This window comes from Kitasatospora sp. NPDC056651 (genome assembly GCF_042792155.1).
GTDB lineage: Bacteria > Actinomycetota > Actinomycetes > Streptomycetales > Streptomycetaceae > Kitasatospora.
Genome location: NZ_JBHTWX010000032.1, coordinates 1 through 57329, shown reverse-complemented (window position 1 = coordinate 57329; position 57329 = coordinate 1). Strand labels below are relative to the sequence as shown.

Sequence of the window (57329 nt, the reverse complement as noted above, 5' to 3'; positions counted from 1 at the left end):
CTGGCCGAGCACACCCGCCGCGAGGAGGGCGCGCTGCGCTTCGACGCCTTCCGCTCGCAGGCCGAGGAGCACACCGTCGTCCTGGTCGAGGACTGGGCCGACCAGGACGCCATCGACCTGCACATGAAGGAGGAGTACACCGCGGCGTTCCTCGCCGAGGTCGACGGCGCCTTCCGCGCCCCGGCCCGGGTGCACCGACTGGCCGAGATCGGCGGCTGAGCCGTGGCCGAGGAGCACGGACAGCCGCGGGTGCTCGTGGTGGGCGCCGGGCCGGTCGGCATGGTGCTCGCCTGTGAGCTGCTGCGCCACGGCGTCCAGGTCGAGGTGATCTCCAACGCCCGCCGGGAGAGCCCGCATTCGCGCGCCACCATCCTCTGGCCCCGGATCCTGGAGCTGCTCGACCGGGTGGGCGTGGGGGAGAAGCTGGTGGCCGCGGGCCACTACTTCGACCAGATGAACTACTACTCCAACAAGAAGATGATCGGCCTGGTCCGCTTCGACCGGCTGCGCGGCGTCGGCTACCCCTTCGCCATCACCATCCCGCAGTGGCGCACCGAGGCCGTGCTGGAGGAGCACCTGGAGTCGCTCGGCGGCACGATCCGCTACGACCACGCCTTCGTCGAGGGCACCCAGTCCGAGGACGCCGTCCACTGCGTCCTGCGCGCACCGGACGGCGCGTCGACCACCCGCTCCTACGACTACGTGGTCGGTGCCGACGGCTACAACAGCACCGTCCGCCCCGCCTTCGGCTTCGAGTTCGCCGGCCGCACGATGCGCACCCGGCTGGCGATCACCGACGCGGAGCTGGTCGGCGAGACCACCAGCAGCGAGGCGGCCTACTACCTGACCCGCACCGGCAACATGGTGCTCGCCCCGCTGGGCGGCGGCGTCTTCCGGGTGGGCGCCAGCGTGCCGGACGGCTACCAGGGCGAGCCGGACCGGGCGTTCTTCGAACGGCTGCTGTCCGAGCGCGTCCCCGGCGAGCGGCGGCTCGGGGAGATGAAGTTCAGCGGGGTGTTCACCGCCCACGTCAGGTCGGCGAGCACCTACCGGCGCGGCCGGGTGTTCCTGGTCGGCGACGCCGCCCACGCCATGAGCCCCTCCGGCGCGCAGGGCGTCAACACCGGCATCCAGGACGCCGTCAACCTCGGCTGGAAGCTCGCCGGCGTGCTGCGCGGCGACTACCGGCCCGGCCTGCTGGCCAGTTACGACCGCGAGCGCCGGCCCGCGGTCGAGACCGTGGCCGGGCTCTCCACCCGGCTGGCCCGGATCGGCCTGTACAGCAAGCCGCACCAGGTCATCGGCCGGGACATCGCCTACCGCTTCGGCTCCGCCACCCAGCTCCTGGAACGCGTGCTGGCGCCCAGGCTCGCCCAGGTCGACACCCACTACGGGCCGCGGCCCAGGCGCCGCGGCCTCGTCCCGGGTGAACGGCTGCCGCTCGGCTGGCGCGCCTCCGCCGCCGCGCCGGTCCTCGCCGTCGACCGCTACACCGTGCTGCTCTGGCCCGGCCTGGAGTACCAGTACGAGCGGTGGGTCCACCTGGTCGAGCGGCTCGGCGAGGCCGTCGACCGCGCCGAGGTCACCGACCTCGGCGGCCGGCCCCCCGGCCCGCTCCTGGCCAAGCTGGGCCCGACGCCCTGCGCGCTCGTGGTCCGCCCGGACGGCCACCTGGACACCGTCGTCGACCTCGACGACCGTGAGCCCGGGGCCGCCGTCCGCGCCGTCGACCGGGCGCTGGACCAGTGCCACCTGCCGAGCCCGTCCAGGGTCCTCGTCACCGCCTGACGCCCCCATCCGAACCACCGTCCACAGCCTCACGGCAACCCACAGAGAAGAGAACCGAGATGACCGAGCGCGTGACCCTGACCGAGGTCGCCGACATGACGCCCGAGCAGCACGAGGTGTACGAGAAGTTCCAGTCCAACCTGACCCGGGCCCTGCTGCTCACCAAGGGCTCCGCCGGTCCGCACCTCGCCCTGGGCGGTTCGTTCACCGTCGGCCTGCTCAGCCTGCTCGACCGCGAGGTCATCGTGCTGCGGGTCGCGAAGCTGCGCGACAGCGAGTTCGAGCGGGTGCTGCACTACCCGCTGGCCGTCAAGGCCGGACTCACCGACGCCGAGATCGAGGCCATCGAGGAGGGCCGCTTCGACGAGATGCCGGCGTCCCGCGCCGCCCTGGTCCGCTACGTCGACGACTGCATCCTGCTCCACAAGGCCGGCCACGACGCGTTCTGGGGCCTGCGCGAGCACTACTCGCAGAACGAGATCGCCGAGGTGACCCACCTGGCCGGCCACAGCGCGATGACCGCGATGTTCCTGGCCAGCCTGGACATCCCGATCGACGAGGGCATCGCCTCCTGGGGCCGGCTGACCGAGGTCAAGTGACCGGCCGCCACAACCGAGGGGAAACGACGTGAAGTACGCACGGCTGGGCTCGTCCGGCCTCAAGGTGTCCCGGCTGGCGCTCGGGTGCATGAGCTACGGCGAGCCCGGCCGGGGCACCCACCCCTGGTCGTTGCCGGAGGAGGAGAGCCTGCCGTTCATCGCCCAGGCCCTCGACCTCGGCGTCAACTTCTTCGACACGGCCAACATCTACTCGCTGGGCACCAGCGAGGAGTACCTGGGCCGGGCCCTGAAGAAGCTGACCCGGCGCGAGGACGTCGTCATCGCCACCAAGGTGTACGAGGCGATGGGGCCGGGGCCGCTGTCCGGGGGCCTGTCCCGCGGCGCCGTCATGCGCGAACTGGACGCGAGCCTGCGCCGGCTCGGCACCGACTACATCGACCTGTACATCGTGCACCGCTGGGACTACGAGACACCCGTCGAGGAGACCATGGCGGCCCTGCACGACGCCGTCACCGCCGGCAAGGTCCGCTACCTCGGCGCGTCGTCCATGCACACCTGGCAGTTCGTCAAGGCCCAGTACACCGCCGACCTGCACGGTTGGACGCGGTTCGTCAGCATGCAGAACCACTACAACCTGATCAACCGCGAGGAGGAGCGGGAGATGATCCCGTACTGCCTCGCGGAGGGGGTCGGCGTCACCCCGTGGTCCCCGCTGGCCCGCGGCCGGCTGACCCGTGACTGGGACGAACAGTCCGCCCGGACCGCCGGCGACCCGATCCAGGAGCGGTTCTACGGGCCGACCGAGGCGGCCGACCGGCGGGTCGCCCGGGCGGTCGCGGAGATCGCCGCCGAACGCGGTGTCCCGCGGGCCCGGATCGCCCTGGCCTGGCTGCTCCACCAGCCCGCCGTCACCGCCCCGGTCATCGGTGCCACCGCGCGGCACCACCTGCCGGACGCGGTGGCCGCGCTCGACATGGAACTCGACGAGTCCGAACTCGCCCGCCTGGAAGCCCCCTACGTTCCGCACGCGGTCGTCGAGTACGTCTGACCAGCACCCCCTCCCGGACCCCGGGGCTCGGCCCTACCCCCACGGGGCCGAGCCCCGGGGCACCGCTCTGTCCGCACGGGGCCGAGCCCCGGGGCACCGCTCCGCCCGCACCCGCCGCCCAGCACAGCACGGCACGACACCGAATCGGAGACCACCATGGGCATCACAGACTTCGCCATCACCACCGGCAGCGGCAAGGTCACCGCCGCGCAGCTCGCCCACGAGTCCGGCTGCGACCCGGACAAGGTCGACGAGATCCTTCCCGCGGGCCGGCTCTCGGCACTCGGCCCGGGGGAGAGCTCGTGGAGCCTCGGCCGGGACGCCGGCGCCAAGGTCCTCGCCCGCAACGGCGTGTCCCCCGACGACATCGGCCTGGTCATCTACGCGGGATCCAGCGAGTGGGGAACGCCGTTCTGGTCGCCGGCCGCGAAGATCGCCCAGGAGCTCGGCATCCGCCACGCGCACTGCTACGAGGTGTCCAACTTCTGCAACGCCGCCCCCACCGCGATCCGGATCGCCGACGACCAGGTCAGGAGCGGCGCCTGCCGCTACGCGCTGGTCGTCGTCGCCGACCGGCTCAGCGAGCTGGTCGACCGCCCGGGCGGCCTGGTCGAGCTCTTCAACTTCGCCGACGGCGCCGCGGCCGTCCTGGTGTCCGCCGAGAACCCGCGCTACGAGGTGCTGGGCTCGGCCAACCGCACCGACCCGGACTTCGTCGACCTCTACTACGGCGAGATCCGGGAGGACCAGGTCAAGGTCTTCCGCCGGGAGGGCGGCGAGGGCCTCGGCGAGGCGTTCATCGCCAACTTCACCGCGCTCACCGCGCAGGTGCTCACCGTGGTCGGCCGGAGCCTGGAGGACGTGGCCTACCTCCTGGTCACCCACGGCAACCGGAACACCCAGGCCAAGCTCCTGGACACCCTCGGCCTGCCGTACGAGCGCAGCGTCTTCAACTACGAGGTCGAGGGCCACCTCGGCGGCGTCGACCCGCTGCTCGCCCTGGAGGACCTGGAGCGGGCCGGCCGCCTGGCCCCGGGAGACCTCGTCCTGCTCGCCACCGCCGGCTCCGGGTTCACCTGGGGCGTCACCGCCCTCCAGGTCGTCTGAGCCGCACCGCGACGAAGCCGCCCGGCAGCGAACTCCTCGCTGCCGGGCGGCTTCCACGTGTCCCGTCAGAACCGGTGGGCCGGGTTCAGGTCCACCGCGAGCAGGCGCAGCGCCGCGTCGTGCGGGCTGTTCGGCTCGGCGTGGTAGAACTTCAGGATGTTCCCGTCGCCCAGGTCGGCGGACTGGTACATCAGCTCGAACTCCCCGACGCTCGGGTGGTCGAAGGTCTTCGTCCCGACCGTGCAGTTCGCCACCCGGTGGCTGACCCAGAGTTGCGCGAACTCCTCGCTCCCGATGCTCAGTTCACCGATCAGCTCGGCCAGCTGCGGGTCGTGCCGGTGGTTCGCGGCGATGAACCGGAGGTACGAGACGTTCGACCGGGCCTCCAGCGGCCAGTCCACGTACAGCCCGCGGACGTTGTCGTCCAGGAAGTTCAGCCGGATGACGTTCGGCCGCACCGCCGCGTTCTGCGGTGCGTCGTACTCCAGGTGCGGCGCGAACAGCCGGTGGTAGAGCGAGTTCCAGCCGAGGATGTCGCAGCGGTAGTTGAGCACCGCCACGGCCGCGTTCCCGAGGGAGTCGACCAGCATCCGGGTGTACGGGCTGATCTGGTCGACCCGCCGGGCCGGCGTCTCCCGCTCGGTGACCGGAGTGCCCACCTTCAGCAGGTACTCCTCCTCGTCCGGGCTGAGGTCCAGGGCGCGCGCGATCGCGACCAGGATGGCGGGCGAGGCGTGCGCGGTCTGCGACTGCTCCAGCCGCGTGTAGTACGTGGGGCTCACCCCGGCGAGCGCCGCCACCTCCTCGCGCCGCAGGCCGGGCACCCGGCGCGCACCGCGTACCGCGAGCCCGATCTCCTCCGGCTGGACCCGCTCGCGCATCCGCTTGAGGTAGCTACCCAGGTCGGTGTTCACTGGTATTTCCACGCTCCTAGTGTCACACGGGGGCCGAACGGGGGTCAGACGGCCGTCGAGCCAGACCAGATGGCCACCGGGCGGCAGCAGATGGTCATCGGGCCACATCGGACGGCCGCATCAGAGGGTCGCATCGAAGGGCCGCAACGGACGGCCGCATCAGAGGGCGGTCGACGAGGAGCGACGGCCCAGTGCCGCCCACAGCAGCAGACCGGCCACGATGAGCAGCCCGGTGTCGACGGACATCGCGAGGTGGAGGCCCGACAGCTCGTCGGCCGCACCGCCCCCGTCGCCGATGCTCGCGGCGAACACCGCGCTCAGCAGCGGGATGCCGGCGGCGATGCCGACCTGCTGCGCCTGGGTGGCCATGCCGGTGGCCATGCCCTGCATCGAGGAGTCGACGGCCGAGGTGGCGATCACCATGAAGGAGAGCATCGCCAGCATCGAGAAGACGCCGTTGACGAACTGCGCGACGACCACGGGGACCAGCCAGACCGGGTCGTTCGTCATCCACACCATGGGCAGCATGAACAGGCCCTGACCCGCGAGCGCGGTGCCCAGCAGGACGCGCGGCGAGACCTTGGCGACGATCTTCGGGCCGATGGTGCCGCCGAGGATCTGGCCGGCGCCGACACCGAGCAGGACCAGGCCGGCGATGAGCGAGGAGTAGTCCAGCACGTTCTGCACGTACAGGCCGGTGAAGAAGATCATCGCGGTCTCGCCGCCGAAGATGAACAGCGCGCCGAGGTTGCTCAGGGCGATGTCCGGCAGACGCAGGATGCGCACCGGCACCAGGGCGCCCTCGGTGCGGCCCTCCACGACCCAGAACACGGCGAGCAGGGCGGCGCCGGCCACCAGGGTGCCGATGGCCAGGGCGTCCAGGCCGTCCTCGGCGGCCCGGGTGATGCCGTAGATGCCGGAGAACAGACCGGCGGTGATCAGCAGGGCGCCCGGCAGGTCGATCCGGTCACGGCTCTCGGCGCGGCTCTCCTGGACCACGATCGGCACCACGATGACGGCGGCCACGGCGACCGGGATGTTGATGAAGAACGCCCAGCGCCAGGAGAGCAGTTCGGTGAGGACGCCGCCGAGGATCGAGCCGACGGTGAAGCCCGAGCTCATCATCACGCCGTTGAGCCCGAGCGCCTTGGTGCGCATCGCGGGCTCGGTGAAGGCGGTGGTGAGCAGCGCCATCGCGGCCGGGGTGATCGCCGCGGTGGCCAGGCCCTGGAGGGTCCGGGCCACCAGCAGCAGCGCCGGGGAGGTGGCGATGCCGCCGATCAGCGAGGCGACCGTCAGCACCACCATGCCGGCGATGAAGATCCGCCGCCGGCCCAGGTAGTCGCCGACCCGCCCGAAGACCAGGGTGCAGCCGGCCGCGCAGAGCGCGAACATCGTGGTGATCCACTGCAGGTTGCCGGCCGTGAACCCCAGGTCCACACCGACCCGGGGCAGCGTCACGTTCAGGATCGAGAAGTCCGCCGCCATCATGAACTGGGAGGCGAGCAGGACCACCAGGACGGTGAGCTGGCGGCCGGTCATGCGGACGGAAGCGGTCGGGGCCGGGACGACGGCCGTATCGGTTGTCATGGTCCCAGCCTGGTGCGACCGCTGTCGATCAGCCAGAACCCGGCTGTGCCTACCCCCGGCCTGCCTACCACTGGCAGTGACAGGCTCGGCGCACCGCTCTGGCGTTCCGGCGTCGTGTCACTACCATGAGTTCTCCTCACGTCTCGCGTCAGGAGGCCGTCATGCCCGACCGCTTCGACCTGCCGGCGGACTTCCGCTGGGGTGCCGCCACCGCCGCCTACCAGATCGAGGGAGCGGTCGGCGAGGACGGCCGCGGCCCCTCCGTCTGGGACACCTTCGCCGCCCGCCCCGGCGCCGTACGGGACGGGCACACCGGCGCGGTGGCCTGCGACCACTACCACCGGTACCCCGAGGACATCGAGCTGATGCAGGGCCTCGGGCTGGACGGCTACCGCTTCTCCATCGCCTGGTCCCGCGTCCTGCCCACGGGTGCGGGAACCGTGAACCCCGCCGGACTCGCCTTCTACGACCGGCTGGTGGACGCGCTGCTGGAGGCGGGCATCGCCCCGCTGCCCACCCTCTTCCACTGGGACCTCCCGCAGGGCCTGGAGGACCACGGCGGCTGGCTGAACCGTGACACCGCGTACCGCTTCGCCGAGTACGCGGGGATCGTCGCCGACCGCCTCGGCGACCGCGTCCCCGCCTGGATCACCCTCAACGAGCCCTTCGTCCACACCGTCTTCGGCTACGCCCTGGGCACCCACGCCCCCGGCCGCACCCTGATGTTCGAAGCCCTCCCCGCCGCCCACCACCAGCTCCTCGGCCACGGCCTGGCCGCGTCGGTGCTCCACGACCGCGGCCTGGAGGCGATGCTCTCCAACAACCTGACCCCGGTCGAACCGGCCTCGCCCGATCCCGCCGACCTCGCCGCGGCCGCGGCCTACGACACCCTCCACAACCGCCTGTTCACCGACCCCGTCCTCCTCGGCCGCTACCCCGACCTCTCCGCCCTCGGCGTCCCCGACGACATCCACGGCGCCGTGCGCGACGGCGACCTCGACCTCATCCACACCCCCGGCCTCGACGGCCTCGGCCTCAACTTCTACAACCCCACCCGCGTCGCCGCCCCCACCGAACCCGGCCTCCCCTTCGACCTCGTCGACATCCCCGGCGTCCCCCACACCGCCTTCGGCTGGCCCGTCGTCCCCGACGCCCTCACCCGACTCCTGCTCAACCTCCGCGAGTTGTACGGCAAGGCCCTCCCGCCCGTCACCATCACCGAGAACGGCTGCTCCGTCGAGGAGTCCACCGACCCCGACCAGCCCCGCATCGACTTCATGGCCACCCACCTCGACGCCCTCGCCCGCGCCGCCGCCGAGGGCATCGACATCCGCGGCTACTACACCTGGTCGCTGCTGGACAACTTCGAATGGGCGGAGGGCCTGTTCAGCCAGCGCTTCGGCCTCGTCCACGTCGACTTCGCGACGCAGCGGCGCACCCCGAAGGCCTCCTACGGCTGGTACCGCGACCTGATCGCCGCCCACCGGGCGCGGCGCCGAAGGTAGTCGGTCGCCAGGGCGGGAAGAGGCGGTCCGGGCCGGCGGGTCCGTGGGGTCGGGGCGCTCGTTCGCCCTTGACCCCACGGCCTACGGCGGCTCGGGTGTGGTCAGCGGGCTGCGGCCGATGAGTGCGTTCATCGCGTTGAGAGCCGCTCGCCTGCGCTGGGGCTTCCTCGACCATACGGCCGGGCAGACCACCCCGAAGAAGAACAGCAGGCCGACTGCCAGGCCCGGCGCGGCGGAGATGACGGCGATGGTCGTGTTGCCCTGGAGGCCCGCCACCGTCGGGCCCGCGGTCGTGGCGGTCATGGCCGCCGTCGGCGCCAGCCAACGGGACGGGCGCCCGGGCGCGCCGCCGCCCGGCGGGTTCGCCGATGCGGTGGACGCGGGGCCACCGGTACCCCGTCCCTGCGTGCCTTTGACCATGCTTCTCCTTCTGGCGGCGGTGGCACCACGCCTCGCCGCCATGGAGCGACCGGTGCCTGGCGACGATGATAGCGCACAGCTTTGGAAAAGCTTGGGTGAGTTCCTTGGGTGACCTTGGTTGTTCTTGGAAAATGATGGACCATGCACTAGTCTGGGAGCATGGCCGCATCAGTGGAGGAACTCGAACAGCGCCTCACGGCTCTGCGCGCCCGACTGAGGGAGTCGCGACGTGCCGGCGATTCGACCGCCGGCGCGCGGATCCGCAAGGAACTGCGTGAGGTCGAAGCGGAGTGGGAAGCCGCACTGGACGCGGAGGAGCCCCTCCAGGGGCCGCCTGCCGTGACGCCGCCGGTGCGGGGCGAGCAACGGCCGCCCAGCCTGCCCGGTCGTGGAGCCGTCCCGGTGCGCGAGCAGGTCTACCAGTCGCTGACGATCCTCGGCGCGCCCGCCTCGCCGAAGCTCATCTCCTCGGTGTACGAGGCCTTCTTCTCCGAGTCGCTGGTCGCCACCAAGCTTGCCTCCCTGCGGCGTGACGAGGAGCGTTCCTTCACCGCGCAGGGCTACTCCCGCCCCTACTACATCTGCGCCGCGATCAACCACGACCGCCTCACCGCGGCCCGTGGCCTGCTCGCGGTCTCGGTCTGGTCGCTGGAGCAGCGCCTGATCACTCCGCTCAGCCCGCGGGCCGACTTCCTTCGGCACGCGATCGGGACGGCCGAGCAGATCCAGCGCCTCGACAACGCGGGCAATCCGCCGTCCGAGGCGGCATGGCGGCTGCTGCGCCGCTTCGCGCTCACGATTCCGGGCGCCCACGGCGAGGCCCCGCGGCCCGACCCGGAGCGGGTGCTCTCCGCCGCGCGAGCCGAGGCGGAGGTCCACCAGGGCGAGGGGAACCGGGAGCGGATCGACGCCGCTCGCCGCGCACGCGAACAACTCAGCGACGTACAGCAGCTCTTCGGTGCGAGGGAACTCCATGACGCCCTCCGCAGCGGGGGAGGGGTCCTGTAGTCGCGGGGTCCCGCATTCGCATCGGAACCTCAGGAGATCGGCGCCACCCCGGAACGAAGAGAGGCCATGCCTTCCCACTCATCCGAGCCGCCCGACCGGTTGGCTCAACTCCGCGGCGCGCGGCCGCCGTTGGCGTACACCGCCCGTAAGATCACCGCGCTCACGGCGAATCCGGCCTGTGCCCGGCGGTCCGTCCTGGACGCCTCAGGGGTCGACAAGACCGCTCTGGCCCGGCGGCTGGGCCATGAACCGCGCTTCGGCCAGTCGCCGTTCGCCATCGCACGGGAGGAAGCGTTCAAGGCCACCGTGCGCTGGGGCTCGTACGCCGAACTGATCCGGCTGCTGCGGGAGGACCTCGGCGTACCGGTCGACGAGGCCAAGCTCCAGGACCTCGGCGAGGTCGGGGGGATCACCTCGCTCGAAGTCCGGGAACGGGAGACCCGCGGTGTCATCGAGCGGATCGCCGCCGGTGACGAGGAGCGGCTGATCCTGCAGAGCCCGGTGCTCACCGTGGAGGTGGCCGGCCGACTCGCCTACCTGGAACCCGATGCCCTGACCCACCGGATCGACGGCAGGTTCCACGTCGTGGCGATCAGGTCGTTCCCCGTGATCGACGGTCAGGCCGATCCGAGCGCCGTCGCCCAGACCGCGAAGCAGGCCTCCGTGCACGTGCTGGCGCTGCGGCACGCGTTCGCGGCCGCGGGGCTGGATCCGGAGCAGATCGCCGACACCTTCCTGCTGGTCTGCCCCAAGGACTTCTCCAGCCGGCCGTGCCTCAGCCGGATCGACCTGCGCCAGGAACTCGCCGCCCTCGACTTCCAGTTGAACCGGCTGCGGCGCGCCGAGGACCTGGCGCGCGGCCTGCCGGCGACGGCGACCCTCGACATCGACCGGGACCCGGCCGTGCTCCACGAGTCGGTGGAGCAGCTGCCCGCCTCCTACGTCCCCGACTGCCTCTCCTTCTGCGAGATGGCCCACCACTGCCGCGACGAGGCGGACGCCCACGGATACCCCGCCCGGCTGGGCAGCACCGTACGGAACGCCCTGGCGGGAATCGACTCCACCGGCACGGCCCTCGCCTACCTCGACAGCGGTCTGCCGCCCGGCGAGGAGAACGCCGAGACCGTCGAACTGCTCATCGCCGCCGACCGGCTCTTCCGGCTGCGCACCGAGGAGACCGCATGAGCATGCTTGCCACGGTCGCGACGCTCCGCGCGACCCAGACCGGCAGGGCCCAGCCCCTGGCCACGGTCCGCCACCACCACCTGGACGACCGCCCGTTCGTCCTGGTGCCGCTGACCCTCGCCGGAGAGGCCTGCGCACCGCTGGCCGCACTGGCGGGTACTGACCCGGGCCACCCGACCCTGCTGACCGTCCGCCGGCCCAGGGACCGGGTCCAGCGGTTCCGGTTCGCGGAGGAGCTGGCGGCCCTGCTGCTTCCCTACTTCGAGGAGTGCCTGGCGGAGGCCGAGACCTACACCGTCGGCAAGGGCGAGAAGGCGGAGGAGCGCCAACAGGCCTGCCGCGCACCGCAACTGCTCGTCCCCAACGGTGAAGGCATCGCCTACCTCCGCCGGCTCGGCCGGCTCACCCGGCTGCGCAGCACCGACGGACCGCACGCCGTCCATCCCGACGTGCCGAAGCTCGGCAAGTGGCTGACGTGGTTCGAGGGCCGGGCGGAGTTCCCGGGGTCGAGTGCCATGCTCGCCGTCAGCCGGGTGCTCACCGCGCACTGGGCGACCGGCCAGAGTTCCGCCGAGGACTCCCACCTGGCGTCCGTCGTCGCCTGGATCGATCCGCCCGACGGCCGTACGGGGGCGGAAGCCGCCCGGGAGACCGAGAACCCGCTGCTCTGGCCGCCTGCCGGACCTGCCACGGACGCCGGGTTCGACGCGCTCCTCGACGACCTCCTCACCCGCCACGCGGAAGCCGAGGGACGGGTGCGGGAGCGGTTCGGCGAGCGCATCGACCGCGCCCTGTGCGAGCAGTTGCGGCCCACCTGGGACCTGGTCTGGCGGGGTGTCGGCCTGGCGCGCGCCCTGCCCGAAGGGGGACACGTCGAGGAACGGTGGACCAGCGACCGTCGGCGGTTCTCCGACTACGCGGCCTACCTGGAGGAGCACGGCCACCCGCAGGGCAAGCGCGACCGCGCGGTGGGCGCGGCCCGGCGGCTGGGTTTGCTGGAGGACGACACGTCCCGCTACCAGACCCAGCGGGCCTACGACGACCCGCTGGTGATGGCGGAGTACGAGCTGAGCGGAGAAGCGTTCAGCGGCACCGTCGTCGCCCGGGACGAGGACCGGTTCGAGCCCGGCAAGAGGACCCCGGTCTGGCGTCCGACGATCACGGTGCGCAGCGAGCGCCCGGTACGGCTCACCGTCGGAACCAAGGTGAAGTCGCCCGGCCGTCTGAAGCAGCCGGCCCAGATCATCGACCTCACCCCGCACGAGGGGGTCCACCTGGTGACCCTCGAACTCTCCGGCGGCTTCGCGAACAAGCGCAGGCCGCCCGCACCGGAAGGCGCCCTCGCCGAGACCGGCGAGACGGTGACCTACACGACGCTCGGCGTCGACTCGCGGCCGGCGAAACTGCCCGCCGAGGAGAACACCCCGTGGACCCACGGAGGCCCGCCGGTGCCCTACGAACCGACCGACGAGGACGCCGAGGAGGAGTGGGCGTGAACGACACCACGACGGTGGCGGCGGCGATCCCGGCCGCGCGCACCCCCGCCGACGAGGCGGTGGGCCCGGGGGTCCGGGCCGACCGCGCGGTGGCCGGGATCCTGGCCGACCTCGACCGGCCCACCGGGCGGGGCGTGGTGGTGGACTCCCCGCCCGGCGCCGGCAAGTCCACCCTGGTGAAGCGCGCCGCCGGGCACCTCACCGGCGCCGGCCACCAGGTGATGATCGTCGCGCAGACCAACGAGCAGGTCGACGACCTGGTGGACAACATCGCGAGGGAGCACCCGGAACTGCCGGTGGGCCGCCTGCACAAGACAGGCTTCGCCCTGCCGGAGCGCGTGACCCGGCACTCCAACGTCTCCGGCGACACCGGGATCGACGCCCTGCGTCACCTGCCGGTCGTGGTCTCGACGGCCGCCAAGTGGCGGCACGTGGACGCGGAGAAGTCCGGCACCTGGCGGTGGGCGATCATCGACGAGGCCTACCAGATGCGTTCGGACGCCCTGCTCGCGGCGGCGCCGCTGTTCGACGCGCCCGACTCCCAGGTGCTGTTCGTGGGGGACCCCGGCCAGCTCGACCCGTTCGCGACCGTGGACACCGACCGGTGGCAGGGCCTCAGCTGGGATCCGCTGCGCAACGCCGTCGACGTCACGCTCGCCCACGAACCCGACCTGCTCCGCCACCAACTGCCGATCTCCTGGCGGCTGCCCGAGATGGCCGCGCCCCTGGTGGCGGAGGCCTTCTACCCGTACTACCCCTTCGAGTCCGGCACCACGGCGAGCGACCGCGTGCTGACCTACGGGAGCCTGCCCCATCGGCCGGTGGCGCAGGACCCGGTGCTGGCCCGGGCCGCCGACTCCGGCTGGGGCTACCTCGAACTCCCGGGACGTCACACCCTCGACCACGACCCCCAGATGGCCGAGGCGCTCGCCTCGACCGCGTCCCGGCTGCTCGAACGGGGCGCGCTGGTCAACGGCGAACCGCTGGCGCAGGCCCGGATCGCGATCGGCGCGGCGCGGACCGTCCAGGTGGACGCGGTGCGGGCAAGGCTGGCGGAACGGGGCCTCACCGAGATCACCGTGGACACCGCCAACCGGCTCCAGGGCCGGGAGTTCGACGTGACCCTGGTCTGGCACCCGCTCTCCGGCCGCCCCGACGCCTCCGCCTTCCACATGGAGACCGGCCGACTGTGCGTCCTGCTCTCCCGGCACCGGTTCGCCTGCATCGTGGTGGCCCGCGCCGGCATCACCGACCTCCTCGACCGGCACCCCCGAAGCAGCCCGATCCACCTGGACGTCCCACCCAAGTTCCCGGACGGCTGGCGCGCCCACCAGGTGGTCATGACGCACCTGGAACGCGCTGAGCACCGGTCCGGGCCGCGTTGAGAAGCAGCGTGCGTCCACGTACTGTGACGCCCGACGGGGAGGAGGGGAGAGCCGTTGCGCAGGGTACCGCCGGAGATGTTCCGGTTCACGACGGGGGAGAGGGCCGAACTCTACGGTGCGATCCTCCAGGCCTTCGGAGCGGCCAACGAGCGGTTGGAGACCGCGCTCGGGCTGGACGAGGTCCGCACCCGGCTGCGGACGGTGGGCTGGCTCGACGCGATCCATGACGACGACCTCCAGGAGGCGCTGCGCAAGCTCAGGGAGTGGCAGCTGCTGGACGTCGTCCAGAACCACGCGGAGAACTACCGCACCGCCGAGGAGTACGAGCGCCGCAACCTCCAGTACTCGCTGACCCGGCGTGGTGAGGCCGCGTTCGCCGGGGTCGAGCACGCCCTGTCGGTGCTCGCCTCGACGGGGGCGCTCCAGACGGCGGTGCTGGAGGCGATCACGGACCGGCTCGACGAGCTGTACGTCCTGCTGGGCGACTCCACGTCCTCGGACCGCCGGGTCTTCACCACGCTGCAGGAGCTGGAGGGGCACCTGGAGGCGCTTCTGGCCAACACCAAGGCGTTCAACGGCGAGTTGCAGCGCCTGCTGCGCGCCGAGGGCGCGGACCTGGCGACCTTCCGCGAGGTGAAGGCCGCGACGGTGGCCTATCTCCAGGAGTTCCTCGTCAACCTCGACCAGCGGGGCCAGGCGGTCGCCACCGCCGTCGAGCGCGTCGAGCGGCGCGGAGTGAGCCTGCTGCACGCGCGGGCGCTGCGGGGTGCCGAGCTGCCGCCGGTCGCCGACGGCGATCCCGCGCCGGCCTGGCTGGAGCGGCGCCGGGCGCGCTGGGAGGGGCTCCGGTCCTGGTTCCGGCCGGCCGACGGGGCGCGGCCCCGCGTGGAGCAGCTGCACGACGTGGCGCGGCGGGCGATCGTGACGCTCCTCCAGGTCCTCGACCGGATCACCGAGTCACGGCGCCGCTCCACCAGTGCCGTCCAGGACTTCCGGGAGCTGGCCCGCTGGTTCGCCGCCGCGCCCGGCGAGGACGACCTGCACCGCCTGTGGTCGGCCGCCTTCGGCCTCGGCCCGGCCCGGCACGCCCATCTCGCGCACCCCGATCCGGAGTCGGTGCCGTCGTCGGGCAGCTGGGCCGAGACCCCGCCGGTGGAGGTCTCGGCGCTGCTGCGCACCAGCGGCCGCACCGAGCGGTTCACCCGCACCGGGAAGGTGCGCGACGTCGGAGGCATCAAGGCGGCCCGGGCCGAGCGGGCCCGGAAGGAGCGGGCCGAACTCGAAGCGGCCTGGGACGTCCTGGGAACCGACGGCCCGGTGCGGCTCTCCGACCTCCGCGTGCTGGACCACACCGTCTTCGAGCGGCTGCTCGACCTCCTCGGCCGGGCGCTGGCCGTACGACCGGACGCCGGCGGGGCACGTCGGGCGGTCACCTCGGACGGCCGCGTGGAGATCGTGCTCCGGCCGTCTCCCGAGGGCGGACGGGCCGTCCTGCGGACCTCCCACGGCCGGTTCGAAGGGCCCGACTACCTGGTGGAGATCCGGAGCCCGAGCGCACCGCGGGCGGCCATCCGGGAGGACAGCGCATGAACACCACCAGGAGCGGCACATGAGCACCCTCGCCAACCAGCTGGTCCTGGCCGAGCGGCAGGACATAGCCCGAGGCATCAGACTGCTCCTCGGCCTACCGCTGATCACCGAGCGCGGTGACCCGCCCGCCTTCGAGCTGATCCGCCGCCGCCAGGACCCGCTGACGAAGTGGTTCGACTACAACTGCGGCTGGCAGCTGGTGGTGGAGCCGCGTCTGGGGTACGCGCGCCTGCTCAAGATCCGGGAGGTGCCCGACGCCTCGCGCCCCGCCCGTCGGCTGCGGTCCGGCAAGGCCCCGTTCGACCGCCGCCGCTACACGCTGCTGTGCGTCGTCGCGGCCGAGCTGCTTCCGGTCCCGGTCACGACGGTCGGCCTGCTCGCCGACCGGGTCGTCCACGCCTGTGCCACCGACGAGGCACTGCCGCCCTTCGACACGGCGGGCAAGTCCGAGCGCATGGCGTTCGTGGACGTGCTCAAGCTGTTGGAGGCCTACGGCGCGCTCCTCACCGTGGACGGCGTCACGGAGAGCTTCGTCGACTCGGCGCAGGCCAAGGTCCTCTACCGAGTGGACGCCACCGTCCTGATGCGCCTGCTCGCCGCGCCCGTCGGCCCGTCCCGGCTGGCCGTTGCGGCGCAGGACGTGCCGCTGCGCTTCGAAGAACTCCTGCGGGGCACGGTGCGCGAGAGCCGGTACGGCGGGGCCGACGCCTCCGACGCGCAGCGCAACCTCCGGCTGCGGCACTCGGTGCTCCGGCGCCTCCTCGACGATCCCGTCCTGCACCACGACGAACTCGGCGCCGACGAACTGGCCTACCTGGCCTCGCCGACGGGGCGCCAGATCGTCAGGCGCGCCGCCGAGCAGGGCGGCTTCGTGCTGGAGGAACGGGCTGACGGCCTGCTGTTCGTGGACCCGGAGGCCATCGCCACCGACAGCCGCTTCCCGGACGACTCCGCGACGGCCCGCGTCGCCGCCCTGCTCCTGCTGGAACCGCTGACGGCCGCCCCGGACGGGCTGACACCGGAACAGCTCGAGGCCGAGGCGAACACGCTGCTGCGGCGCTTCCCGCGGTGGGCGAAGGGCTACCAGTCCGAGGACGGCGCCCAGCGGCTCACGGCCGATGCCCTTCGTGTCCTCGACGACTTCGGCCTGGCCCGCCGGATCGGCGACCGCACCGTTTCCCGGCCCGCGGCGTTCCGGTACCGGACCACCGTGACCGACGGTCCCGCAACCTGACCAGGGAAGACCTCCGATGACCGTGACACAGCCACCGCAGCGCCCCGCGTCCCCGACGACGGCCGCAGCCGCGCGATGGCGGCCCTCCAGGGCCGGCATCCTCAATGTCTGGCGCTACTACGACGAGACCTTCACCTTCCACAAGGGGCGGCTGCTCCTGCGGGGGCAGAACGGCACCGGCAAGTCGAAGGCACTGGAGGTGCTCCTGCCGTTCCTGTTCGACGCGAGCCTTCGACCCAACCGGCTGTCCACCTTCGGCGGCTCCGAGCGCACCATGCACTGGAACCTGATGGGGGAGGGCGCCACGGGCAAGACCCGCGTCGGGTACGTGTGGCTGGAGTTCGTCCGTGACGACGAAGGCGGTGACGGCGATCCCGGGTGGTTCACCTGCGGCGCCAGGCTCCAGGCCAGCACGCACACCACCGGTGTCACCGTCGACTACTTCACCACCGGCGCGCGGATCGACCGCCCCGGAGGTCTCTCCCTGGTCAACGACGCGGGCCAGCCGCTCACCCGCGCCGCCCTGGCCGATGCCCTGCACGGCCAGGGCGAGTTGCACGGGTCACCCACCGACTACCGCAGCACGGTCCGCGGCACGCTCTTCCCGGGGCTGAGCGAGCAGCGCTTCGACGCCCTGATCACCGCGCTGCTCCAGCTCCGCACCCCCAAGCTCTCGGAGCGCCTGGATCCGTCGCTGCTGTCCTCGCTGCTCTCGCGGGCGCTGCCCCCGCTCGGCCAGGGCGAGATCACCGAACTGGCCGAGGGCTTCGAGCGCCTCGACCGCCAGCGCGAGCACCTGAAGGCACTGGACGACGAGGTAGCCGCGGCCACCGCCGTCGCGAACCAGCAACGCGGCTACGCCCAGCGCGTCCTGCGTGCCGGAGCGGCCGGTCTCATCTCCGCGACGACCGAGATGGACAACCTCGCCCGCGTCGCGAGGGAAAGCGGGGAGGCGCACGCGGGAGCCGTGCGTGAGCGCGACGAGAGCAACCGGACGCAACAGGAACTCGAACACGGGCGGCAGGAGATCGAGGGCGCCATCGAGGGGCTGCTCGACTCCGAGGTCTACCGGCAGGGGCAGGAGCTCGACCAGCTCCGTCGTAGGAGCGAGCAGGCCGACCAGACCGCCGCCCGGGCCCGTACCGCCGCCGACCGGAAGGTTCGGGCGGCCGACGAGGACGCGGGGCGCGCCGACGACGCGCGGCTGCGTTCCGACCAGCGGGCCGAGCACACCCGGGCCGCTCGCGAGGAGGCACGTGGCGCGGCGCGGCGAGCAGCCATGGAGTCCGTCTGCGCCGAGGTGCAGACGGTGCTCGGCACCGCACCGGGTCCGTCGGGGGAGAACGAGGGGCAGGGGCGTACGGCGCGCCGTCTGCTGCGCGGTGCGGTCGTCTCGCGGCACTACCAGATCGCCGACGTCCGAGCCGCCGTCGAGCGCCACGAGCGGTCCCTCGCGGGCCGGACGACGGCGGAGCGGCACCTCGATTCGGCGCGCGAACGACTGACCGGGGCGACCGCGAAGCGCGAGGGGAACGCCCGCGCCCACCAGGCCGCCGTCGACGCCCACGCCGTCCTGTTGCGCCGTTGGGCGAGGGAGGACTGCGCGGAACTCCCGATCGACGACGCCGAGGAACTCGCGTCCCGTGCCGCCGTCGAGACCGATGTCCTCGTGTTGGTCGAAGCCGCGGCCCGGGCGGCGGAGAGCTCCATCACCGCCGACGAGACGACCGCCCGCGCCGGCCGGGACGACGCCCGCGCCGGGCGTGACCGGGTCCTCCGGGAACTGGAACGCATCGCGGCCGCGGCCGATCTCCCGCCGGTGCCACCACGGACTCGCACGGCCGACCGGTCGGTCCTGCCGGGGGCGCCACTGTGGCGTCTGCTGGCCTTCCGGCCGGATGTTCCGCCCGCCGACCAGGCCGGCATCGAAGCGGCCCTCGAAGCGGCCGGCCTGCTCGACGCCTGGATGACCCCCGACGGCGGTCTCGTCGTCGCAGGGCACGACGTCCTGGCCGATCCGGCAGCGGCCGCGCCCGCACCGGGCCCCTCGCTGCTCGACGTCCTGGCTCCGGAACCCGACGGCCCGGTGTCGCCCGCCCGGGTGCGGCGGCTGCTCGCCGGTATCGCCCACGGCCCCGCACTGACGACGGACCACCCGGCCGTCGTGGGCGCCGACGGAAGCTGGCGGCTGGCGATGGCGGTCGGCTCCTGGGCCAAGGAGGAGTCCAGCCACATCGGCGCCGCGGCCCGGGAACGCGCCCGGCAGCGGCGGATCGCGGAACTCACCACCGAACTGGCCGAGGCCGACACCGCCGTCGTCGGCTACGAGACGCGGCTGCACGCCCTCGCCGACCGCCGGACGCGCCTCGAAGCCGACCTCCGCTCCCGGCCGCACCACCGGGAGGTGGAGGAGGCCAAGGGCGTCTGGGACCGGGCCGAGTCCGAGGTGGGCGCTCGGGAGGACGCCGTGCGGGAGGCCGTCGAACAGCTCGCGCGGCAGGAGAAGGCGGTCGCGGACGCGCTGCGCGCACTCGCCGTCGCCTCTGCCGAGCATGCCCTGCCGACCGAACGCGCCGCCCTGGACAAGACCGCCGCGGCCGTCGAAGCGCTGCGCGAACAGGCCGACGTCTGGCTCGACGCCCATCTCGCCTGGACAGCCGCCCACCAGGCCTGGCACTCCGCGCGCGGCCATGCCGAGGCATCGAGGGGGGCTGCGACCGAGGGCCTGGCGGAGGCCGAGACCGCCGAGGCCGCCGCCCGTGGGCTCCGCTCCACGCTCCGGGCGGTCGAGAGCACCGTCGGTGCGGACTACCGCGAAGTGGCCGCCCGCATCAGTGACTTCCGGAAGTCCCTCGACCGCGTTCGCCGCGACCTCGAATCCGGGACCCAGGCACTTCTCACGCTCGAAGGCCGCATCGGCGCGCTCGGCGCCACCGCGGCCCAGGACGAGGCCCTGCGCGACAGGGCCGTCGAGGCCCGGAACGAGGCCGCCCATGGCTTCCGGCGCCTGTGCGTCCTCGGATTCCCCGAGGACGCGGGCCTCGGGCTCGTCCTCACCTCCGTGGACGGCACCCGCGCCACCCTCGAAGCGGCGCGCGAGACCGCTGCCGCGTGGCCCAACCTGCCGCACGGCGCCAGGAACCTCGGTGACTCCCTGAACCGTCTCTCCGAGGCCGTCCACCGAGCCCGCCAGAGCCTCAGCAGCCGCGCCGACCTCGAACTCGAAGCGGAGGAGGACGTCCAGGTCCTCACCGCCACCGTCGACGGCATCCGGGTCGGCGCGACCGGCCTCCTCGCCATCCTCACCGGTGAGCGCGACCGCGGCCAGGACGACATCACCGCGGCCGAACGCGGCCTCTTCGACCGGACCCTCACCGGCGACACGCGCCGCCACCTCGCCTCCCGGATCCGTCAGGCCGGTGAACTCGTCGAGCGGATGAACGGCCACCTCGAAGGGATCCGCACTGCCTCGCGGGTGGCCGTCCGTCTGGTGTGGCAGATCCACCCCGACCTGCCCGCCGGTACCCGGACGGCCCGTGAGCTGCTGCTCAAGGACCCGGCGCGGATCACCGAAGCCGACCGTGAGGCCCTCCACGCCTTCTTCCGGGGCCGGATCGAGGAAGCGAAGACCCGCAACACCGCGGCGACCTGGGAGGAGCAGCTCGCCGAGGTCCTCGACTACACGGCCTGGCACCAGTTCGTCGTCAAACTGGACCGCGCCAACGGCTCCGGGTGGCAGCTGCTCACCAAGAAGCTCCACGGCGCGCTCTCGGGCGGCGAGAAGGCCATCGCCCTCCACCTGCCGCTGTTCGCCGCCGTGGCCGCCCATTACGAGGCGGTGCCGGAGTCTCCGCGGCTGATCCTGCTCGACGAGGTCTTCGTCGGCGTCGACACCGTCAACCGCGGGCAGGTCTTCGGCCTCCTCGCGGCACTCGACCTCGACCTGGTGCTCACCTCCGACCACGAATGGTGCACCTACCGGGAGCTCTCCGGCATCGCCGTCCACCAGTTGATCACCGGAGGCGACGGCGACGACGCCGTCACCAGTGCCCGTTTCACCTGGACGGGCACCGACCTGTTGCCCGACGAAGCCGACACGGAAGAACCGGCATGACGGACCGCCACCCCCTCGACCTCCCCGAGCTCCGACCCCTGTGGTCGGCCGTTCACGGCCGTCTGTCGACCGGTCGCCCCGTCAGCCGGGTACGGTCCGGACCACTCGACGAGGCGGGCCGGGAGGCACTGGCCGACCTCCTCGGACTCGACCGGCTCCCCGGCGCCGAACCGACGATCCCCCTCGCCGGGCTCGACCGTGCCGTGCTGGACGCCTGCGGCCGACCCGTCCGGGACGTGGTGACCGCGATCCTCGGCCCGATCCACGACCGGGCCGCCGAGCGCCACCACAGGACCGGCCAACGCGAGGCCCTGTGGGCGTGGTTGGCCGGCCACGAGGTGGTCACCGTCCAGCCGGCCCTGCTGGACTGGGTCGGCCACCTGCGGGCCGGCGGCCTCGTCGACGGCTCACCCGAGCGGACCCGGGGCCTCATCGCCGCGGCGCTGACCGTCCTCGCCGCGCTCCCGGCCGGTGGTGAGCCACTACCGGTCCTCGCCGCGCGCCTCCTCGACGGCGACTCCCACGCCCTGGACGACGGGACCCGGCTCTCCTCCCTGGTCCTGCGGGCACTGGCGGTGCTGTACGGCACCGACATGCCCGAAACGGCCGAAGGGCGGCGCGCGCTGTGGAGTCGAGCCGGCGTGGCCGACGACGAGCTGTCGGCCACCGTGCTCGCCGTCGGTCTCCGCCCCGGGGGAGAGGGCCCGGTGGCCGAGATCTCCCGGATCTGCGCCGGAGCGGGCCACCCCGTCAGCCTCACCCTCGCCCAACTGCGCTCACCCGGCGAATTCACCGGTCCCACCGGACCCGTGCACATCACCGAGAACCCCAGCGTGCTCGCCCTGAGCCTGCGCCGCTTCGGCCCCCACTGCCCGCCGCTGGTCTGCACCTCCGGCTGGCCCAACACCGCCGTGATCCACCTGCTGCGCCGACTCGCCGACGACGGTGCGTCCCTGCGCTACCACGGCGACTTCGACGGCGAGGGCGTCCGGATCGCGGCTCACGTCATGGCCAAGACCGGCGCCGCCCCCTGGCGGATGGCGGCCGACGACTACCGGGCCGCCGTGCCACGGGTTCCCTCGGGCCCCGACCCGGGGCGTCTGACGCCCGCACCGTGGGACCGGAGACTCGTCGATTCCATGGCCGAACTGCGCGTCGCAGTGGTCGAGGAAGTGGTCGCGGACCTTCTCCTCGGGGATTTGACCATATATCAAGGCAGTTGAAATGAAAGGCCGTTCGACGATGTGAGCACGGCCGCCGCCGCGTCGCCGGGTCAGGACGTGGCGGCGATCAGATCGTGGGCGATGCGGGTGGCGCCGTCGGCCGGGCGGGGTGGGGCGGCGGGTGGGCGGCCGGGGGGCGTGGTCGGGGGGTGGAGGGCTTCGGTGAGGGCGCGGGCGACGGTGTGGGCGTCGGGGGCGGCGACCACGACGTTGGGGCTGGCGGCGGCTCGTAGGTGGACGCGTTGGTCGTCGAAGTCGCGGATGCCGGGGACGGCGACGGCCGGGACGCCGGAGCGGGCCAGTTCCTGCACGGTGTTGTAGCCGGCGTGGGTGATGGCGGCGTGGGCGTGGCGGTAGACGTCGTAGGCGGGGCCCAGGTACGGGCGGACCCGGACCGGGCCGGGCATGCCGGGCGGGACGAGGACGGCGCCGTCGAAGTGCGGGCCGGTGAGCACCAGGACGTCGACGTCGGTGGCGGCGCGGCGGCGGGCGTACTCGCGGATGCCGTGGAGCGCGGCCGTGAGGAAGCCGGGTGCGTCGTCGTGGCCGCCGCCGCCGGCCACCACGGCGATCCGCAGGGCGGGGGTGTCCTCGGGCCAGGGGGAGCGGTCGTCGAGCAGCGGCCGGACGACGTGGGGCACCCCCAGCACGCGCACCCCGTGGACGGTCTCCGCCCGCCCCGGCTCGCCCAGCAGGTAGATCGTGCCGATGGCGGGCGCGTGGCGGGCCACCCACGCGGGCGGCTCGGGGTGGTTGCGCTGGAAGCGGTGCACGAGGAACTGCGGGCAGCCGAGCAGGGTGGCCCGGTCGTACAACTCCCGTTGCACCGTCACGTCGTGCAGCACCACGTCGTCGGGCCGCAGGACCCGGGCGACCATGACCCGGGCGAGGCCGTGGTCCGCCCGGGGGCCGGTGCCGTGCAGGGGTTCGCCGACCAGGCTGTCGGCGTCGGTGGGCAGGACGGTCTGGGCGAAGCCGTAGTCGTCGATCAGCCGTTGGGCCCGTTCGGTGAGCAGCAGGGAGTCCCGGCCCAGCCCGCGCAGTTCGCTGTGCACGGCGATCTGGCGGGAGACGTGGCCCAGCCCCCGGCCCCAGGTGAAGGAGACCACACGGCCGTTCACGGTGGTCAGCCGCCGATCATCGACATGCTGCGGTCGGGCCGGACGAAGTCCGGGTGGTTGATCTTGTGTCCGGGCCACTTGTGCCACAGCGCCTCGCGGATCAGCCGTTCCAGTTCGGCGTCGTCGGCGCCCGAGCGGAGCGCGGTGCGCAGGTCGGTCTCCTCCAGCGCGAACAGGCAGACGCGGAAGGCCCCTTCGGCCGTGGTCCGCATCCGGTTGCAGCTGTCGCAGAAGGGCTTCGTCACCGAGGGGATGAAGCCCAGGACCCCGGGCGCCCCGTCGGCGAAGCGGAAGGCGGTGGCCGGCTGCGGCGCGTCCTGGGCGACGGGGGTCAGATCGTAGGCCGCGGAGACCGCCGCCAGCGTCTCCGCGGCCGGGACCACCTTCTCCCGCTCCCAGGTGCGCTCCGCGTCCAGCGGCATGTACTCGATGAAGCGCACGTCGTAGCCGCCCTCGCGGGCCAGCCGGGCGAAGTCGACGGCCTCGTCCTCGTTGCTGCCGCGGATCACCACGCAGTTGATCTTGATCGGGTCGAATCCCGCCTCGCGCGCCGCCTCCAGCCCCGCGGTCACCTTGTCGAAGGCGTCCCGGCGGGTCATCTCGGCGTACCGGTGCCTCATCAGGGAGTCGCAGGACACCGTGATGCGGCGCAGCCCCGCTTCCCGCAGGGGGCGGGCCAGCCGGTCCAGCAACAGCCCGTTGGTGGTGATGGAGACGTCCACCCCCTCCAGCGCGCAGACGCGGGCCACGATCTCGGGCAGCTCCCGGCGGACGGTCGGCTCCCCGCCGGTGATCTTGAAGTCGCGCACCCCGAGGGAGTGGAAGAGCCGGGCGAGCCGGTCGATCTCGTCGACGGTGAGCAGCTCCTCCTTCTCCAGCCAGGGCAGCCCCTCGGCCGGCATGCAGTAGGTGCAGCGCAGATTGCACTTGTCGATCACGGAGACGCGCAGGTCGCCGCCGACCCGGCCGAGCGTGTCGATGAGCGGGCCGCTGGTCGGGGCGGGACCCGGGTTGCGCCAGTCAGCCTTGGGCTTGGTCATGTCGGTCGTTCCTTCGAGTGGCGGGGCCGGTGCGCGCCGGGAGCAGCTCCTCGAAGCGCGCCAGCACCTGGTCGGGGTTCATGTCGGAGGTGTCGAGGTGGTGGACGGGGATCCGCGGGGCGAGCTCCTCGGCCACGTCCTCGAAGCACTGGGCCACCAGGGAGACGTAGGAGCTGGTGAACGAGCGCTCCAGGACGCGGTCGCGGCGGCGGAGCCGGCGCATCAGCACGTCGGTGCGGGCGGTCAGGTGCACCACCGCCTCGGGTGGCGGCAGCGCGGAGGTGATCAGGTGGTGGTAGCGGTAGTACGTCTCGTACTGCCGGGCATCCAGGGCACCGCTCAGCCGGAGCGCCTTGGCGTAGGCCAGGGAGCTGTGCACGTCCTGGTCCATGACGCCGGTCTCGTCGGTGCGGAGGTTCTGCAGGACCCGCAGCAGCAGGGTCTCCATCTGGCAGAAGAACCCCGAGGTGTCGTCGCCGCGCAGGTAGCGGGTCAGGTAGTTGTCCGGACCCCGGCCCCGGCCCTGGTTCCGGTTCACCGGGACGATGTCCCGCACGTGCTCGGTGCCCGGAGCACGGGCGGTGTGCCGCCTCAGCAGCGTGCTCTTGCCGACGGCGGGCGGGCCGATGACCACCACGCGGGACGCTCCATCCTGGCGCCACAGGGCGGGGACGGGGTCGATCAGCCGCCGGGCCTCGGTCTCGATCTCGGCGAGGGTCCGGGCCTCCGCTCTCCGGGTCTCCCCGTCCGTGACGGTGGCGGGTCGGGAGCGCCGCAGCTCGCCGAGGCAGTGCGCGGCCACCGGGTCGAGTCCGACCCCATCCCTGGCACCGTCCCTGTCGCCGTCCCCGGTGACGGACTCCAGCGGGATCCAGCGGAGCTCCGGGCCGGGTGCGGCACGGCGGGTGGCGCCTGCCCAGTGGTGGGTGAACACCCTCAGGTCGTGGGGCACTTCGCTGTGAGGGCCGGTCGGGAGGTGGAGTTCGGTGAGGTAGTGCAGCCGGGCCGCGGCCACCCGCTGCCGGCAGGCGCGGCGGGCCACCTCCGCGGCGGCCTCCCGGGCCGTACTCCCCGGTGGCACGACGGCCCACGGCAGGCCGGCCCGCCCGTCGACCGACCGCGGCTCGGTGAGCAGGACCCGACCCTGGGCGTCGAGGACGACGCACGCGGCGCGAAGGTGGTCCGGGCGGTGCCGGGGCGGCAGTTCGGTGAGCATCACGGTCCTCGCGGTCGGAAGGAGCTTCGGAAGCTGTGGGGGCGGACGGAAACTGCCGGGGTCAGGCGCTGCCGCTCTCCGGGTACCCCCGGCGCGCCAGTTCGGCCAGGGCGAGCAGGGCGACGCGTTCCGCGAAGGCGACCGGATCGACCGCCCGTCCCGCCTTCCTGACGGTCTCCCGGGGCGGCAGCAGCCAGGAGAACCGCACATCGCCGCCGAGCAGCGCGTGCAGGACGGCCTCCTGCGGCGTCGGCGGGCAGGGCGGCGCCGCCCACACCCGGAACTCGGGCTGCCGCGCCGCCGTGCCGTCCGGGTCCGGCTGTTCCGGGTCGGGGGCCGCCTCGATCAGGCCGTGCAGCCGGCACCCGGGCGACTCCCGCAGGACCAGGGCCCGCCGGTCACCCGGCGGCCCCTCGGGCGGGGGCACGCCGAGCCACCAGTCGCGCTCGGCCCTCCCCGGGGCGACCGGCAGGGGAGCGTCCGGGCCGAGCAGCTCACCGTCCCACCCCCGGCGGGCCAGATCGGCGCGGAGCCGGTCGACCGAGACGGGGAACAGGGAAGCCGCGCGCCACCGGGGCACCCGCACCCCGGCGGGAAGCGCCGTCGACACCCGCCAACGGCGGACAGGGGAGCGCTCGATGTTCGTCAGCAGCTGCCGGTAGGAGGCGTCCGGGAACCGCACCCCGCCGCCGAGATGGGGCTGGGCCTCCACCAGACTCGCGAGCACGAGCAGTCCGACACCGTCGTCCGGACCGTGCGAGAACGAGAACGGGGACGCGGAGCTGGGTGCGGGCGCGGTTGCGGGTGTGGGGGCCGGCCACTCGGCGCGCCCGAGGACGCCGAGGTAGTGCACCCGGCCGGCGTCGGTGAACGTCCCGGACGCGACGGACGGGTCCTCGCCGCGCGCCAGGCAGCGGGCGACGCGCGGCCAGAAGCGAGGCGGTTCCGGCGCGGAGGGAAGCGGCTGGGCCGGGAGGGCCGGGGGAAGGACGCGGGCCCGCGCCGCGGCGGGCGGGCGCACCGGGCGGTCCTGGAGCCGGGCATCGAGCTCGCGGTCCAGCTCCACCAGCGCCGAGCCGAGCCGCGCGCGCAGCAGGAGGGCGAACAGGCCGATCCCGGACAGCACCACCACCCCGCCGGCGGGGACCGGGTCGTGACGGCTGGTGACGACGGCCGGGCAGGCGTCGGGATCGGCCGCCAGACCGGGCCGCACCTCGCGCAGCCGCCCGCCGTACTGCGCGGCGGAGTAGCCGAGCCGGCCGTCGAGCAGGTCGTCCAGATCGCTGGCGGAGACCGCCACCTCGATGTCCGGCACGCTCTCCGGCGGCAGCGGGGACAGCGTGCCGTCGACCTCCAGCCGTACGGCCCGCTCCGCCAGGGGTTCGGCGTCGGCGCCCACCATGACGAGGCGGTAGGCAGTGGCGCGCAGCCGTCCGGGGGCGGCCGCGGCGAGCTCGGTGAGGGCGGGCACCGGCACGGCTTCGGCGCCCGCCCCGGGGGCTCCACCGAGCAAGCGGTCCAAGGCCGCACCGGCCGCACCGGCCGCGCCGTCCGCCGCGCCGTCAGTGTTCGCCGCGTCCGCCCGCCGCTCCGCCGCCAGCGGACCGATCCAGCTCCCCGGGCGGTAGCTGCGGTCGCGCGGCTCGTCCGTGGCCCGCACCCAGCCGACGGCGGACGCCTCCCACCGCACGGTCCCGCCCGCCACGGTGAGCCGGTCCCCCGGGCCGGGGCGCAGCACCCGGCGCTCCGGGTCGTCCGCGCGCAGCGCCCGGTCGACCAGGCGGGGCGGCACCGGGAACTTGTGCCCGTTGAGCCAGGCCGCGTCGCCCAGCCCGTACTGCCCCTCGGGCAGCGGGACCACGTGCCCGGGGCGGACCCGCGCCATCAGTGCGGTCAGCGGATCGGACCAGGCCGCGTCCGCTCCGGGCGGGACGCCCTCCACGCTGCGGGTCTCCTCGATCGGCTGGCAGGGGGTCAGCAGGACGTCCGGCGGTGGTCCGTCGGCGAGCAGCCGCTCCACCCACGCGGGGGTGACCAGGCTGTCGACCATGTGCCAGACGAAGGCGTCCCGGGTGCGGAGCGAGAGTCCGTGTTCGGGGACGGCCGTCGTCGAGGGCGTCCAGGTCAGTTCGACCCCCGGGCACGGGCTGAGCACCGTCCAGTCGCGCACCACGCAGGTGTCGCGGAAGCCGAGCCGGCGGAGGGCGTGCGCGATCCTCGGGTCGTCGGGGTGCAGGACCGGCAGTGCCCGGTCGAGACGGGCCAGGGAGGCGGGGTCGAAGTGGTCGCGGTGGGAGTGGGAGATCCACACCGCGTCGGGCCGGGGCAGCGCCTCCGGCCGGACCCTCCGGGCCGGGGCGAAGCCGAGGAGGCCGCCGCGGTAGCTGTCGTGCAGGTGGGGGTCGCACAGCAGGGTGAAGGCGTCCGCCCGGATCAGGACCGTCGCGTGTCCGCCGAGCTCTAGCGCGACTGGCATGCGGCCCTCTTCAGTCTGGTGGCCAGGCCGCGGAAGGCGCGCCCCCGGCAGTACAGCCGGGCCTTCTCCGCCGCGGTCATCTGGCCGAGCGTGCGGCCGTCGCCGTCGTCGGGCACGAACACGGTGTCGTAGCCGAACCCGTGGTCGCCCAGACAGTGCTCGGTGATCCACCCGCGGGCGGTCCCCTCGCTGACCACCCTCCGCCCGTCCGGGTAACAGAGCAGCGCCACGGTGCGCACGAGGGCTCCACGCCGCGGGGCGGCGACGCCCGCCATCTCGGCGAGCACCTTGGCCACGTTCGCCGCCTCGCCCGCGCCCTCACCGGCGTAGCGGGCCGAGAGCAGCCCCGGAGCGCGTCCCAGGGCGTCCACCTCCATCACGGTGTCGTCGGCCACGGCGGGCAGGCCGGTCGCGAGGGCCGCGGCCGAGGCCTTGAGGAAGGCGTTCTCCTCGACCGTCGTCCCGTCCTCGACGACCTCGGGAAGCCACCCGGGCCTCGGCGTCAAGTCCAGTACCCCGGCCAGCAGTTCGATGATCTCGGCGGCCTTGCGGGGATTGCCGGTCGCCAGGACGGCCCGCATCACGCGCGCGTCCCGTCCGCTCGCGCGGGCCGCGCCGGGGAGTCTGCCCGGAGGGGCCGCGCCGGGGAGTCCGTCCGCGCGGGCCGTGCCGGCGTGCCCGTCCGCCCCGGCAGCGTCTCGGGTTCCGACCGGCTGTGGCCCATCGCCAGGTAGCCGCCGTCGACCGGCAGGTCGGCGCCGGTGATGAATGACGCGCCGGGTCCGCAGAGGAACAGCACCGCGGCCGCGACCTCCTCCGGCTGCCCCACCCGCCGCAGGATGTGGTGGTCGCCGAGCACGGGCCCCCAGCGGGCCCGGTCGCCGCCGGTCATCCGGTCCGTCTCCGGAGTCCAGATCAGGCCCGGCGAGACGCTGTTGACCCGGATGCCGTCGTCGGCCAGATCGAGCGCCTGGCAGCGGGTCAGCGCGAGCAGCGCTCCCTTGCCCGCGCTGTACGTCCACTGGCCGGGCTGGGCGATGTGTCCCGAGACCGAGGCGACGTTGACCACCGAGGCCCCGCGCGCCGCGCGCAGCAGGGGCGCCAGGGCCGACGTCATCAGGGCGCTGCCCTTGACGTTCACGCTCAGGCTCCGGTCCCAGTCCGCCGGTCCCGCGCCCTCGCCGAGGGCCAGGAAGTCCGCCGCGCAGTTGACGAGCGCCCGGACCGGCCGCCCGGTCGCCGCGGCCGCCCGTGCGGCCTCCCGGCAGTCCGGGTCGCGCGCGATGTCGCCCACCACCACGGAGGCCGCCGGGGCGAGTTCGCCCGCGACGCGCCGCAGCCCGTCGGCGTCCCGGTCCACCAGGACGGCGTGGGCCCCGGCGTCGACGAAGGCGTGGGCCACGGCACGACCGATGCCCGACGCGCTTCCGGTGATCACGCAGGTCGTGCCCGCGAGGTCCCGGTGGGCTGGGGGGAGGGTCTTCGCGGGGTCGGGGTGGGGCGCCATGTCCCGCCTCCTCGGCTTGGAGCGACAGCGAACCAGTCTCCGGACGAACGGCTTGCCTGTGACTTATGGTGCACGTGGTGATACGCGCCGCAACCCCGCACGTTCCCTGCTCCGACCTCCCGACCCCGCCCCGCCCCCTCGACCGCCCGAGGCCAGCCGCCAGCCGGAGGAGCGCCCTTGCCCCCGCCCGCAACGCCCGTGACGCCCGGATTCCCGGCGCCGCCCGAGGACCGCCGGCTGTCGCCGCACACCGGCTGGACACGAGCCCATTGGGAGGCCGTCGCCGACCGTCTGCTGGACGCCCTGCCGCCCTTCACCCGCCCGGACGGGGCCGCGGTGACGCCACCCGGTCCGCCGAGCTGGTCCGGCCCGCAGGTCGACGGCCTGGAGGGCTTCGCCCGTGCTTTCCTGCTGCTCGCCGTCCGACTGGCCGGCGCCGAGGGCGCGGACCCGGCCGGCCGCACCGAGCACTGGGCGCGCGGCCTGGCCGCCGGCGCCCGCCGGGACGGCCCCGGGGGCTGGCCGGACATCACCGACTGCTCCCAGCAGATCGTGGAGGCGGCGTCCATCGCGGTCGGGCTGCACCTGTCCCGGCCCTGGCTCTGGGACCGGCTGCCCCCGACCGCACAGGCGGACCTGGCCGACTGGTTCTCCCAGGCGGTCGGCCGCCGCACCCGGGACAACAACCACGTGCTCTTCCGGGTCGTCGTGGAGGAGTTCCTCGACTCCGTGGGCGCCCTCGGCGACCGCACCGGGATCGAGGCCGGACTCGACCGCGTCGACGAGTGGTACCGAGGCGACGGCTGGTACCAGGACGGCCCGACCCGGCGCGGCGACTACCGGGACCACCGCGACGGGAAGATCCACCAGGGGGAGTCGACCTACGAGGCCGGAGAGCGCTTCGACTACTACAACGCCTGGGGCTTCCACTACTACACGCTGCTCTGGAGCCGGATGGCCGGGCCCCGGGCCGGCGCCCGCGCCGCCGTCTACCGGCAGCGCCTGCACGCCTACCTGGCTCAGTACGTCCACCTCTTCGGCGGGGACGGAGCGCCCGTGCACCACGGACGCTCGCTCTCCTATCGGTTCGCCTGCCTCGCCCCGCTGTGGCTCGGAGCCCTGGAGGCCTCGACGCCGCTGCCACCGGGCCTCACCCGCCGGCTCGCGAGCGCGACGCTGAGCCACTTCGTCCGCAACGGGGCGCCCGACGCGCGGGGGCTGCTGCCACTGGGCTGGTACGGGGAGTTCCGGCCGTCCGCCCAGGCCTACAGCGGCCCCGGCTCGCCGTACGCCGCGGGCAAGGGATTCCTCGGCCTGCTGCTCCCCGCGGACCACCCCGTCTGGACGGCCCCCGAGGAGGAGCTGCCGGTCGAGCGCGCCGGTCGCCCGACGGCGCTCCCGGTGCCCGGCTTCCTCGTCCACGGCACCCGCGAGGACGGCCTGGTCCGGCTGCTCAACCACGGGAGCCACTACCTGGTCGCACCGCCGGGCGCGCGCCGCGACGACCCGCACTACGCGAAGTTCGCCTATTCCACCCGAACCGGCCCGGAGGTCGGCGGCGCCGCCCTGGAGCAGCGCCTCGACAACCACATCGCCGTCGTCTCGCCGGGCGGGCAGGTCTCCCGGCGCGAGCGCATCCACCGGGTCGCCGTCACCGACCACTACGCCGCGTCCTGGCACCGGCCCCGGATGGACGGGGACGCGCTGCCGGCCGCCTGCCGCATCGACAGCGTGTCCGTCGTGATCGGCGCCTGGGAGGTGCGGGTCCACCGGGTGGTCGCGCCCGTCGGGTACACGGTCCGCGAAGGCGGCTACGCACTCGCGGACCGGGACCGGCTGCGGGCCGGCGTCAGCGGCACCCACGCCACGGTGCGACGCGGCGACGGGCTGGTGAGCGCCATCGCCGGGCTGTACGGGTGGACCGCGGCGCACGTCCGGCACGGGCAGGGCTCGAACGCCTTCGGGCCCTACTCCGCCGTGCCGTACTGCTCGGCCGTCCCCACCGCCCCCTCGGTGCCGGACCCGGACCCGGACCCGGCGACGGCGACGGCGCCGCTCCGGGAATCGGTCCACGTGTCCGCCGTCCTGCTCACCGCCCGTGGCGGGGATCCCGCCCACGAGCCGCCCCCGCCGGGGTTCTCGGTGGCGGTCGACGGGCCCGTGGTGCGGCTGGACCTTCCGGGCCACGCGTCCTGGGTGGTCAGGCCCGGCGCACCCCGGCCGGTAGCCGGAGGTCCAGGTGTCCTCCGGCCCGCGTGAGATCTTCGCCTCCGGTGCGGCGCACTACGCCCGCTACCAGCCGCGGTACCCGCGGGAACTCTTCGACCTCCTCGGTGAGGACTTCGGGCTGAACGGGACCCAGACGGCCCTCGACCTCGGAAGCGGACCGGGGACCCTCGCCCTCCCGCTGTCCCGGCTGGTCGCCCGGGTCGTCGCCGTGGACCCGGAACCGGGCATGCTCCGGGAGGGGCGGGCGATCGCCGAACGGCGGAACGTCGACAACATCCAGTGGAGACAAGGAGATTCCTCCGACCTGCGGGCGCTGGGCCTTCCTCCGCTGGACCTCTGCGTCATGGGCAGGTCGTTCCACTGGATGTCCCGCGAGCAGGTCCTCGCCGACCTCGACGGCCTCGTCAACCCCCGGGGCGGGGTCGTCCTCGTGGCCACGGAACCGTCCGAGACGGGGTGGTCCCGCGCCGTGGACGAGGTGCGGGACCGGTACCGTACGCTCCCCGGCGGCGCGGGCGACGGCTCCCGTCCGGAGCAGGGGGAGTCGAACCGCGAGATCCTCCGGCGCTCCCCCTTCCCCCGGGTCACGGCCGGGCACTGGACGTACCGCGTCGACCGCACGCTCGACGAGGTCATCGGCCTCCAGTTCTCCCACTCCGCTTTCACCCCCGCCCGGCTCGGCCGCCGGAGGGACGCCTTCGAACGGGACCTGCGGGCGGCGCTGGCCGGCTTCGGCCCGGACGGCCGTTTCGAACAGACCGTCCGCACCGAGGCGTTGACGGCCAGGAGGGAGTGACAAGGCCGCAGGGCACGCTAGTCGAGGCGCGGGAACGGCTCGTCCGGGACGGGCGCGCCGAGGAAGGGGGCGAGCCGTTCGTACCCCTCGCCCCCGACGACGTCGAGGACCAGCAGATCGTCCTTCCGGTCCGCGAAGTACCGTGCCACGTCGGCGACATGGCGCCGGTACACCCGGCGGAACCGCTCCGGGTGGAACGCGTGGCAGCCGTACACCGCGGCCCGCAGGAAGTGCTGGACCTCGCGTTCGAGCCGGACGTCCCTGCCGTCCCCCCGGTCCGGCGCCGGCCGCTCCCAGTGCGTCCGGCAGGACCGCAGCCAGCTCTCCTCCTCGCGGACGGTCAGGACGAACCTGCTGCCCGGCCAGGCGAGATCGAGGTCCTGGTAGTACGGCACGACGGTGATGTCGGTGAGGCCGTCGCGCGATTCGAGCAGCGGGAACCGCGCGCTGCCGGCCACCAGCGTCCGGTGGGTGGCCCGGTCGACCGGGTAGTGGACGACGTCGAATCCCAGCACGCCCAGGGCCGCGGTCAGCGAGCGGGTGCCCGTGCGTGACAGGCCGATGCCGAAGATCTTCGGGGGGTGCGGGAGGTCGTGGCCGTGCCCGGACGGGGCCGGCGGGGACGAGGATGCGCTCACACCGGTACCCAACGACCTCGGATCCTCCGGGGTGCGGGGGCACTCCGGGCCGCCCGGCATCGTGTCGTCCGGGCACCGGCCTCGTTCTAGCGGGTGTGAACGATCCGTCCCGCTCCGCCGCCCGCCGCACCGGTTCCCCCGGGGCCACGGTCTGGCTGACCGGCCTGCCCGGCGCCGGCAAGTCGACCATCGCGCTGGCCCTCGCCGCACAGCTGCGCGCCGAGGCCCACCGGACCGAGGTGCTGGACGGGGACGAGATGCGCGGCCTGATCTCGGACGACCTCGGCTTCTCGCGGGCCGACCGGGACCGCAACGTCCGGCGGGTGGGCGTGGTGGCCGAACTGCTCGCCCGCAACGGCGTCCTCGCGCTGGTGCCCGTCGTCGCCCCGTACGCGCGGGCCCGCGACGCGGTACGCAGGCGGCACGAGCGGTCGGGGACGGCGTACCTGGAGGTCCATGTCGCGGCGCCGGTCGAGGTCTGCGCCCGGCGGGACGTCAAGGGCCTGTACGCACGGCAGCGCGCGGGGCTGCTCACCGGGCTGACCGGCGTGGACGACCCGTACGAGGAACCGGAGCGGCCGGATCTGAGGCTGGACACGGACCGGCAGAGCCCGGCGGAGTCGGTCCTGGCGCTGCGCGCGCTGCTGACCGACCGGGGACTGTGGACGCCGTGACGGTCGACGGGACTCCGGCCGACGGGACTCCGACCGACGGGACTCCGACCGACGGGGCGGACACGGGCGACGGGCCGGACGCGGGCGGCGGGCCGGGCCCGAGCGGTCCGGGGCTTGCCCCGCTCGACCTGCTGGAGTCGGACGCCGCGCACATCATCCGGGAGGCGGTGGGCGAGTCCGGGCGGCCCGTGCTGCTCTTCTCGGGCGGCAAGGACTCCATCGTGCTGCTGCACCTGGCGCGCAAGGCGTTCGGCCCGGCTCCGCTGCCCTTCCCACTGCTCCACGTCGACACCGGGCACAACTTCCCGGAGGTGCTCGCCCACCGGGACGAGGTGGTCTCCGCCCACGGGCTGCGCCTGCACGTCGTCTCCGTCCAGGAGTTCATCGACGACGGGCGGCTGAGGGAGCGGCCCGACGGCAGCCGCAACGCGCTGCAGAGCGTCCCGCTCACGGCCGCGATCGAGCGGCACGGGTTCGACGCGGTGTTCGGCGGCGCCCGCCGCGACGAGGACAGGGCCCGGGCCAAGGAGCGGGTGTTCTCGATCCGGGACGGGTCCGGCGGCTGGGACCCGGGGCGCCAGCGCCCCGAACTCTGGCAGCTCTACAACGCCCGGTGCGGTCCCGGCGAGCACGTCCGGGTCTTCCCGCTGTCGGACTGGACCGAACTCGACGTCTGGCGGTACATCGAGCGCGAGGGCATCGGCCTCCCCGCGCTCTACTACGCCCACCACCGGAAGGTGTTCGCCCGCGCGGGCATGTGGCTCACCCCCGGAGCCTGGGGCGGCCCGGGGGAGGGCGAGCGCCTGGAGGTCCGGCGGGTGCGCTACCGCACGGTCGGCGACATGTCCTGCACCGGGGCCGTCGACTCGGACGCGACCACCCCCGCCCAGGTCATCGCCGAACTCGCGGCCTGCCGCTCGACGGAGCGCGGCGCCACCCGGGCGGACGACCGGCTCTCCGAGGCGGCGATGGAGGACCGCAAACGGGAGGGGTACTTCTGACCGAGGCTGTTCGCCACGCGGCGGCCGGACGGCGGCCGGGCGGGGACCGGGCAGCGATCGAGGGCCCGGTGGGCGGTTTCGCCGGAGCCGCCGGGCCCTGGGACGGAGGGGACGGGGGCAGGCGGGCTCAGCTCAACGTACGGACCGCGGCGGAGTCGTAGGGGCGCAGGTCGGCGAAGCGGCCGGCGAGGACCTTGGCGGCCCACTGCGGGTCCTGGAGGAGGGCGCGGCCGACGGCCACCAGGTCGAACTCGTCGCGCTCCAGCCGGTCGAGCAGGTTGTCGATGCCCTGGACCCGGGAGCCCTCGCCCGCGAACGCGCTGACGAGGTCGCCGTCGAGGCCGACCGAGCCCACGGTGATGGTCGGGCGGCCAGTGAGCTTCCTGGTCCAGCCGGCCAGGTTGAGGTCGGAGCCGTCGAACTCGGGGACCCAGTAGCGGCGGGTCGAGGCGTGGAAGGCGTCGGCGCCGGCCTCGGCGAGCGGGGTGAGGATCGCCTCCAGCTCCTGGGGGGTCTCGGCGAGGCGGACGTCGTAGTTCTCCGACTTCCACTGCGAGTAGCGGAAGATCACCGGGAACTCCGGGGACACCGCCCCGCGCACCGCGGCGACGAGCTCGGCGGCGAACTTCGTCCGGGCGACGGGGTCGCCGCCGTAGGCGTCGGTGCGGCGGTTGGTGCCGGCCCACAGGAACTGGTCGAGCAGGTAGCCGTGGGCGCCGTGCAGTTCGACGCCGTCGAAGCCGATCCGCTCGGCGGCCGCGGCGGCCTCGGCGAAGGCGGCGATGACGGCGTCGAGGTCGGTCCGGGTCATCGCCCGCCCGGTCCCTTCGGTGCCGTTCAGCCGGATGCCGGACGGGCCGATGGCGGGGGCGTCGGCGAACGGCGGGTCGCCCTGCTTGCGTGCCATGCCGACGTGCCACAGCTGCGGCACGATGGTGCCGCCCGCCGCGTGGACGTCCTCGGCGACGCGGGCCCACCCGGCGAGCTGCTCCTCGCCGTGGAAGCGCGGCACGTCGTCGGTCTGGCCGGCGGATTCGTGGCCGACGTACGTTCCCTCGGTGACGATCAGGCCGACGCCCGCGGCGGCGCGGCGGGCGTAGTAGGAGCGCACGTCCTCGCCGGGCACGCCGCCGGGGGAGAACCTTCGCGTCATCGGGGCCATCGCGATGCGGTTGGGCACGGTCAGCCCGTTGACGGTGACGGGCCGGGAGAGGATCTCGGCGGCGCGGGAGGCGGAGGGCTCGGTGCCGGTCATGGAGGTTCCTTGCGGCTGGCGGTGGTCTCGCACCGGGACGGAAACGGTCATCCGTGCCAACCACCCAGGTGGCCGCCGCATTTCGTCCGCCGCGCGGGGGCCGTTGTGATCCACGCCATGGCGCGCCGGCGCGGGGGAGGGGGCGGCTCCTCCCTCCAGGTGACCGTGCGGGGCTTCACCGACCAGGCCCAGAAGCCGGCCGCCCTGCCCGCCGACCACTCGCCCGAGTTCCGCCCCCGGGTCGGCATGACCCTCCGGACTGGCATCGCCGCCCTGTACACGGCGGCCACCAGCTGACTCGCCCCGGCCTGGCGTGCGGCGTCCTCGGCTCGCCGGAAACGGATTCCCCCTCACGGCCGGTGCGCGCCGGACCGAATTCTGACTTTCCGGTCAGTAGCCTGCGGAGCCGAACCCGACACCAACCGGAACGAGGCCCCATGGCGCACCCCCGGCCGTCCCGCCGTTCGCTCCTGCGGTCCGGGGCCGCGCTCGCCGCGCTGGCGCTGACCGGCGGCTGCTCCTCCGACGGGGGAGGAGAGGAGCAGCCCGGGCCGAACGGCACGGCCCCGACCACGGCCCCGGGCACGGCCGGGTCCGGAAGCCCGGCGGCGGGCGGGTGGGCGATGCCGGCCGAGTCCGGTCCGCACACCCGGACCTTCATGGCCTGGCCGGCGCTGGAACAGGTCTGGGGCGACCAGCTGCCCGGTGTCCGGCAGGACATCGCGGGGCTGGCCCGGGCGGTCGCCGGCTTCGAACCGGTCGTCCTGCTGGCCCGACCGGACCAGGCGGCCCAGGCACGGCAGGCCTGCGGCTCCTCGGTCGAGGTGCTCGAACTGGCCGTCGACGACCTGTGGATCCGGGACACCGGCCCGACTTTCGTGACCGGCCCGCGGGGGATCGCCGGGGTCGACCTCGACTTCAACGGCTGGGGCGACAAGCAGACCCACGCCGAGGACAGCCTGGTCGCCCGCCGCCTCCTCGACCACTACCGGATCACCCGCCTCCAGGCGCCGGTCACCGGCGAGGGCGGCGGCATCGAGGTGGACGGGCAGGGCACGCTGATGGCCACCGAGAGCTCCTGGGTCAACGGCAACCGCAACCCGGACAAGTCCCGCGACCTGATCGAGGCGGGCCTCAGGGAATCGCTCGGCGTCGAGAAGGTGATCTGGTTCCGGGGCGTCGCCGGTCAGGACATCACCGACTGCCACGTCGACGCGCTCGCCCGCTTCGCCGGGCCCGGCACCGTCGTCCTGCACCGGCCCGCCGCCGACACCCCGCCGGACGTCTGGACCACCGCCTCCGCGCAGGCGCTCGGGGTGCTCCGCTCGCAGACCGACGCCAGGGGGCGCGCGATCGAGGTGGTCGACCTCCCCGAGCCCGACGCGGGCCTGATCCGGGGGACGGGCAAGGAGTTCCTCGCCACCTACGTCAACTACTACGTCTGCAACGGCGGCCTCGTCGTCCCCCGGTTCGGGGACCGGGCCGCCGACGACCGGGCGGCCGGCATCATCGGCGACCTCCATCCGGGCCGGACGGTCACCCGGGTCGACATCGACCACATCGCCGCAGGGGGAGGCGGCATCCACTGCGCCACCCAGCAGCAGCCCGCCGTCTGAGCCGGCCGGACCCGGGCCCGTCGGACCCGGGCCCGTCGGACCCGGGCCCGTCGGACCCGGGCCCGTCGGCCCGGCGCCCGCTCAGCCGAGGGCGGGGAGGTCGTGGGTGGCGCAGTGGATGCCACCGCCGCCGCCCGCGATCGCGTCGATCCTCACCGGGACGACCTCCCGGCCCGGGAAGTACTGCTTCAGGACCTGCCGGGCCCGGTCGTCGGCCCTGGCGTCGCCGAACTTCGGCAGGTAGACGCCCTTGTCGCCGACGTAGAAGTTCATGTACGAGGAGACGAAGGCGTCGCCGCGCCCGGTGATCCGGTCCGGGTCCGGCTGCTGGAGCTCGACCACCTCGAGCTTGCCGCCCCGGGCGTCGGTGGCGTCCGCGAGCACGGCGCGGGCCTGGTCGGCCGAGCGGGACCAGACGTCCGGCGGGGTGCCGGGGAAGGCCTGGTCGAGCAGGACCACACCGGGGGCGGCGAAGCGGGCCAGGCAGTCGACGTGAGCGTCGGTGATGTCCTTGCCCTTGACGCCCGCCAGCCAGATCACCTTGGTCACACCGAGCACCCGCTTCAGCTCCGCCTCGACCTGGTCCCGGCTCATGCCCGGGTTGCGGTTGTCGTTGACGACGGAGCTCTCGGTCACCAGCAGGGTGCCCTGCCCGTCGCTCTCGAAGGAGCCGCCCTCGGCGACCAGCCGGGTCTCGATCCGCTCCACGCCGAACTGGGCCAGCACCGTCCGGGCGACCTTGGCGTCGTTGCCGTGCCGCTGCTTGCCGCCCCAGCCGTTGAAGTTGAAGTCGACGCCCTTGACCTTGCCGCCCTCCTCGACGAACACCGGCAGGGTGTCCCGGGCCCACAGGTCGTCGACGGCGACCGGCACCACCTCGACGGCCGAGCCGCAGGCCCGCTGCGCGGCGTCCCTCTGCTCGGGGCGGGCCATCAGCACGACCGGCTCGCGGGCCGCGATCGCCTGGGCCAGGCCGGCCACGTCCCGGCGGACGTCCGCGAGCTGATCGCCCCAGACGCTCTCCGAGGCCGGCCAGGACATCACGGTGCGCAGGTGCTTCTCCCACTCGGCGCCGAAGCGGCGCACACCGGGGGCGGCGCCGGGGGTGCTGCCCGGGGTGCCGCCGGGCCGGGGCGGCGGCACGGCGCCGTCGGTGCCTTCGACGGCGTTGGGGTCGCAGGCGGTGAGGCCGAGGGTGAGGGCGCCGACGCCGGCGCCGACACCGGCGAGGGAACGGATCAGGCTGCGGCGGGACAGGGCGTGGGACATGCGGGTACTCCGGCTGGTGGTCGGTGCGGTGGGGGTGTTCTTCGGCGGGCCGTGCGGCGGCTACGGCAGCGGCTCGTGCATGGTCGAGCAGTGGATGCCGCCGCCCCCGGCCATCAGGCGGTCGACGTCGATCTGCACCACCTGGCGGCCGGGGAAGGCGGCGGCGAGCGCCTCCCGGGCGGCGGCGTCCTTGTACGCGTCGCCGAACTGGGCGGTGATGACGCCCCCGTTGACGAGGTGGAAGTTGAGGTAGGAGTCGACGAAGTCGGACTTGCGGGAGCGGACGGTGTCCGGGCCGTGCACCGGGACGACCTCCAGGCGCCGGCCCCGGGCGTCGGTGGCGGTGGACAGGATGGCGAACTGCTCGCGGGCGTCCCGGGCCCAGGCGTCGGTGCGCTCCGGCGGCGGCAGCTGGACCATCACCACCCCGGGGCGGACGAACCGGGAGGTGACGTCCACGTGGTCGTCGGTGATGTCCCGGCCCTTGATGCCCGGCAGCCAGATCATCGTGTCGGCGCCGTACGCCTCCAGGACGGCCTCCTCGATCTCGTCCCGGCTCATGCCGCGGTTGCGGTTCTTGTTGACGAGGCTGCTCTCGGTGGCCATCACGGTGCCGTCGCCGTCGGTCTCGACGGCGCCGCCCTCGCCGACGAAGTCCGCGTAGGTGTGGCGCAGGCCGCGGCGGGCGGCGAGGCGCTCGGCGACCCGGGCGTCGTCGTGGTGCACCTGCTTGTCGCCCCAGCCGTTGAAGTTGAGGACCACGGCGTCCAGGCCGCCGTACCCGTCCCGGCGGAACACCGGGGCGATGTCGCGCATCCACAGGTCGTCGGTGGGGATGTCGGTGATCACCTCGACACCGGAGCCGCACCGGGCGCGGGCCTTGCCCGCCGTCCAGTCGTCGGGGGCGCACATCACCACCGGCTCGAACTCGGCGACGGTGCGGGCGATCAGGGCGATGTCGTCCTGGACGCCGCCCAGGCGCAGCCCCCACACGCCCCGGCGGGACGGCCAGGACATCCAGGTCCGCGCGTGCGGGACGTCGTCCGCCGGCACCCGGGGGTACGGCCCGGTGGAGCGGTCATCGCGGTGGTGGGTCATGAGGGTCTCCTGGTGGTGCGACGGTGCCGGGCAGGGCGCCGGGGGCCGCCGACTCCACTCTTCGCTCGGCGCCGCGGCGGCGCACCACGGGGCGGGCCACGGGGGCGGGCCCGGCGGCAGCGCCCTGCCTGAGCTTCAGGCTCGCACTGACTGAAAAATCAGTCAAACTCGCGAAGACGTCTCGACGCGCCCTTGGCGGGCTTCGGCCCGCCGGTCGGGGGGTGCTCCCCGGAGCGGTCCGTACGGCTCAGGGCCCGAGCCGGGCCACCTCGGCGTCGATCGCCTCGGCCAGGAGCGCGCGGGCCTGCGCCAGCGGCAGGCTGCCGCTGAGCCAGCGCGTGCTCAGGCCCTCCAGCAGCGCGGTCAGCCGCTCCGCCGCCCCGGCCAGCGCGACCGCCGAGGCCATCGGCCGTACGTCGCCCAGCAGTTCTGCGATCTCCTGCACCCAGATCCGGGTGGCCCGCGCCAGGTCCTCGCGCAGTGTCTCGTCGAACACCGCGCTCGCCCTCAGCTCACCCCAGGCGATGCTGTTCTCCCGCACCTCGGCGGTGTCCTGGAACTCCAGCAGCAGGGTCTGCTCCAGCTCCTCGCGGGGCGTCGGCGGCGCGGCGTCCGCGGCGCGCTCGGCCGTGTACCGCTCGGCCCGGTCGTTGATGAACTCCAGCGTCTGCCGGAGGATCCCCGTGCGGTCCTTGAAGTGGTAGTAGATCAGCGCGGTGGACACCCCCGCCTCGGCCGCGAGCTCCTCCACCCGCAGTCCGCGCACCCCGCGCCGCGCGATCACCCGCGCCGCTGCTTCCATGATCGACGTTTTACGACTGGCCACGATCCATCACCTTACCGGGGGTGCGGGCACCGATCCGGCGTGCCGACTGAAAATCCGGTCAGGAGCGTCGAGGGGACACCCTCCGACCGTGACGCAGGTCACGGCGAACGCAGAACCCGCAGGCCGGATCGGGCGTCTGGCTGGTGTGAGATCACGCAGGAGAGCACTGGACGAACTGGACGAGGAACGCCTCCTCCGGCTGGTGGCCAGAGGCGACCGAGGGGCGTTCGACGAGCTGTACCGCCGCACGTCGCCCTGGCTGGCGGTACGGCTGCGCCGCCGCTGCGCCGACGAGCAGATCGTCGCCGAGGTCATGCAGGAGACCTACCTGGCGGTGTGGCGCGCCGCCGGCGCGTTCGCCGGGAGCGCGGTCGGCGGGACGGCCGTCGGCTGGCTGTGGACGATCGCGGCCCGCCGCCTCGTCGACGCCTTCCGACGCCGCGCCCACCACGCCGAGCCACCCGTCGCCGCCGCCGAGCGGGCCGTGGTGCCCGCGGCCGAGGAGGAGGCGCTCGCCGTGACCGTCGGCGGCGACGTCGGCGACGCCCTGCGGCGACTGGCACCGGAACTCCGGGACGTCCTCCAGGCCACGGTGCTCGACGGGCTCTCCGTCCGGGAGACCGCCGTCCTGCTCAGACTGCCCGAAGGCACGGTCAAGACCCGCGCCCGCCGGGCCCGGATCGCGATGCGGGAGGCACTGGCATGAACGAGCGAACCACCGGCGGGGAACACGCGTCGAGGCGGCTGATCGAGGACTACGCGCGCGGCGACACGACGCTGCCCGCGGACACGGTGTGGGCGCTCGAAGCCCACCTGGAGAACTGCGCGACCTGCCGGAGCCGGCTGGCGGCCACCGTGGCCACCGAGGCACCGGACACTGCCGCCCTCCTCGACACCGTCCGGGCCGCCCTGGAACCGGCGCTGGACGCGGCCGTCCGAGCGCCCGCACGGCGCCGCCGCCCGCGGTGGGCCGCGGCCTGGCTGACCCCGGCCACGGCCCCGTGGCTGGCGACGACCTTCGCCGTCACCCTGCTGGCACTGCTGCTGGACGCGCTCGCCCCGCCGGCGTTCCTCGGCGACGCCTCTCCGGTGTCGGCCATCGCGCCCGTACTGCCGCTGTGCGGCGTCGCCGCGGCGTGGTCGCGCGCCCTGGACCCGGCGTACGAACTGACGGCCTCGACCGCCCGGGCCGGCCTGCCCCTGCTCCTCAGGCGCACCACCGCGTCGCTCCTGGTGGTCCTGCCCGCGCTCCTGCTGGGCGGCCGGCTCACCGGGACCGCGACGGCCGCGCAGTGGCTGCTGCCCTCCCTGGCCTTCACCTCCACCGCCCTCGCGCTGGGCAGCGTGATCGGCGTGACCCGCGCCGCCGCCGGGCTGGTGGCCGCCTGGGGCGCCGCCGTCGTGCTGCCCGCCTGGGCCACCGGCCACGTCCCGGTCGTCCTGGACTTCGTCCTGCGACCGGACCGACTGCCCCTGTGGGGGCTGCTCCTCGCCCTCGCGAGCGGCGCCGTGATCATCCGCAGGAACGCCTACCCGACGCTGTGAAACCACCACCGACCCCCGAGAGGGACCACCGCATGACACCCCTGATGAGCGCGGCCGACACCGCGCCGAAGACCTACGCCTGGGAGATCCGGGCCGCCGGCCTGAAAGTACGCGCAGGCCGGAAGAAGACGGCCGTCGACGGACTCGACCTCCACCTGGGCATCGGCGCCCACGGCCTGTTGGGGCCCAACGGCGCCGGGAAGACCACCCTGATCCGGGCACTGGCGACCGTGCTGCGCCCCGCCGAGGGCGAACTGGAACTGCTCGGCGCCTCCGTCGCCGGACTGGGCGACCACCGGGCCCTGCGCCGCCGGATCGGCTACCTGCCCCAGGAGTTCGGCTACTACAAGCGGTTCACCGTACGCGAGTTCGTCGAGTACATGGCCTGGCTGAAGGAGGTCCCGAAGGCCGAGGTCCCCGAGGCCGTCCAACGAGCCGTGGAACGGGTGGGCCTGGCCGACCGCGCCGACCACCGGATGAAGACCCTGTCCGGCGGCATGGTGCGACGGGCCGGCATCGCCCAGGCCATCGTCAACGACCCCGCCGTGCTGCTGCTGGACGAGCCGACCGCCGGCCTGGACCCGGCCCAACGGCTGCGCTTCCGCGAGCTGTTGCAGGAACTGGGCCGCGACACCTGCGTCGTCGTCTCCACCCACCTGGTCGAGGACGTCGCCGCCGCCTGCTCCGACGTGGTGCTCTTCGCCGACGGCCGCCTCGTCTTCCAGGGCACGCCCGACGAACTCGCGGCGGCGGGCGGCCCCGAGCACCCGGGCGACAGCCCCCTGGAGCGCGGCTACTCGGCGCTGCTCCACACCTCCGGGCAGCGGGGAGGCACCTGGTGACCGGGCGTGTGCTGCGCATCGAACTGCGGCGCTCCGCCGCGCCGTGGGCCGGCGTCGTCGTCCTGGGCGGCAGCCTCGCGGTCTTCTGCCTGATCGACGGGATCTGGTGGAAGGGCACCGCCGGGTGGACGGCCCAGTGGACCTCGATGGCCCTGTGGACCAGGTACCTGCTGGCCTTCTGGTGGCCGCTCGTGGTGGGCCTGGGCGCGGTGTACGGGCTGCGCGACTCCCGCTCGCGGACGGCCGAACTGCTGGCGACCACGCCGCTGCCGGCCTGGCGCCGGGCCGCGCTGCCGGCCGGCGCGCTGGCGCTCGCGCTGGCTTCGGGCTTCGGCCTCCTGGTCCTGGCCGGCGGGGTCCAGGTGGCCCTCGGCGGGAGCTCCTACACGTCGCTCGGCTGGCTGCCGATCTCGCTCGTGGCGACGCTGGCCCTGGTCGCGGGCGCGGTGTTCGGCATGGGCGTCGCGAGGGCCCTGCCCTCGGTGCTCACCCCGCCGGCCCTGGTCCTGGCCTTCCTCGTGGTGACCGGCGGCCTGCTGCGGCCGAACAGCGAAGGGGAGGTGCCGTCGAGCCGCGGGCCGAACCGGCTCTCCCTGCTGTCCCCGGCGACCGCGGATCCGCGGGAGACGCTGCTGACCCTCTCCGGCTCCGTCCACCTCGGCCAGACGCTCTGGCTGCTCGGCCTGCTCGCCACCGGCTTCGCCCTGCTGTCGGCCGTGACCCGCCGGGCCCGGCTGCTCGCGCTGGTCCCCGTCCTGGCCGGCGCGGCCCTGGCGCTGGCGGTCCTCCCGGCCACCGCCCGCGACACCTACGTCATCGACAAGGCCGCCGCCGCCCCGGTCTGCGACGGACCGGTGTGCGTGACGCGGGCGAACGCCGCACGCCTGCCCGAACTCGCGGCGCGCAGTGCGGAGGCGCTACGCGTGCTGCACGAGGTACTGGGCGACCGGGCGCCGACATCGGTGCGGGAGGACACCGCGCTGCGCGCGCTCGGCGAGCCACGCGGACTCTCCGCCGACGTGGTGCTGGTCGACTTCGACGAACGGCTGTTCGTCGACGCGACGGGCGAGGCGCTGACCCGCGCGCTGATCGCCCAGGGGCTGGCGCCGAACTGCCGCGGGCACAACGACCGCGAGGGCGGTGGGACCGGCGACGTGCCCGCCCAGAGCATTGCCGTGAGCTGGGCCCTGCACGACTCCGCACTCCGACCGCTGGAGGCGAAGGGCAGCGACGCGTACGAGCTCGACACCTGGGCGGACGCCGATGCCGCCTGGGAGAAGCTGACGGCGCTGCCGCCGGCCGAGCAGCACTCGCGGATCGCCGACCTGCGCGCCGCAGCCCTCTCCTGCGCGCACCACGACCTGCTGCGGGCCCTGACCGGGGAGGCATCGCGATGAGGTGGCTGATCCTGCACGCCCGTTCCCGGCAGGTGCCCGTCTCGGCCGCGGCGGTGGCGCTCGTCGCGCTGGCGCTCCGGGCCCTCGGCGGCCCGGAACCGGCGAGTCTGGGGACGGTGGTCCTGGTCCTCACCGCGAACGTCGCGGCCGCCTCCGTCGGGCTCGGCGGCTGGGACCCCGCACTGGAGCGGACGGCCGCGATCCGCTGGGCACCCCGCCGGGCGGCGCACGTGCTGCTCATCGGCGCGGTCGCGAGCGCGGCGCTGCTGGCGGTCCAGGCGACGGGAGCGCGGCTCGCCCCCGCCGAGGTCGTCATCCGGACCAGCGCGGGCCTGGTCGGCCTGGCCGCGCTCGGGGCGGCACTGTTCGGGGCGCAGCTCGCCTGGATCCTGCCGACCGGCTGGCTCGGCTTCACGCTCCTGATGCCGCCTCCGGGCGGCGTGGTGGGGGAGGTGGTCGGCTGGATGGTCTATTCGCCGAGCACGACGGTGTCCACCGCGACCCCGTGGGCCCTGCTGGCGGCGGGCACCGTGGTGTACGCGGCGGCGGGGCCGCGGGGGTAGCGGTCACAGATTGTGCTTGATGCTGCCGGGTGGGAACAATTCGCTTCCGACGAGGCGGCACTCGCCCCAGATGGTCACGGTGAGGCCGGGGATGCCGTGCAGTGGAGTGAGATCGAGGTTGCCGAGCGGGCCGGCGAATCCGATGGACAGGTTCCGGAGAGCCGGAAACGTGTGCCGCAGCCGGGATAGGTCGATGCTCTCTGTAATTCGGTGCAGGGCGACTGTCGTCAACCTGGGGAGCGAACCGTGCAGTGTCCGGCCCGGTGCAGTAAGTGTGAGCTGGGTCAGCATCGGAAGGTCGTTCAGCTCGCCTAGGTCGCCAATCGATTCCGCCGGCAACGCCAAATATGTGAGGTCCTGGAAACGTTTGATGCCGGTGATCGCCCGCGGCCCGGGCGGGCACGCCAGTAGGTTGAGGATGGTCAGCCCAGTCGGTGCGGGAAGCTCGGCCAGGTTGGAATAGCGACTCGGCATCTTGAGGCGGAGGTGCTTCAACCGCTCGAAGGAGGAGAGGATACCGAGGTCCTGGAGGCCAGGCAGATCGAGTCCGAGATATGTGAGCGGCAGGTCGACCAACGGGGCGAGGTCCGTGATCCTGGGGCAACCGATCAGGTCGAGCCAGGTGAGCTGCGAGTGATGACGGAGGAAGTCCAGGCTGTCGATCACGCTGTTGTCAACGAGGGCTAGCTGGTCCCTCCCAATCAGCTGTCCGGACTCGTCGATATTCCTCGCTGAGAAGGAACCATGGAGCCAGAGAGTTGGGAAGGACCGAGCGGACGGGGCGTGGGCGAGCTGCGCCGGTTTTCTGACTCTGACCAGGCCGTCTCCTGGGCAGTAGGCGAGGATCTCACGAACGTACTCCTGGAAATCAATGCGGCTCGGATCCCAAGCTGAGCCGAGTTTGTTCCAGAGCTCCAGTCCTGCCGTTTTGCGGTAGCGCTTCAGGAATGGATAGGCCGCCTCGCCGCCGATTCCCAATGCGGCGTGGACGACGAGCGCCCGTGTGTGGTCGTCGAGTCCTTCCGGGCCCGGCAGCAGGTCGAGCACCATGGTGCCGCATTCCGCCAGTCGATCGGCCTGCCTCCATGACTGCGGCGGTACCAGCCGGGTTACCCGTTGTACCGCCTCCGACCTGACTTTCGGGTCTAGTTGGACGGCGTGCTCGAGGCAGGTGGCGGCGAGGAGGTGGAGTCGGGCCTGCTGCTCAGGCATCCGGTCGCCGCGCGCGAGCAGATCGGTGATGATGCGCCCGGCCTCGTCCGGCCGGGCGTGGGCCACGGCCATCCGCAGTACGTCCTCCCACTGGTCGTCCTCGGAGTGACGGTCCAGCAGCCCGAAGTCGCGCGCCTCCACGGCGGCTTTCGCACCCAGGTAGTCCTGGAAGGTGCGGTGGATGAAGTCGATGGTCTCTGCCGTGGGCTGGCGGAGCAGGCCGGTGCGGGCGATCAGGTGGTCCAGGACCGCCGGGGCGTCACCCTGTTCGGCGACCGCCGGCATGGCCGGGAACGCGGCGGCGATCTCGTGCTCGGCGTCGGCCCGGTCCGCCTCCGCCTGGCCGTTGCGGATCATCCAGTACGCGAGGCGCTGGAGCAGCTGGATGCTCTGCTGCTCGTCCAGAGCGATGCCCTCGGGCGCCACGACGTCGCGTTCGTCGTCGCGGCGGACCAGCAGCATGGACAGCGCGGCGTCGTACAGAGCCTTGCGTCCGCGTGGAAGGTGGCCCCTGCGGGCGCGGTGGAGGGCGCAGATCAGGGCGCAGAGCAGCGGGGTGGTGGCCAGCTGGGAGAGGTTGGACTGAGCGCGCACGGTGTCCTTGAGCCGTTCCGCCAGGCCGGCCAGCTGGGCAGCCTCCTCAGGAGTGGTGTTCCGGTCCCGTGCGGCCTCGTGCCAGCGGTCGATGAACACGGTGACATCGCGGGTGCCCATCGGTCGGACTGTCAGCTCCACGAAGCCCTCGCCGACGAACTGCCCTTCCCGGACGGCGGTCGGCCGGGTGGTCAGGGCGAAGAACGAGTGCGGGTAGGCGGCCAGCAACTCGTCGAGCCACCGAAAGGTGCGCTTCCGGTCGGCCTGCGGCACCTCGTCCACTCCGTCCAGCAGTACCATGCCGCGCCCGGAGGACAGCACCCGGTCGGCCCAGTCGGCGGGCTGGGCGGCGGCCAGCGGGCAGTCCAGGTGATCGAGGAACTCCGCCGGGGACGGGAGCGAATGCTGTCGGACCAGGGTCCGCAGCGGCAGTAGGAACGGGATGTGTCCTCTCAAGGGCTTGAGCTGAGAGGGTAGTTGCCTCTTGGCGGTCGCCACGGTGAGCCATTGCAGCAGGGTGGTCTTGCCGCTGCCGGCGAGTCCTCGGACCAGGATTCGGTCCAGGCCGCCGAGCGTGTCCTCGGCACGCTGGACGTGGACGGTGGGCGCGGTGCCAGCCTGTTCGTGACGGCTGAAGGCCTCCGGGACGGTTGCCAGCTCGAGGCTGAGGTAGGCGGTGTCCAGGGGCCAGCGGGAGCGGTCGTGGCTGAGGTCCAGGCCGATGATCTCCAACTTGCTGTGCCGTCTGGCCAGGTACGTGCGATAGCGGGTTTCGAACTCGGCGTCGGGGTCGGGCTTCCTCGCCGGAACCTGAGCGCACGTCCGCCGGAGCTCGATGAGTTGCTCTGGGAACAGATGGAGCACCCGGGCCAGCTCGCGCAGCGTCCGGTCGCTCGGAATGCTCCCGCTGTCGTTCAACGCCTGACTGACGGTCGTCCGGCCGAGGCCGGATCGGCGCACCAACTGCTCGATGGTCAGGCGCTGTCGGGTCATTCCGTGACGCAGGATCGAGGTCAGGTCCCTGCGCGCGACGGCCTCCGCCGAAGGCGGCTGCGGCTCACTCATGCGTTCATCTTTGTTCATCCGAACGGTGGTGAACGCCCGATCGGTGAGATTGGCCCAGTCCGTGAAACCCCCGGCTGATGGAGGCCCGATGTTCCCGCTGCTCGCTGCCGCTCTGCTCCTTCTCCTCGTGCTGGGCGTGGTGTTGCCCGCCGTCTGGTCGCGGCAGCCCGCGCGCCGTTCGGCCGCCCGTACGGTGCTCCGGATGCTGCTCGACGCGCTCGTCCGCCGCGCATGGTGAACAGCCGGAACTCGCCCCCGGGTTCGGGTGGCCGAGGGCGCGGACGGTCCGGGCGGCGCTGGTCAGGGTGGGCAGGTGCCGTCGGGGCTGCCGGGCGGCTGCCGGTTCTCGCTGTTCCAGTGCGGCGGCGGGAGGTGGTGGGCGACCACCAGGTCGTGCTGTCAGGTGGGGTGCGCGGGGCTTTCGGTGAGCCAGCCCAGTTCCCCCAGCGCCGCGTGGATGCCGGCCGCGCCGGCCCGGTCGGGGCGGTGGACGAGCGGGTCCTCGGCGAGGGCGGTGAGCAGCGCCGGTTCGGCCCCGGCGACGACCACCGCGTGCGCGCCGGTCCGGAACAGCGAGAGGTCGTTGAGGGAGTCGCCGGCGACGAGGATCTCGTCGGTTCGCCAGCCCAGCTTCCCGGCCAGGGCCCGCAGGGCGTTGCCCTTGGAGGCCTCCGGTGGCAGGACGTCGAAGTACCGGTCCGCCGAGTACACCCAGGCGCAGCCGAGGTCCTCGACGACCGTGGTGAGTTCGCGGGTGAGCAGGTCGGGGGCGAGGCGGTAGGAGCAGCGGCCGTCCTGGGCGACGTCCTGCTGGTAGACGAGCGCGGGGAAGCGGCGCAGTGCGGCGCGCACCCGGTCCGGCCCCGGCCAGCCGGTCCGCAGCTGCTCCTGCACCGGGTCCACGGGGGTGAGGTCCGTGCCGTCGACGACGGTGGCGCCGACGTCGGCGATGATCCACCGGGGCGGTGGGACGAGCGGGTCGCGGAGGACTTCCCGGACGGAGGCCAGTGCGCGTCCGGTGGCGAAGACGATCGTCACCTCGGGGTGGCCGGCCAGGGCGTCGCGTAGACGGCGCCGGTCCTCCCGGGTGCCGCCGAGCAGGGTGCCGTCCAGATCGGTGACCAGAATCCTCGACATCCGAGGGACGCTAACACGGCCGTGCGCCGTCTTGAAGCGGCCATCTCATGCCGGTTCCGGCCCGGCGCGAAAGGGTGGTGGAGGGGGCTGAACCCGGGAGGGGTGGTGGCGCGTCCAACTGGACAAGGAATTGGTACAGACCACAGTGGAGGATCGCGATGGATTCTCAACTCTGGTCCGTCCAAGCAAATCTGACGCCAAGTCCGGCTATCGCGACGGGCTCGATCCGAGGGGAGCAGCGGATGTCACTGGCGGGGGCCGGGCGCCGGTTCGGCAGACACGGGCTCGTACTGGCGGCCGTGGCGGTGAGCATCCTGGTGGCGACGGCGGTGCTGTCCGCGGTGGCCGGGCTGGCCGAGTCGGCCGCCACCTCGGGGGTGCGCCAGCGGCTCGCCGCCGATGCCGGACGGTCGGTCGAGGTGGCCGCGCGCTGGATGGCGCAGGGCCTGCCGGAGGCCGACCGGGCGGTGCGGGCGGCGCTGGCCCGGACGATGGCCGGCACTCCGTTCCGCACCGAGCCCGCGCTGCGCACCACCGTCAACGTGGATCTGCCGCTCCCGCCCGCCGCGCGACGGCGGCCCACCGACACCGCGCTCACCCTGCGCCCGGTCGGGCTGCCGGACCCGGGCCGCTACGCCCGGCTGCGCAGCGGGAGTTGGCCGGACGCCGCGAACGCCCCCGATACCGCCCCGAACGCCCCCGATACCGTCCCGGCCCCCGCCGACGCCCCGGCAGCCCCGGCCACCCCGGCAGCCCCGGCCACCCCGGCCGCCGCCGCCCCCGCCCCCGTCGCCGGCGGCGGCCTGCGCGTCGCCCTCCCCGAGGCCGCCGCCGACCGGCTCGGCCTGGACACCGGCGGCACCGCCGTCATCCACGACCCCGCCACCGGCGGACCCCTCACCCTCACCGTGACCGGCGTCTACCGGCCGGACCCGGCCGCCACCGCGCTCTGGACCGGCCTCGGCGGTCCCGATGCCGCGACCCTTCCCCTGCTGCTGGTCGACGGCCGGCAGTTGACCGCCTCGCCCTCGTTCGCCGCCACCACCCTCGCCGTGTGGCTGGCCCTGCCCGACACCGGCGGGGCGAGCCTGTCCGAACTCGCCGCCCTGCGCGACCGGGTGGCCGCCTTCGCCCGCGGGGACACCGCCCGCTCCGTCTACCGCGGCGGCCCCCCGGCGCTGGCCGACACCGCGGCGCGCAGCGGGTTCCCCGCCGCCGTCGACAACCAGGTGACGGCGGCCCTGACGGCCAGGGCCGAGATCGCCGTACCGCTCGCCCTGCTCGCCGTACTCTCCGCCGTGGTCCTGGTGCTGACCGCCCGCCGTCTCGCGGAGGCGGTCGCGGGCGAGCAGGCGCTCCAGCGGTCCCGGGGGGCCGGCGCGCCGCGCCTGCTCGCCACGGCCGCCGGCGAATGGCTGCCGGTCGCACTGCCGGCCGCGCTCGGCGGGCTGCTGCTCGCCGGACCGCTGCTCGCCGCCGTGCTGCGCGCCGCCGGGGTGGGCGGCGCCGAGGCGCACGCCCTGGCCGCCGACGCCGGCCGGACCGCCTGGTGGTCCGCCGGGTTCGCGCCGGCGGTGCACGGCGCGGCACTGCTGCTGCCGCTCGCCCGGCAGGCACTGGACCCGGGCGCCGGACGGGCCCTGCGCGCGCGCGGCGCCCGTCGGCTGGGACTGCAACGGGCCGGCGCGGACCTGGCCCTGCTCGCGGTGGCGGTCCTCGGCTTCCTCCAACTGCGCCACTACCGCGGCCTGGTGGCGGCGGGCGCGGGTTCCGGCTTCGACTCCGGGACCGATCCGGTGCTGGTGCTCGCCCCGGCGGCGATGGCGGTGGCCGGCGCGGTGCTGCTGCTGCGGCTGCTGCCGCTGGTCGGGCGACTGCTGGAGCGCTCCGCCGGGCGGGCCCGGGGGCTGGTCCTGCCGCTGGGCGCCTGGCGGTTGAGCCGGGACACCGGCCGCCAGGCGGTCCCGGTGCTGGTGACCCTGCTGGCCGTGGCCTGCGGCAGCCTGGCCGCCGGGGTGCTGGCCGCGCTCCCGGACAGCGACCGGGCCCGGGCGTTCCACACCGTGGGCGCCGACCTGCGGCTGTCCGGGGTGACCGGCGCACCGCCGCAGCGCCAGGCCGTGCTGGCCGCCCTGCCCGGAGTGACGGGGGTGACCCCGGTCGCCGAGCAGTCCGCCTACGTGGGCGACACGGTCGTGCAGACCGTCGCCCTCGACACCACCGCCGCCGCGGCCACCGGACGGCTGCCCGCGCTGCGCCCGGACCAGACCGGCCGGCCGGTCCCGGAACTGCTGGCCCCGCTGACCGCCGTGCCCGCCCACGGCATCCCGGTGCCGGGCGAGCCGACCGCGCTGGAGGTGACCGTCCGGGCCACCGCCGACGGACCGGTCCCCGGGCTGGGCCTGGGACTCCTGCTCCAGGACTCCCGGGGGATGGTCGACCGGCCGACCGCACCGCTGCCGGCCGACGGCAGCCCGCACACCGTGACCGTGCCCCTGCCCGACGGCGACCGGCGCGCCCGGCCGCTGACGCTCACCGGCCTCGCCGTGCACTTCCCGGGAGCGCTGACCCGGCGCCTCACGGTCGACCTGGAAGTGTCCGGCGTCGCCGCCGTCACCGCCGGGCAGCGGACCGCCCTCGAACTCCCGTCGGGACAGCTCTGGTTCCCCGCCGGCACGGCGGCCCCCGACCTGGTGGCGCTGGAATGCCCCGGCACCGTCCGCGACCCGTGGCACGAGCTCGAACCGCGGGCCGGGGCCTGTGCCTGGTCGAGCGACGGCTCCGCCCTGCTGCGCACGGTGCTGCGCTCCCCGTGGCCTTCCGACCAGCTGGACCGGATCGGTGACGACCTGGCCTTCGGGGTGATGCCCCGGGACTGGCCGCCGTCCGGGACCGGCGGGCCGGCGCTCCCGGTGCTCCCCGCGATCGCCGACCGCGCACTGCTCGACGCGGTGGACGCCAAGGTCGGGGACACCCTCAAGCTCTCCTGGGAACACGACGGCCGGAGCGCCCAGCGGGTCCGGATCACCGGGGAGGTCAGCGCCCTGCCGGGCTACGACCGGATCCAGGGCCACCTCCTGCTGGACCTGCGGGCGGTGGCCGGCACCCGCGCGGCCACCGGGATGGCACCGCTCGACGTGGACCGCTGGTGGCTGACCAGCGGCGACCCGGCGGCCACCCGGGCCGCCGTCGACGGCCACACCGGGTTCGGCCGGGTGCAGAGCGTCGCGCAGGTCGCCGCCGACCTGGCGAACGACCCCTTCCGGACCGGACTGCGCTGCGCCTGGCTGCTGGTCGTGGTCACCGCGCCGCTCTTCGCGGTGACCGCGCTGGTCCTGCACGCGGTGGGCGCGGTCCGGACCCGGCAGCGGGAGTTCGCGGTGCTGCGCGCCCTGGGCGTGCGGCGCCGTGAGCTGACCAGACTGCTGCGGGCCGAACAGCTGGCGGTGACCGCGCCGCCCGTCCTGCTCGGCGCCCTGCTGGGGCTGCTGCTGGCGGCCCTGCTCCTGCCCTTCACCGTGCTGGACGACGGCGGGGGACCGCTCTACCCGGCCCCGGCCACCGCCCCGGGCCGGCCCGCCGCCGCGCTCACGGCGCTCGCGAGCGGCCTGCTGATGGCCGTCGCGCTGCTGGTCCTCACCCGGCTGCTGGCCCGGGTCGACCTGGTCCGGGCCCTGCGCGCGGGGGAGAACGGATGAGCCCGGCGACGGCCCGGCAGGGCGCGGCCGCGGCCCGGGCGCCGCACCAGGACGGACCTTCCGACGGGGGGAGCCCCACATGCTGACACTGCGCCTGATCCGGCGCGAGGCGCGGATCGCCTGGCCGGTGGCGGCCGTGCTCGCGCTGCTCGCCGTGCTGGCCACGGCCATCCCGCTGTGCTGGCCGCCGCGCCTGGACCGGCTGGCGGCCGGCTCGCTCGCGGACCGGCTGGCCCGCGCGCAGCTGACCGGGCCGCTGCTGTCGGTCGACACCCGCACCGCCCGGGCGTTCGACCTGGGGACGCCGACCGACGGCTCCCTCGACCGGGAGCTGGACGGGATCGGCGCCCGGCTCCGGGGCGCCGGCACGCCGGGACTGACCGCCGCGCTGGGCACGCCGCAGGCCCGGGTGGTCACCGAGAGCGCGACCGCGTACACCCTGCCGGCGCCCGCCGGGTACACCCTGCCGGCGGCGGTCAGCCTGGTCCACGCCCAGCCCGACGCGCCGAGCGGCCCGGTCGAGTACGTCCGGGGCCGCGCGCCGGACCAGCCGCCGCGCCCGACGGGCCCGTCGGTGAGGCGGCCCCCGATCGAGGTCGCGGTCTCCGAAACGGTCGCGGAGCGGCTCGGCCTGACGCTCGGGCAACAGTTCGACGTGGCGAGCGACCGGTGGAGCGCCCAGATCGTCCTGGTCGGGGTCTTCCGCACCGACCACGGCGCCGGCCGGCTCTGGCAGCGGCTCCCGATGCTGGTCGCACCCTGGAGGGTGCAGACGCGCGCCGGCTGGGAGCTGGACGCCCAGCTGCTGACCAGCGCCGGCGGGATCGAGCAGGCGACCGGGCAGGCACTCCGCGTGACCTGGGACGTGCCGGTGGCGACCGACCGCTCCGGCCCGGCCGCCACCTCGGCCGGGCTCGCCGACCTGCGCGCCGGACTGGCCCGACTGCGTGCCACCGACCTGGAGCGGCTGTGCGAGGGCCTGTCCGAGCGGCGCTGCTCGCTGGTCGACCACGTGGTGCCCACGATCACCGTCACCGACCGGCTCAGCCCCGAGCTGGAGGCCTTCGCCGCCCAGCGCGGGCGCACCGAACAGCTCCAGGGCTTCGCGCTCGCCGGGCTGCTCGCCGTCGTGGTGGCCACCGCCGTCGCCGCCGCGCGGCTGGGCGTCCGCCGCCGGGCCGGCGCCTTCGCGCTCCAACTCTCCCGCGGAGCCGATCTGTTCGGGATCGCGGGCCGACTGCTGGCGGAAGCGGCGGTGTCCGTCGGTGCCGGTGTCGCGGCGGGCTGGGCGATCGGACGGGTGCTCACACCACCGGGCGCCGACCCGGGATCACCGGTGCCGGCGCTGGCCGCCGTGCTGCTGATCTGGTGGGCGCCGGCCGCGGTACTGCTCGGCTCGGCCGGGCGGGCCCGCCCGGTACCGCGCTCGCGCCGCATCGTGCTGGAGGCCCTGGTGCTGCTGCTGGCCGGCGGCTCGCTGGCCGCGCTGCGCGCCCGCGGAACCTTCGCCGGCTCCGGCATCGATCTCCAACTCGCCATGACCCCAGTACTGTTGGCGCTGGTCACGGTGATGGTCCTGCTCCGGCTGCTGCCCCCGGCGGTCCTCCGGGCCACCCACTGGGCCCGCCGGTCACGCGGCCTCGTCCCGCTGGTGGCACTCGCCCGGGCCGGCGCGCGCAGCGGCGCGGCCGCACTCGCCCTGCTGGTGCTGGTGCTGGCCACGGGGTACGGGGTGTTCGGCGGACTGGTGGAGCGCACCGTCGCGGACAGCCGGACGCAGACCGCCGAGTGGCGCACCGGCGGGGCGGCCGCCGCCCTGGTCGGCCCGCACGACCGGCTGTCCGGTGACCTCGCGAAGATCCCCACCGTCGGCCACCAGGTGCCCGTCAACGCTCTGACCGCGGAACTCACCTCCCAGGACGACGGCACCACCCTCCCCGGCGCCCAGCTGGTCGGACTGGACGCCGCCGTCCTGGGCGCGGCCGCACCGTCCTCCGCGGTGGCCCGCGCCCTGCTGGCCGCCGACGGGACGGACGCGCCGGTCGGGCGCTCCGGCGGGGACGGCGGCGTCCCCGTGCTCACCGCGCTCGCCGACCCGGCACTCGCCGCCCGCTTCCCCGACGCCACCTTCGAGGTCTCCGCCCCGGGCACGAGCCGCGTCCTGGTCCACGTGGTGGGCGCCCTGCCCGAGGAGGCGCTGCGCGACCCGGTGCTCGGGCCGGTCCTCGGCACCGGACCGTCGGGCCCGCTGCTGCTGTTCGGCGGACCGTCCGGTCAGCGCCTGCCCGCGCAGAACCGCCACCCGTCCGCCGTCCTCTTCTACCCGACCGCCGACGGACCGCCGCTGGACCCGGCCGCCGTACGGGCCGGTGCCGCCGCGCAGCTCGCCCCCGGCGGCGACGTCTGGGCGCCGGTGGAGTTCCGCGACCGGGCCGCCGAGCTCGACCTGCTGCGCGGCGACGGGCTGGTCCGCTCGGTCGGGCTCGCGTTCCGGGCCACCACCTGGCTCGGCCTGCTGCTCGCGCTCGGCGCGCTCACCCTGGACCTGCTGCTGAGCGCCACCGAACGCGCCCGCACCTCGTCCTACCTGCGCACCCTGGGCACCGGCAGCCGCGCGGTGCTCGGCCTGCAACTGCTGCAACTGCTGCCGCTGCTGCTGGCCGCGGCCGTCGGCGGCACCGCGCTCGGCCTGCTGCTGCCCGGCGCGCTCGGCCCCGCCCTGCGGCTGAGGGCACTCACCGGCGGGCCGTTCGAGCCCGCCGCACACATCGACTGGACGACCACCACGGCACTCGGCGTCTCGGTGGCCGTACTGGTGACGGCGGCCGCCGCGCTGGAGGCGGCGATCAGCCGCCGCCGCGGCCTGGGCGCCGTCCTACGACTGGGGGAGGCGTTGTGACCGACCGTCCGACCGAACGGCCCGAGCCGGCAGCCGGCGCCGGGCGCCATCCCGGGCCCGAGCCGGCCACCGGGACCGGGCCCGAGCCGGCCACCGGGACCGGGACCGAGCCGGCCACCGGGACCGGGCCCGAGCGGCCGATGGTGGCCTGCGAGAGCCTGGTGCGGATCTACCGCACCGGCTCCACCGCCCGGGGAGGCGTGGAAGTGCAGGCCCTGCAAGGCCTCGACCTGACCGTGCGGGAGGGCGAACTGATGGCCCTGGTCGGCGCCTCCGGCTCCGGCAAGTCCACCCTGCTCGGCATCCTGGCCGGCCTGGACACCCCCAGCGCCGGCACCGCCGTGGTGGACGGCACCGACCTGGGCGCGCTCGGCCGGCGCGCACGGACCGCCTACCGGCGCCGGACCGTCGGAACGATCCAGCAGCAGACCGCGAGCAACCTGCTGCCCTACCTGACGGCTCACGAGAACGTGCGACTGCCGATGGGCTACGCCGGAGTGCCGCGCCGCGAACGCGCCGCCCGGGCGACGGAACTGCTCGGCCTGATGGGCCTCGCCCGGGCCGCCGACCGCACCCCGGCCGCGCTCTCCGGCGGCGAGCAGCAGCGGGTGGCCATCGCCGTGGCCCTCGCCAACCGGCCCCGGCTGCTGCTCGCCGACGAGCCCACCGGAGAGCTGGACACCACCACCTCGGAGGAGGTCTTCGGGGCCCTGCGCGCCGCCAACGCGGAACTGGGCACCACCGTGCTCATCGTCACCCACGACCCCCTGGTCGCCGACCAGGTGGGCCGCACGGTGCGGATCCGCGACGGGCGCACCTCCACCGAGGTGCTGCGCCACCCGGCCGTCACGGGTGCGGACGGCTCCACAGCCGTCCAGGAGTACACCGTGCTGGACCGGGTCGGCCGGCTCCAGCTGCCGAGGGAGTTCACCGAGTCCCTGGGCCTGGCCCACCGGGTGCGGCTGGTCCTGGAGCGCGACCACATCACCGTGTGGCCCGACCACGACCGGCCGGCGGCGGGAGGAGGGGGAGACGAGGAACCGGGTCCGTCGTGAAATCGGACCGGTGGTGGCCCGGGCGGCGCCGGGAGTCCCCCTGGGCGTTTGTGCCGGGCGTGGAGGAGGAGTACTGTCTTCCAGTCGCCTGATGGAGAACACCGGACACGCGTTGGCGTGGACGGTCCCGGGCGGCCAATCCAATCAGAAACGTTCGTTTTATCGGATTGCGGCCGGATTCGCTTTTCGCAGCGGAGACCGGCTAGAGTTTGAAACGTCGAACGGGGCGCCAAGCCCCGAAAGGCGCCGGCAAGTCGGAAGTGGAAAGCCTCGGTAAAACGGAGCGGAAAGCGTCTGGTAAGCTGGAAACACGAAAGAACGAAGCCCGGAGGGCCTGCTGGAAGGCAGTCCGAAGGAAGCGTCCGTTCCTTGAGAACTCAACAGCGTGCCAAA

Annotated in this window: 45 protein-coding genes (1 of these 45 running past the window's edge); 29 read left to right on the top strand and 16 right to left on the bottom strand. The window is 74.1% G+C overall.

Going from position 1 to position 57329, the window contains the following annotated elements; all coding sequences use genetic code 11:
- The 5 genes from ACFRAR_RS15400 to ACFRAR_RS15380 form a co-directional block, all read left to right on the top strand.
- On the top strand, positions 1-219 hold the 3' portion of the coding sequence (locus tag ACFRAR_RS15400) for a putative quinol monooxygenase (RefSeq protein ID WP_380698546.1). Its footprint begins 75 nt before the window's first position; 219 of the gene's 294 nt are visible here — the last part of the coding sequence; its start codon lies off the left edge, out of view; it ends in the stop codon at positions 217-219.
- A 3-nt stretch (positions 220-222) separates the two neighbouring features.
- Positions 223-1788: an FAD-dependent monooxygenase gene (locus tag ACFRAR_RS15395; RefSeq protein ID WP_380698545.1), complete on the top strand. Its 1566-nt coding sequence runs from the start codon at positions 223-225 to the stop codon at positions 1786-1788.
- A gap of 59 nt (positions 1789-1847) precedes the next feature.
- Entirely contained in the window at positions 1848-2387 is a 540-nt protein-coding gene (locus tag ACFRAR_RS15390) for a carboxymuconolactone decarboxylase family protein (RefSeq protein WP_380698544.1), read from the top strand.
- A gap of 28 nt (positions 2388-2415) precedes the next feature.
- Positions 2416-3396, top strand: coding sequence for an aldo/keto reductase (locus tag ACFRAR_RS15385; RefSeq protein WP_380698543.1), 981 nt, complete (start codon positions 2416-2418; stop codon positions 3394-3396).
- Positions 3397-3552: 156 nt separating this feature from the next.
- Entirely contained in the window at positions 3553-4503 is a 951-nt protein-coding gene (locus ACFRAR_RS15380; RefSeq protein ID WP_380698542.1) for a 3-oxoacyl-ACP synthase III family protein, read from the top strand.
- Between the two features lie 65 nt (positions 4504-4568).
- Here the strand turns inward: ACFRAR_RS15380 and ACFRAR_RS15375 are convergent, their stop codons facing one another.
- A complete protein-coding gene (locus tag ACFRAR_RS15375) occupies positions 4569-5429 on the bottom strand; it encodes a helix-turn-helix domain-containing protein (protein WP_380698541.1) in 861 nt (286 codons plus the stop codon).
- A 147-nt stretch (positions 5430-5576) separates the two neighbouring features.
- Positions 5577-7007: an MFS transporter gene (locus ACFRAR_RS15370; protein WP_380698540.1), complete on the bottom strand. Its 1431-nt coding sequence runs from the start codon at positions 7005-7007 to the stop codon at positions 5577-5579.
- A 161-nt stretch (positions 7008-7168) separates the two neighbouring features.
- On the opposite strand from ACFRAR_RS15370, the gene ACFRAR_RS15365 reads away from it, so the two are divergent.
- The gene (locus tag ACFRAR_RS15365; protein WP_380698539.1) at positions 7169-8512 is read left to right on the top strand and encodes a GH1 family beta-glucosidase; all 1344 of its coding nucleotides are present in this window, start codon (positions 7169-7171) and stop codon (positions 8510-8512) included.
- An 81-nt stretch (positions 8513-8593) separates the two neighbouring features.
- Here ACFRAR_RS15365 and ACFRAR_RS15360 read toward each other — a convergent pair whose 3' ends face one another.
- Positions 8594-8815 (bottom strand): hypothetical protein, encoded by a 222-nt coding sequence (locus ACFRAR_RS15360; protein ID WP_380698538.1) that lies wholly within the window; start codon positions 8813-8815, stop codon positions 8594-8596.
- A gap of 276 nt (positions 8816-9091) precedes the next feature.
- Here ACFRAR_RS15360 and ACFRAR_RS15355 point away from each other — a divergent pair, with 276 nt between their 5' ends.
- The 8 genes from ACFRAR_RS15355 (at position 9092) to ACFRAR_RS15320 (ending at position 22167) form a co-directional block, all read left to right on the top strand.
- Positions 9092-9940: a hypothetical protein gene (locus tag ACFRAR_RS15355; RefSeq protein WP_380698537.1), complete on the top strand. Its 849-nt coding sequence runs from the start codon at positions 9092-9094 to the stop codon at positions 9938-9940.
- Between the two features lie 66 nt (positions 9941-10006).
- A complete protein-coding gene (locus ACFRAR_RS15350) occupies positions 10007-11125 on the top strand; it encodes a hypothetical protein (protein WP_380698536.1) in 1119 nt (372 codons plus the stop codon).
- Positions 11122-12621, top strand: coding sequence for a hypothetical protein (locus tag ACFRAR_RS15345; RefSeq protein WP_380698535.1), 1500 nt, complete (start codon positions 11122-11124; stop codon positions 12619-12621). Before ACFRAR_RS15350 ends, ACFRAR_RS15345 begins: the two co-directional genes overlap by 4 nt.
- Positions 12618-14006, top strand: a complete 1389-nt coding sequence (locus tag ACFRAR_RS15340) for an AAA family ATPase (protein WP_380698534.1) — start codon at positions 12618-12620, stop codon at positions 14004-14006. Before ACFRAR_RS15345 ends, ACFRAR_RS15340 begins: the two co-directional genes overlap by 4 nt.
- 75 nt (positions 14007-14081) lie before the next feature.
- Complete coding sequence (locus ACFRAR_RS15335) at positions 14082-15596, top strand: TIGR02677 family protein (protein ID WP_380698570.1); 1515 nt, start codon at positions 14082-14084, stop codon at positions 15594-15596.
- Between the two features lie 19 nt (positions 15597-15615).
- Positions 15616-16830 carry a TIGR02678 family protein gene (locus ACFRAR_RS15330; protein WP_380698533.1) on the top strand — a complete coding sequence of 405 codons (1215 nt, stop codon included), beginning with the start codon at positions 15616-15618 and terminating at the stop codon, positions 16828-16830.
- Positions 16831-16846: 16 nt separating this feature from the next.
- On the top strand, positions 16847-20944 hold the full coding sequence (locus ACFRAR_RS15325; protein WP_380698532.1) for a TIGR02680 family protein: 4098 nt from the start codon (positions 16847-16849) through the stop codon (positions 20942-20944).
- Complete coding sequence (locus ACFRAR_RS15320) at positions 20941-22167, top strand: TIGR02679 family protein (RefSeq protein ID WP_380698531.1); 1227 nt, start codon at positions 20941-20943, stop codon at positions 22165-22167. Before ACFRAR_RS15325 ends, ACFRAR_RS15320 begins: the two co-directional genes overlap by 4 nt.
- Before the next feature lie 50 nt (positions 22168-22217).
- Here the strand turns inward: ACFRAR_RS15320 and ACFRAR_RS15315 are convergent, their stop codons facing one another.
- The 6 genes from ACFRAR_RS15315 to ACFRAR_RS15290 form a co-directional block, all read right to left on the bottom strand.
- Positions 22218-23288 carry a glycosyltransferase gene (locus tag ACFRAR_RS15315; protein ID WP_380698530.1) on the bottom strand — a complete coding sequence of 357 codons (1071 nt, stop codon included), beginning with the start codon at positions 23286-23288 and terminating at the stop codon, positions 22218-22220.
- A gap of 5 nt (positions 23289-23293) precedes the next feature.
- Positions 23294-24328, bottom strand: coding sequence for a GTP 3',8-cyclase MoaA (gene moaA, locus ACFRAR_RS15310; RefSeq protein ID WP_380698529.1), 1035 nt, complete (start codon positions 24326-24328; stop codon positions 23294-23296).
- The gene (locus ACFRAR_RS15305) at positions 24309-25544 is read right to left on the bottom strand and encodes a deoxynucleoside kinase (RefSeq protein WP_380698528.1); all 1236 of its coding nucleotides are present in this window, start codon (positions 25542-25544) and stop codon (positions 24309-24311) included. The genes moaA and ACFRAR_RS15305 overlap by 20 nt, the downstream gene beginning before the upstream one ends.
- Before the next feature lie 61 nt (positions 25545-25605).
- Positions 25606-28020 (bottom strand): MBL fold metallo-hydrolase, encoded by a 2415-nt coding sequence (locus tag ACFRAR_RS15300; protein ID WP_380698527.1) that lies wholly within the window; start codon positions 28018-28020, stop codon positions 25606-25608.
- Positions 28005-28601, bottom strand: coding sequence for a non-canonical purine NTP pyrophosphatase (locus ACFRAR_RS15295; protein ID WP_380698569.1), 597 nt, complete (start codon positions 28599-28601; stop codon positions 28005-28007). The genes ACFRAR_RS15300 and ACFRAR_RS15295 overlap by 16 nt, the downstream gene beginning before the upstream one ends.
- Positions 28601-29527 carry an SDR family oxidoreductase gene (locus ACFRAR_RS15290; protein WP_380698526.1) on the bottom strand — a complete coding sequence of 309 codons (927 nt, stop codon included), beginning with the start codon at positions 29525-29527 and terminating at the stop codon, positions 28601-28603. Before ACFRAR_RS15290 ends, ACFRAR_RS15295 begins: the two co-directional genes overlap by 1 nt.
- Before the next feature lie 177 nt (positions 29528-29704).
- On the opposite strand from ACFRAR_RS15290, the gene ACFRAR_RS15285 reads away from it, so the two are divergent.
- Together ACFRAR_RS15285 and ACFRAR_RS15280 are read left to right on the top strand one after the other, a co-directional pair.
- Positions 29705-31786 (top strand): DUF2264 domain-containing protein, encoded by a 2082-nt coding sequence (locus ACFRAR_RS15285; RefSeq protein WP_380698525.1) that lies wholly within the window; start codon positions 29705-29707, stop codon positions 31784-31786.
- A complete protein-coding gene (locus ACFRAR_RS15280) occupies positions 31767-32552 on the top strand; it encodes a class I SAM-dependent methyltransferase (RefSeq protein WP_380698524.1) in 786 nt (261 codons plus the stop codon). Before ACFRAR_RS15285 ends, ACFRAR_RS15280 begins: the two co-directional genes overlap by 20 nt.
- Before the next feature lie 17 nt (positions 32553-32569).
- On the opposite strand, the gene ACFRAR_RS15275 is transcribed toward ACFRAR_RS15280, so the two are convergent.
- A complete protein-coding gene (locus ACFRAR_RS15275; protein WP_380698523.1) occupies positions 32570-33190 on the bottom strand; it encodes a sulfotransferase family protein in 621 nt (206 codons plus the stop codon).
- A 95-nt stretch (positions 33191-33285) separates the two neighbouring features.
- Here ACFRAR_RS15275 and cysC point away from each other — a divergent pair, with 95 nt between their 5' ends.
- A complete protein-coding gene (cysC, locus tag ACFRAR_RS15270; protein ID WP_380698522.1) occupies positions 33286-33864 on the top strand; it encodes an adenylyl-sulfate kinase in 579 nt (192 codons plus the stop codon).
- 128 nt (positions 33865-33992) lie between these two features.
- The gene (gene cysD / locus ACFRAR_RS15265; protein WP_380698568.1) at positions 33993-34865 is read left to right on the top strand and encodes a sulfate adenylyltransferase subunit CysD; all 873 of its coding nucleotides are present in this window, start codon (positions 33993-33995) and stop codon (positions 34863-34865) included.
- Positions 34866-34992: 127 nt separating this feature from the next.
- Here the strand turns inward: cysD and ACFRAR_RS15260 are convergent, their stop codons facing one another.
- Complete coding sequence (locus tag ACFRAR_RS15260; RefSeq protein ID WP_380698521.1) at positions 34993-36120, bottom strand: NADH:flavin oxidoreductase; 1128 nt, start codon at positions 36118-36120, stop codon at positions 34993-34995.
- Between the two features lie 117 nt (positions 36121-36237).
- Here ACFRAR_RS15260 and ACFRAR_RS15255 point away from each other — a divergent pair, with 117 nt between their 5' ends.
- Both ACFRAR_RS15255 and ACFRAR_RS15250 read left to right on the top strand, forming a co-directional pair.
- Positions 36238-36417, top strand: a complete 180-nt coding sequence (locus tag ACFRAR_RS15255) for a hypothetical protein (RefSeq protein WP_380698520.1) — start codon at positions 36238-36240, stop codon at positions 36415-36417.
- A 140-nt stretch (positions 36418-36557) separates the two neighbouring features.
- Complete coding sequence (locus ACFRAR_RS15250) at positions 36558-37736, top strand: agmatine deiminase family protein (RefSeq protein ID WP_380698519.1); 1179 nt, start codon at positions 36558-36560, stop codon at positions 37734-37736.
- Positions 37737-37817: 81 nt separating this feature from the next.
- On the opposite strand, the gene ACFRAR_RS15245 is transcribed toward ACFRAR_RS15250, so the two are convergent.
- The 3 genes from ACFRAR_RS15245 to ACFRAR_RS15235 all read right to left on the bottom strand — a co-directional run bounded on the left by ACFRAR_RS15245 (position 37818) and on the right by ACFRAR_RS15235 (position 40905).
- The gene (locus tag ACFRAR_RS15245; RefSeq protein WP_380698518.1) at positions 37818-39005 is read right to left on the bottom strand and encodes an agmatine deiminase family protein; all 1188 of its coding nucleotides are present in this window, start codon (positions 39003-39005) and stop codon (positions 37818-37820) included.
- A gap of 60 nt (positions 39006-39065) precedes the next feature.
- Positions 39066-40103, bottom strand: a complete 1038-nt coding sequence (locus ACFRAR_RS15240; RefSeq protein ID WP_380698517.1) for an agmatine/peptidylarginine deiminase — start codon at positions 40101-40103, stop codon at positions 39066-39068.
- 247 nt (positions 40104-40350) lie between these two features.
- Entirely contained in the window at positions 40351-40905 is a 555-nt protein-coding gene (locus ACFRAR_RS15235; RefSeq protein ID WP_380698516.1) for a TetR/AcrR family transcriptional regulator, read from the bottom strand.
- Between the two features lie 169 nt (positions 40906-41074).
- Between ACFRAR_RS15235 and ACFRAR_RS15230 the strand changes: the two genes are divergently transcribed.
- Genes ACFRAR_RS15230 through ACFRAR_RS15210 form a run of 5 tightly spaced genes read left to right on the top strand, consistent with a single transcriptional unit; the run spans position 41075 to position 45276 of the window.
- Positions 41075-41635, top strand: coding sequence for an RNA polymerase sigma factor (locus ACFRAR_RS15230; RefSeq protein WP_380698515.1), 561 nt, complete (start codon positions 41075-41077; stop codon positions 41633-41635).
- Positions 41632-42474: a zf-HC2 domain-containing protein gene (locus ACFRAR_RS15225; protein ID WP_380698514.1), complete on the top strand. Its 843-nt coding sequence runs from the start codon at positions 41632-41634 to the stop codon at positions 42472-42474. Before ACFRAR_RS15230 ends, ACFRAR_RS15225 begins: the two co-directional genes overlap by 4 nt.
- Positions 42475-42506: 32 nt before the next feature.
- The gene (locus ACFRAR_RS15220; RefSeq protein WP_380698513.1) at positions 42507-43316 is read left to right on the top strand and encodes an ABC transporter ATP-binding protein; all 810 of its coding nucleotides are present in this window, start codon (positions 42507-42509) and stop codon (positions 43314-43316) included.
- A complete protein-coding gene (locus ACFRAR_RS15215) occupies positions 43313-44713 on the top strand; it encodes a hypothetical protein (RefSeq protein ID WP_380698512.1) in 1401 nt (466 codons plus the stop codon). The genes ACFRAR_RS15220 and ACFRAR_RS15215 overlap by 4 nt, the downstream gene beginning before the upstream one ends.
- Complete coding sequence (locus ACFRAR_RS15210) at positions 44710-45276, top strand: hypothetical protein (RefSeq protein WP_380698511.1); 567 nt, start codon at positions 44710-44712, stop codon at positions 45274-45276. Before ACFRAR_RS15215 ends, ACFRAR_RS15210 begins: the two co-directional genes overlap by 4 nt.
- Before the next feature lie 3 nt (positions 45277-45279).
- Here ACFRAR_RS15210 and ACFRAR_RS15205 read toward each other — a convergent pair whose 3' ends face one another.
- Entirely contained in the window at positions 45280-48147 is a 2868-nt protein-coding gene (locus ACFRAR_RS15205) for an NACHT domain-containing protein (RefSeq protein ID WP_380698510.1), read from the bottom strand.
- An 88-nt stretch (positions 48148-48235) separates the two neighbouring features.
- On the opposite strand from ACFRAR_RS15205, the gene ACFRAR_RS15200 reads away from it, so the two are divergent.
- On the top strand, positions 48236-48385 hold the full coding sequence (locus tag ACFRAR_RS15200) for a hypothetical protein (protein ID WP_380698509.1): 150 nt from the start codon (positions 48236-48238) through the stop codon (positions 48383-48385).
- 161 nt (positions 48386-48546) lie between these two features.
- On the opposite strand, the gene ACFRAR_RS15195 is transcribed toward ACFRAR_RS15200, so the two are convergent.
- Positions 48547-49284 carry an HAD-IIB family hydrolase gene (locus tag ACFRAR_RS15195; protein ID WP_380698508.1) on the bottom strand — a complete coding sequence of 246 codons (738 nt, stop codon included), beginning with the start codon at positions 49282-49284 and terminating at the stop codon, positions 48547-48549.
- A 242-nt stretch (positions 49285-49526) separates the two neighbouring features.
- Here ACFRAR_RS15195 and ACFRAR_RS15190 point away from each other — a divergent pair, with 242 nt between their 5' ends.
- The 3 genes from ACFRAR_RS15190 (at position 49527) to ACFRAR_RS15180 (ending at position 56936) form a co-directional block, all read left to right on the top strand.
- A complete protein-coding gene (locus ACFRAR_RS15190; protein WP_380698507.1) occupies positions 49527-52982 on the top strand; it encodes an FtsX-like permease family protein in 3456 nt (1151 codons plus the stop codon).
- 79 nt (positions 52983-53061) lie between these two features.
- Positions 53062-55881 carry a hypothetical protein gene (locus ACFRAR_RS15185; RefSeq protein WP_380698506.1) on the top strand — a complete coding sequence of 940 codons (2820 nt, stop codon included), beginning with the start codon at positions 53062-53064 and terminating at the stop codon, positions 55879-55881.
- Between the two features lie 140 nt (positions 55882-56021).
- Positions 56022-56936, top strand: a complete 915-nt coding sequence (locus ACFRAR_RS15180) for an ABC transporter ATP-binding protein (protein ID WP_380698567.1) — start codon at positions 56022-56024, stop codon at positions 56934-56936.
- Positions 56937-57329: the final 393 nt, after the last annotated feature.

What these genes read in the sequence shown, in the direction of transcription:
- ACFRAR_RS15325 (WP_380698532.1), top strand. Translation starts at nt 16,847, where the DNA reads ATGACCGTGACACAGCCACCGCAGCGCCCCGCGTCCCCGACGACGGCC.
- moaA (WP_380698529.1), bottom strand. Translation starts at nt 24,328, where the DNA reads ATGACCAAGCCCAAGGCTGACTGGCGCAACCCGGGTCCCGCCCCGACC.
- ACFRAR_RS15320 (WP_380698531.1), top strand. Translation starts at nt 20,941, where the DNA reads ATGACGGACCGCCACCCCCTCGACCTCCCCGAGCTCCGACCCCTGTGG.
- ACFRAR_RS15365 (WP_380698539.1), top strand. Translation starts at nt 7,169, where the DNA reads ATGCCCGACCGCTTCGACCTGCCGGCGGACTTCCGCTGGGGTGCCGCC.
- ACFRAR_RS15190 (WP_380698507.1), top strand. Translation starts at nt 49,527, where the DNA reads ATGTCACTGGCGGGGGCCGGGCGCCGGTTCGGCAGACACGGGCTCGTA.
- ACFRAR_RS15220 (WP_380698513.1), top strand. Translation starts at nt 42,507, where the DNA reads ATGACACCCCTGATGAGCGCGGCCGACACCGCGCCGAAGACCTACGCC.
- ACFRAR_RS15255 (WP_380698520.1), top strand. Translation starts at nt 36,238, where the DNA reads ATGGCGCGCCGGCGCGGGGGAGGGGGCGGCTCCTCCCTCCAGGTGACC.
- ACFRAR_RS15200 (WP_380698509.1), top strand. Translation starts at nt 48,236, where the DNA reads ATGTTCCCGCTGCTCGCTGCCGCTCTGCTCCTTCTCCTCGTGCTGGGC.
- ACFRAR_RS15290 (WP_380698526.1), bottom strand. Translation starts at nt 29,527, where the DNA reads ATGGCGCCCCACCCCGACCCCGCGAAGACCCTCCCCCCAGCCCACCGG.
- ACFRAR_RS15360 (WP_380698538.1), bottom strand. Translation starts at nt 8,815, where the DNA reads ATGACCGCCACGACCGCGGGCCCGACGGTGGCGGGCCTCCAGGGCAAC.
- ACFRAR_RS15330 (WP_380698533.1), top strand. Translation starts at nt 15,616, where the DNA reads ATGAGCACCCTCGCCAACCAGCTGGTCCTGGCCGAGCGGCAGGACATA.
- ACFRAR_RS15335 (WP_380698570.1), top strand. Translation starts at nt 14,082, where the DNA reads ATGTTCCGGTTCACGACGGGGGAGAGGGCCGAACTCTACGGTGCGATC.
- ACFRAR_RS15240 (WP_380698517.1), bottom strand. Translation starts at nt 40,103, where the DNA reads ATGACCCACCACCGCGATGACCGCTCCACCGGGCCGTACCCCCGGGTG.
- ACFRAR_RS15185 (WP_380698506.1), top strand. Translation starts at nt 53,062, where the DNA reads ATGCTGACACTGCGCCTGATCCGGCGCGAGGCGCGGATCGCCTGGCCG.
- ACFRAR_RS15350 (WP_380698536.1), top strand. Translation starts at nt 10,007, where the DNA reads ATGCCTTCCCACTCATCCGAGCCGCCCGACCGGTTGGCTCAACTCCGC.
- ACFRAR_RS15295 (WP_380698569.1), bottom strand. Translation starts at nt 28,601, where the DNA reads ATGCGGGCCGTCCTGGCGACCGGCAATCCCCGCAAGGCCGCCGAGATC.
- ACFRAR_RS15305 (WP_380698528.1), bottom strand. Translation starts at nt 25,544, where the DNA reads ATGCTCACCGAACTGCCGCCCCGGCACCGCCCGGACCACCTTCGCGCC.
- ACFRAR_RS15205 (WP_380698510.1), bottom strand. Translation starts at nt 48,147, where the DNA reads ATGAGTGAGCCGCAGCCGCCTTCGGCGGAGGCCGTCGCGCGCAGGGAC.
- ACFRAR_RS15235 (WP_380698516.1), bottom strand. Translation starts at nt 40,905, where the DNA reads ATGGAAGCAGCGGCGCGGGTGATCGCGCGGCGCGGGGTGCGCGGACTG.
- ACFRAR_RS15250 (WP_380698519.1), top strand. Translation starts at nt 36,558, where the DNA reads ATGGCGCACCCCCGGCCGTCCCGCCGTTCGCTCCTGCGGTCCGGGGCC.
- ACFRAR_RS15380 (WP_380698542.1), top strand. Translation starts at nt 3,553, where the DNA reads ATGGGCATCACAGACTTCGCCATCACCACCGGCAGCGGCAAGGTCACC.
- ACFRAR_RS15300 (WP_380698527.1), bottom strand. Translation starts at nt 28,020, where the DNA reads ATGCCAGTCGCGCTAGAGCTCGGCGGACACGCGACGGTCCTGATCCGG.
- ACFRAR_RS15195 (WP_380698508.1), bottom strand. Translation starts at nt 49,284, where the DNA reads ATGTCGAGGATTCTGGTCACCGATCTGGACGGCACCCTGCTCGGCGGC.
- ACFRAR_RS15245 (WP_380698518.1), bottom strand. Translation starts at nt 39,005, where the DNA reads ATGTCCCACGCCCTGTCCCGCCGCAGCCTGATCCGTTCCCTCGCCGGT.
- ACFRAR_RS15390 (WP_380698544.1), top strand. Translation starts at nt 1,848, where the DNA reads ATGACCGAGCGCGTGACCCTGACCGAGGTCGCCGACATGACGCCCGAG.
- ACFRAR_RS15225 (WP_380698514.1), top strand. Translation starts at nt 41,632, where the DNA reads ATGAACGAGCGAACCACCGGCGGGGAACACGCGTCGAGGCGGCTGATC.
- ACFRAR_RS15210 (WP_380698511.1), top strand. Translation starts at nt 44,710, where the DNA reads ATGAGGTGGCTGATCCTGCACGCCCGTTCCCGGCAGGTGCCCGTCTCG.
- ACFRAR_RS15370 (WP_380698540.1), bottom strand. Translation starts at nt 7,007, where the DNA reads ATGACAACCGATACGGCCGTCGTCCCGGCCCCGACCGCTTCCGTCCGC.
- ACFRAR_RS15355 (WP_380698537.1), top strand. Translation starts at nt 9,092, where the DNA reads ATGGCCGCATCAGTGGAGGAACTCGAACAGCGCCTCACGGCTCTGCGC.
- ACFRAR_RS15345 (WP_380698535.1), top strand. Translation starts at nt 11,122, where the DNA reads ATGAGCATGCTTGCCACGGTCGCGACGCTCCGCGCGACCCAGACCGGC.
- ACFRAR_RS15260 (WP_380698521.1), bottom strand. Translation starts at nt 36,120, where the DNA reads ATGACCGGCACCGAGCCCTCCGCCTCCCGCGCCGCCGAGATCCTCTCC.
- ACFRAR_RS15180 (WP_380698567.1), top strand. Translation starts at nt 56,022, where the DNA reads ATGGTGGCCTGCGAGAGCCTGGTGCGGATCTACCGCACCGGCTCCACC.